Source organism: Caballeronia sp. LZ001 (assembly GCF_031450875.1).
Classification (GTDB): Bacteria; Pseudomonadota; Gammaproteobacteria; order Burkholderiales; family Burkholderiaceae; genus Caballeronia.
In genome coordinates this window covers 339,047-396,717 of the sequence record NZ_JARTVX010000002.1, presented here as the reverse complement: position 1 = coordinate 396,717, position 57,671 = coordinate 339,047, and the positions used below count along the sequence as shown (strand labels likewise).

The 57,671-nt window shown below is 57.7% G+C and carries 54 protein-coding genes (2 of these 54 running past the window's edge); 35 read left to right on the top strand and 19 right to left on the bottom strand.

The genetic code is table 11. From position 1 onward, the window contains the following. Positions 1 to 1,681, top strand: partial view of an NAD-dependent DNA ligase LigA gene (gene ligA, locus P9292_RS04285; RefSeq protein ID WP_309958123.1) — the 3' portion only. Its footprint begins 338 nt before the window's first position; only the last 1,681 of its 2,019 coding nucleotides appear in the window; its start codon lies off the left edge, out of view; the stop codon is at positions 1,679 to 1,681. Positions 1,682 to 1,897: 216 nt separating this feature from the next. Here the strand turns inward: ligA and P9292_RS04280 are convergent, their stop codons facing one another. The 4 genes from P9292_RS04280 to P9292_RS04265 all read right to left on the bottom strand — a co-directional run bounded on the left by P9292_RS04280 (position 1,898) and on the right by P9292_RS04265 (position 5,793). Beyond that, positions 1,898 to 2,644, bottom strand: a complete 747-nt coding sequence (locus tag P9292_RS04280) for a hypothetical protein (protein ID WP_244797535.1) — start codon at positions 2,642 to 2,644, stop codon at positions 1,898 to 1,900. A gap of 215 nt (positions 2,645 to 2,859) precedes the next feature. Then, positions 2,860 to 4,317, bottom strand: a complete 1,458-nt coding sequence (dnaB, locus tag P9292_RS04275; protein WP_244797536.1) for a replicative DNA helicase — start codon at positions 4,315 to 4,317, stop codon at positions 2,860 to 2,862. A 25-nt stretch (positions 4,318 to 4,342) separates the two neighbouring features. Beyond that, a complete protein-coding gene (locus tag P9292_RS04270; RefSeq protein WP_244797537.1) occupies positions 4,343 to 5,266 on the bottom strand; it encodes a YdaU family protein in 924 nt (307 codons plus the stop codon). Beyond that, positions 5,257 to 5,793 (bottom strand): hypothetical protein, encoded by a 537-nt coding sequence (locus tag P9292_RS04265; protein WP_244797538.1) that lies wholly within the window; start codon positions 5,791 to 5,793, stop codon positions 5,257 to 5,259. The genes P9292_RS04270 and P9292_RS04265 overlap by 10 nt, the downstream gene beginning before the upstream one ends. A 593-nt stretch (positions 5,794 to 6,386) precedes the next feature. Between P9292_RS04265 and P9292_RS04260 the strand changes: the two genes are divergently transcribed. The 8 genes from P9292_RS04260 to P9292_RS04225 all read left to right on the top strand — a co-directional run bounded on the left by P9292_RS04260 (position 6,387) and on the right by P9292_RS04225 (position 14,595). Further along, positions 6,387 to 6,794 carry a hypothetical protein gene (locus P9292_RS04260; RefSeq protein WP_244797540.1) on the top strand — a complete coding sequence of 136 codons (408 nt, stop codon included), beginning with the start codon at positions 6,387 to 6,389 and terminating at the stop codon, positions 6,792 to 6,794. Between the two features lie 170 nt (positions 6,795 to 6,964). Next, entirely contained in the window at positions 6,965 to 7,573 is a 609-nt protein-coding gene (locus P9292_RS04255; RefSeq protein ID WP_244797541.1) for a hypothetical protein, read from the top strand. 190 nt (positions 7,574 to 7,763) lie between these two features. Further along, the gene (locus P9292_RS04250; RefSeq protein WP_238551644.1) at positions 7,764 to 8,825 is read left to right on the top strand and encodes a toprim domain-containing protein; all 1,062 of its coding nucleotides are present in this window, start codon (positions 7,764 to 7,766) and stop codon (positions 8,823 to 8,825) included. Between the two features lie 152 nt (positions 8,826 to 8,977). Further along, entirely contained in the window at positions 8,978 to 9,490 is a 513-nt protein-coding gene (locus tag P9292_RS04245) for a hypothetical protein (RefSeq protein WP_244797542.1), read from the top strand. 161 nt (positions 9,491 to 9,651) lie between these two features. Continuing rightward, the gene (locus P9292_RS04240) at positions 9,652 to 11,616 is read left to right on the top strand and encodes a DNA topoisomerase IV subunit B (protein WP_244797543.1); all 1,965 of its coding nucleotides are present in this window, start codon (positions 9,652 to 9,654) and stop codon (positions 11,614 to 11,616) included. A gap of 16 nt (positions 11,617 to 11,632) precedes the next feature. Then, positions 11,633 to 14,059 carry a DNA topoisomerase IV subunit A gene (parC, locus tag P9292_RS04235; RefSeq protein ID WP_244797544.1) on the top strand — a complete coding sequence of 809 codons (2,427 nt, stop codon included), beginning with the start codon at positions 11,633 to 11,635 and terminating at the stop codon, positions 14,057 to 14,059. Then, positions 14,046 to 14,270 carry a hypothetical protein gene (locus P9292_RS04230; protein WP_309958119.1) on the top strand — a complete coding sequence of 75 codons (225 nt, stop codon included), beginning with the start codon at positions 14,046 to 14,048 and terminating at the stop codon, positions 14,268 to 14,270. Before parC ends, P9292_RS04230 begins: the two co-directional genes overlap by 14 nt. Next, positions 14,263 to 14,595: a DUF882 domain-containing protein gene (locus P9292_RS04225; protein WP_309958118.1), complete on the top strand. Its 333-nt coding sequence runs from the start codon at positions 14,263 to 14,265 to the stop codon at positions 14,593 to 14,595. Before P9292_RS04230 ends, P9292_RS04225 begins: the two co-directional genes overlap by 8 nt. A 318-nt stretch (positions 14,596 to 14,913) precedes the next feature. Here the strand turns inward: P9292_RS04225 and P9292_RS04220 are convergent, their stop codons facing one another. The 4 genes from P9292_RS04220 to P9292_RS04205 all read right to left on the bottom strand — a co-directional run bounded on the left by P9292_RS04220 (position 14,914) and on the right by P9292_RS04205 (position 20,007). After that, positions 14,914 to 15,810 (bottom strand): hypothetical protein, encoded by an 897-nt coding sequence (locus tag P9292_RS04220; protein ID WP_244797546.1) that lies wholly within the window; start codon positions 15,808 to 15,810, stop codon positions 14,914 to 14,916. Between the two features lie 29 nt (positions 15,811 to 15,839). Further along, on the bottom strand, positions 15,840 to 17,183 hold the full coding sequence (locus tag P9292_RS04215) for a hypothetical protein (protein ID WP_244797547.1): 1,344 nt from the start codon (positions 17,181 to 17,183) through the stop codon (positions 15,840 to 15,842). A gap of 28 nt (positions 17,184 to 17,211) precedes the next feature. Continuing rightward, positions 17,212 to 18,981, bottom strand: a complete 1,770-nt coding sequence (locus P9292_RS04210) for a TraM recognition domain-containing protein (RefSeq protein ID WP_309958116.1) — start codon at positions 18,979 to 18,981, stop codon at positions 17,212 to 17,214. A 123-nt stretch (positions 18,982 to 19,104) separates the two neighbouring features. Next, a complete protein-coding gene (locus P9292_RS04205; protein WP_244797549.1) occupies positions 19,105 to 20,007 on the bottom strand; it encodes a hypothetical protein in 903 nt (300 codons plus the stop codon). 248 nt (positions 20,008 to 20,255) lie between these two features. On the opposite strand from P9292_RS04205, the gene P9292_RS04200 reads away from it, so the two are divergent. The 13 genes from P9292_RS04200 to P9292_RS04140 all read left to right on the top strand — a co-directional run bounded on the left by P9292_RS04200 (position 20,256) and on the right by P9292_RS04140 (position 34,824). Next, positions 20,256 to 20,864 (top strand): OmpA family protein, encoded by a 609-nt coding sequence (locus tag P9292_RS04200; RefSeq protein ID WP_244797550.1) that lies wholly within the window; start codon positions 20,256 to 20,258, stop codon positions 20,862 to 20,864. Continuing rightward, the gene (traL, locus tag P9292_RS04195; protein WP_011876142.1) at positions 20,861 to 21,145 is read left to right on the top strand and encodes a type IV conjugative transfer system protein TraL; all 285 of its coding nucleotides are present in this window, start codon (positions 20,861 to 20,863) and stop codon (positions 21,143 to 21,145) included. Before P9292_RS04200 ends, traL begins: the two co-directional genes overlap by 4 nt. 82 nt (positions 21,146 to 21,227) lie before the next feature. Continuing rightward, positions 21,228 to 21,935, top strand: a complete 708-nt coding sequence (locus P9292_RS04190) for a type IV conjugative transfer system protein TraE (protein WP_244797551.1) — start codon at positions 21,228 to 21,230, stop codon at positions 21,933 to 21,935. Beyond that, positions 21,932 to 22,783, top strand: a complete 852-nt coding sequence (locus P9292_RS04185; RefSeq protein ID WP_244797552.1) for a type-F conjugative transfer system secretin TraK — start codon at positions 21,932 to 21,934, stop codon at positions 22,781 to 22,783. The genes P9292_RS04190 and P9292_RS04185 overlap by 4 nt, the downstream gene beginning before the upstream one ends. Position 22,784: 1 nt before the next feature. Then, on the top strand, positions 22,785 to 24,002 hold the full coding sequence (locus tag P9292_RS04180; protein WP_244797553.1) for a TraB/VirB10 family protein: 1,218 nt from the start codon (positions 22,785 to 22,787) through the stop codon (positions 24,000 to 24,002). 15 nt (positions 24,003 to 24,017) lie between these two features. Next, positions 24,018 to 24,686 (top strand): type IV conjugative transfer system lipoprotein TraV, encoded by a 669-nt coding sequence (gene traV / locus P9292_RS04175; protein WP_244797554.1) that lies wholly within the window; start codon positions 24,018 to 24,020, stop codon positions 24,684 to 24,686. A gap of 28 nt (positions 24,687 to 24,714) precedes the next feature. Next, entirely contained in the window at positions 24,715 to 25,002 is a 288-nt protein-coding gene (gene traA, locus P9292_RS04170; protein WP_011876137.1) for a TraA family conjugative transfer protein, read from the top strand. 135 nt (positions 25,003 to 25,137) lie between these two features. Beyond that, complete coding sequence (gene traC, locus P9292_RS04165; RefSeq protein WP_244797555.1) at positions 25,138 to 27,597, top strand: type IV secretion system protein TraC; 2,460 nt, start codon at positions 25,138 to 25,140, stop codon at positions 27,595 to 27,597. Between the two features lie 270 nt (positions 27,598 to 27,867). Further along, on the top strand, positions 27,868 to 28,269 hold the full coding sequence (locus P9292_RS04160; RefSeq protein ID WP_309958111.1) for a hypothetical protein: 402 nt from the start codon (positions 27,868 to 27,870) through the stop codon (positions 28,267 to 28,269). A 6-nt stretch (positions 28,270 to 28,275) separates the two neighbouring features. Continuing rightward, entirely contained in the window at positions 28,276 to 28,839 is a 564-nt protein-coding gene (gene lepB / locus P9292_RS04155; RefSeq protein ID WP_244797557.1) for a signal peptidase I, read from the top strand. A gap of 44 nt (positions 28,840 to 28,883) precedes the next feature. Then, entirely contained in the window at positions 28,884 to 29,831 is a 948-nt protein-coding gene (gene traF, locus P9292_RS04150) for a conjugal transfer protein TraF (protein ID WP_011876133.1), read from the top strand. Positions 29,832 to 29,847: 16 nt separating this feature from the next. Beyond that, positions 29,848 to 31,299: a conjugal transfer protein TraH gene (locus P9292_RS04145; protein ID WP_244797558.1), complete on the top strand. Its 1,452-nt coding sequence runs from the start codon at positions 29,848 to 29,850 to the stop codon at positions 31,297 to 31,299. Positions 31,300 to 31,311: 12 nt separating this feature from the next. Continuing rightward, positions 31,312 to 34,824, top strand: coding sequence for a conjugal transfer protein TraG N-terminal domain-containing protein (locus P9292_RS04140; RefSeq protein WP_244797559.1), 3,513 nt, complete (start codon positions 31,312 to 31,314; stop codon positions 34,822 to 34,824). 179 nt (positions 34,825 to 35,003) lie between these two features. Here P9292_RS04140 and P9292_RS04135 read toward each other — a convergent pair whose 3' ends face one another. The 4 genes from P9292_RS04135 to P9292_RS04120 are packed head-to-tail and all read right to left on the bottom strand — an operon-like array spanning position 35,004 to position 37,884. Next, positions 35,004 to 35,561, bottom strand: coding sequence for a thiol:disulfide interchange protein DsbA/DsbL (locus tag P9292_RS04135; protein ID WP_244797560.1), 558 nt, complete (start codon positions 35,559 to 35,561; stop codon positions 35,004 to 35,006). Beyond that, a complete protein-coding gene (locus tag P9292_RS04130; RefSeq protein WP_244797561.1) occupies positions 35,524 to 37,173 on the bottom strand; it encodes a GspE/PulE family protein in 1,650 nt (549 codons plus the stop codon). The genes P9292_RS04135 and P9292_RS04130 overlap by 38 nt, the downstream gene beginning before the upstream one ends. 4 nt (positions 37,174 to 37,177) lie before the next feature. After that, positions 37,178 to 37,444, bottom strand: coding sequence for a hypothetical protein (locus P9292_RS04125; RefSeq protein ID WP_011876128.1), 267 nt, complete (start codon positions 37,442 to 37,444; stop codon positions 37,178 to 37,180). After that, positions 37,441 to 37,884 carry a lytic transglycosylase domain-containing protein gene (locus P9292_RS04120; RefSeq protein ID WP_244797562.1) on the bottom strand — a complete coding sequence of 148 codons (444 nt, stop codon included), beginning with the start codon at positions 37,882 to 37,884 and terminating at the stop codon, positions 37,441 to 37,443. The genes P9292_RS04125 and P9292_RS04120 overlap by 4 nt, the downstream gene beginning before the upstream one ends. A gap of 45 nt (positions 37,885 to 37,929) precedes the next feature. On the opposite strand from P9292_RS04120, the gene P9292_RS04115 reads away from it, so the two are divergent. Further along, the gene (locus P9292_RS04115) at positions 37,930 to 38,913 is read left to right on the top strand and encodes a tetratricopeptide repeat protein (RefSeq protein WP_244797563.1); all 984 of its coding nucleotides are present in this window, start codon (positions 37,930 to 37,932) and stop codon (positions 38,911 to 38,913) included. 58 nt (positions 38,914 to 38,971) lie between these two features. Here the strand turns inward: P9292_RS04115 and P9292_RS04110 are convergent, their stop codons facing one another. The 6 genes from P9292_RS04110 to P9292_RS04085 all read right to left on the bottom strand — a co-directional run bounded on the left by P9292_RS04110 (position 38,972) and on the right by P9292_RS04085 (position 44,356). Then, complete coding sequence (locus P9292_RS04110) at positions 38,972 to 39,463, bottom strand: DUF1173 family protein (protein WP_309958103.1); 492 nt, start codon at positions 39,461 to 39,463, stop codon at positions 38,972 to 38,974. A 25-nt stretch (positions 39,464 to 39,488) separates the two neighbouring features. Then, on the bottom strand, positions 39,489 to 40,220 hold the full coding sequence (locus P9292_RS04105; protein WP_309958101.1) for a DUF1173 family protein: 732 nt from the start codon (positions 40,218 to 40,220) through the stop codon (positions 39,489 to 39,491). A 187-nt stretch (positions 40,221 to 40,407) separates the two neighbouring features. After that, entirely contained in the window at positions 40,408 to 42,900 is a 2,493-nt protein-coding gene (locus P9292_RS04100; RefSeq protein WP_309958098.1) for an adenosylcobalamin-dependent ribonucleoside-diphosphate reductase, read from the bottom strand. Positions 42,901 to 43,026: 126 nt separating this feature from the next. Next, positions 43,027 to 43,398, bottom strand: a complete 372-nt coding sequence (locus P9292_RS04095) for a hypothetical protein (RefSeq protein WP_244797565.1) — start codon at positions 43,396 to 43,398, stop codon at positions 43,027 to 43,029. A 45-nt stretch (positions 43,399 to 43,443) separates the two neighbouring features. Then, the gene (locus P9292_RS04090) at positions 43,444 to 43,968 is read right to left on the bottom strand and encodes a hypothetical protein (RefSeq protein WP_244797566.1); all 525 of its coding nucleotides are present in this window, start codon (positions 43,966 to 43,968) and stop codon (positions 43,444 to 43,446) included. Next, positions 43,955 to 44,356 (bottom strand): metal-dependent hydrolase, encoded by a 402-nt coding sequence (locus P9292_RS04085; protein ID WP_244797567.1) that lies wholly within the window; start codon positions 44,354 to 44,356, stop codon positions 43,955 to 43,957. The genes P9292_RS04090 and P9292_RS04085 overlap by 14 nt, the downstream gene beginning before the upstream one ends. 228 nt (positions 44,357 to 44,584) lie before the next feature. Between P9292_RS04085 and P9292_RS04080 the strand changes: the two genes are divergently transcribed. The 9 genes from P9292_RS04080 (at position 44,585) to P9292_RS04040 (ending at position 54,856) form a co-directional block, all read left to right on the top strand. Beyond that, positions 44,585 to 45,004 (top strand): hypothetical protein, encoded by a 420-nt coding sequence (locus tag P9292_RS04080; RefSeq protein ID WP_011876120.1) that lies wholly within the window; start codon positions 44,585 to 44,587, stop codon positions 45,002 to 45,004. Next, positions 45,001 to 46,224, top strand: a complete 1,224-nt coding sequence (locus P9292_RS04075; RefSeq protein ID WP_244797568.1) for a hypothetical protein — start codon at positions 45,001 to 45,003, stop codon at positions 46,222 to 46,224. Before P9292_RS04080 ends, P9292_RS04075 begins: the two co-directional genes overlap by 4 nt. Before the next feature lie 23 nt (positions 46,225 to 46,247). Next, positions 46,248 to 47,942, top strand: a complete 1,695-nt coding sequence (locus P9292_RS04070) for a conjugal transfer protein TraN (protein WP_244797569.1) — start codon at positions 46,248 to 46,250, stop codon at positions 47,940 to 47,942. A gap of 210 nt (positions 47,943 to 48,152) precedes the next feature. Further along, the gene (locus tag P9292_RS04065) at positions 48,153 to 48,572 is read left to right on the top strand and encodes a hypothetical protein (RefSeq protein WP_244797570.1); all 420 of its coding nucleotides are present in this window, start codon (positions 48,153 to 48,155) and stop codon (positions 48,570 to 48,572) included. Positions 48,573 to 48,712: 140 nt separating this feature from the next. After that, the gene (locus P9292_RS04060) at positions 48,713 to 50,623 is read left to right on the top strand and encodes a helicase-related protein (protein ID WP_244797571.1); all 1,911 of its coding nucleotides are present in this window, start codon (positions 48,713 to 48,715) and stop codon (positions 50,621 to 50,623) included. 20 nt (positions 50,624 to 50,643) lie between these two features. Further along, positions 50,644 to 51,213: a hypothetical protein gene (locus P9292_RS04055; protein WP_011876115.1), complete on the top strand. Its 570-nt coding sequence runs from the start codon at positions 50,644 to 50,646 to the stop codon at positions 51,211 to 51,213. After that, entirely contained in the window at positions 51,213 to 51,563 is a 351-nt protein-coding gene (locus tag P9292_RS04050) for a hypothetical protein (RefSeq protein ID WP_244797572.1), read from the top strand. Before P9292_RS04055 ends, P9292_RS04050 begins: the two co-directional genes overlap by 1 nt. 164 nt (positions 51,564 to 51,727) lie before the next feature. Continuing rightward, on the top strand, positions 51,728 to 53,599 hold the full coding sequence (locus tag P9292_RS04045) for a vWA domain-containing protein (RefSeq protein ID WP_244797573.1): 1,872 nt from the start codon (positions 51,728 to 51,730) through the stop codon (positions 53,597 to 53,599). A gap of 192 nt (positions 53,600 to 53,791) precedes the next feature. After that, positions 53,792 to 54,856, top strand: coding sequence for an AAA family ATPase (locus tag P9292_RS04040; RefSeq protein WP_244797574.1), 1,065 nt, complete (start codon positions 53,792 to 53,794; stop codon positions 54,854 to 54,856). 312 nt (positions 54,857 to 55,168) lie between these two features. On the opposite strand, the gene P9292_RS04035 is transcribed toward P9292_RS04040, so the two are convergent. Beyond that, positions 55,169 to 55,381 (bottom strand): hypothetical protein, encoded by a 213-nt coding sequence (locus P9292_RS04035; protein WP_244797575.1) that lies wholly within the window; start codon positions 55,379 to 55,381, stop codon positions 55,169 to 55,171. A 310-nt stretch (positions 55,382 to 55,691) separates the two neighbouring features. On the opposite strand from P9292_RS04035, the gene P9292_RS04030 reads away from it, so the two are divergent. From P9292_RS04030 to P9292_RS04020, 3 genes are all read left to right on the top strand, one after another. Next, complete coding sequence (locus tag P9292_RS04030) at positions 55,692 to 56,249, top strand: hypothetical protein (protein ID WP_244797576.1); 558 nt, start codon at positions 55,692 to 55,694, stop codon at positions 56,247 to 56,249. Continuing rightward, the gene (locus P9292_RS04025) at positions 56,246 to 56,578 is read left to right on the top strand and encodes a hypothetical protein (RefSeq protein WP_244797577.1); all 333 of its coding nucleotides are present in this window, start codon (positions 56,246 to 56,248) and stop codon (positions 56,576 to 56,578) included. Before P9292_RS04030 ends, P9292_RS04025 begins: the two co-directional genes overlap by 4 nt. 159 nt (positions 56,579 to 56,737) lie before the next feature. After that, positions 56,738 to 57,671: the 5' portion of a DUF3150 domain-containing protein gene (locus P9292_RS04020; RefSeq protein WP_244797578.1), read on the top strand. 146 nt of this gene lie beyond the right edge of the window; only the first 934 of its 1,080 coding nucleotides appear in the window; it begins with the start codon at positions 56,738 to 56,740; its stop codon lies beyond the right edge, outside the window.

Genomic DNA, 57,671 nt, shown 5'->3' with positions numbered 1-57,671 from the left:
ATATTCCGGTGAGCCCAAGTACGACGGCCTGGCCGTCGGGCTGCGGTACGAACAGGGCGTCTTTGTGCGGGCAGCAACGCGTGGCGATGGTGCCGTCGGCGAGGATGTGACCGCCCAGATCAAGACGATCCGCAATATTCCGCTCCGTCTGCCGGAACCGGTCGATCTTGAAGTGCGGGGAGAGGTGGTCATGCTCAAGCGTGATTTCGCCATTGTGAACGCGCAACAAGAGGCGAGGGGGGAAAGAAAGTTCGCGAATCCCCGTAACGCCGCCGCAGGCAGCGTACGGCAGCTCGACCCGCGCGTGACGGCTGAGCGGCGGCTATCCTTCTTTGCATACGGCGCCGTCCTCCCCGATGGCTCCGCGCCGCTTGGTGTGGCCTCTCAGGTCGATCTGATCGACTGTCTGCGTCGACTTCACTTTACGATCAGTCCGCTCGCCGCTCGCGTGGTCGGAAAGTCCGGGGTCAGGGAACTCTTCGCGCGTATTGGGGCGGCCCGCGCAGACCTCCCCTTCGACATCGACGGTGTCGTCTTCAAGCTCAACGACTTCGCTGCACAAGCACAGCTCGGCTGGAACAATCGGACGCCCCGTTTCGCGATTGCCGCCAAGTATCCCGCAGAAGAGCGTACGTCAACGGTGCAACAGATCGTCATCCAGATCGGCCGGACGGGCGTGTGCACGCCAGTCGCGAAGATCGAGCCGGTATTCGTTGGAGGAGTGACTGTCTCGAGCGTGACGCTGCACAACCTCGACCAGATCCGGCTGAAAGATATCCGGGTGGGCGACACGGTGGTTGTTCGTCGTGCCGGCGACGTGATCCCTGAGATCGTGCGTACGCTCACCGAGTATCGCCCCGCGTCCACTCCGGAGTATCAGATGCCTGCTTCCTGTCCGGTGTGCTCTTCAGCCGTGCACCAGGCGGCTGGGACTGCCTTTCATGTCTGCACAGGCAATCTGCGTTGCCCAGACCAGCAACTCTATCGGCTCGCGCATTTCGCGTCCCGGCTCGCCATGAACATAGAGGGAATGGCGGAGGGCACCATCAAAGCGCTGGTCGATGCCGGACTGGTCAAACTGCCGTCCGACTTCTACACGCTTCATGCAGAGGCGATCGCCCGCCTTCCGAACTTTGCCGAGGTTTCGGCGCGGAAGCTCGTCGACGCGGTCGCGGCATCGGTCGCCCCCGAACTGCACCGATTCGTTTTCTCGCTGGGAATTCAGAACGTCGGAGAGAAGACCAGCAAGGATCTGGCTTCCGCGTTCGGGTCCTGGCAAGCTTTCCGGAACGCTACGGAGCAGGATCTATACCGTGTGAGCGATGTCGGCCCAGTCACTGTGCAGAGTGTGATGGACTTCTTCGCCGACGCAATGCTCGGCCAGGAAGCCGACAGGCTTGCGGATTTGGTCAGGCCTCGCGACACGATCAAGCGTGAAGGTGGGCCGTTATCCGGCTGTACCATCGTGCTCACGGGTACGTTGCCATCGATGACCAGAGAGGAAGCGCAACTCATGATTGAGGCTTGCGGCGGCAAAGTGTCGAGCAGCGTTTCGAAGAAGACTCACGCTGTCGTCGCAGGAGAAGCGGCGGGAACAAAACTGGAAAAAGCGACGGCGCTCGGTGTGGCTATCTGGGACGAAGCGCGTCTTCGAAGCGAGTGTGCGGCACTCGCAGACTGAGTCGGGCCAAAAAAAGGGCAAAGCCCCCGGCCGACCGGAGGCTTTGCCACACTTACGATCAGAGGGCGTCCCCTCAACATAGCGCTGCTGCATTACAGCTTAGCCTGTTCATCCTCTTCGGATCGCACCTGACAGTCGGGAATGGCGATCATCGGCTGATAAGTCAAAAATCGCCCCAAAAAAAAGCCCGCCGTACATAACGGCGGGCTTGATTGTTTAGTTGGAGACTATGGGTGCTTGCAGTTCCGACGCCTTTGCACCAACAATACTTCTCCACGCGGCATCACGTGCTGCTTTGAAGCTGTCACCCAGCAATTCACTGGTGCTGTACGGCTCGCCATTGTCGGCAGCGTTGAGAATGTCTTTCAGACCTGCTGCCAGAATGACCTCGTCGTTCGTGCTGAACCGCGCATCGAAACCGATACGTTCAGCGTCATGACGAGCGATCGCATCAAGAATCGACTGAGTCAATCCCGTCTTTCGGTAGTTGAGGTTCGTCGCCTGTGCGCTGGCCAGCAGTAGCGTTCCGAGGGCAGAGCCAAGTATCATCCCATCCGTTGTCGACGCGCTATCCGAGAATGCGTACGCGTAGCCTGGATCGGTCTTTGTAGGATCGTCTAAGGTCACCCGACGCGTCGACAACCCCTTCAAGGCGCGAGCGAAGAAATAGCCCGAACCGGCGCTATCCTGATCCCCTGTTGTAACTTGAAACTGGAGTTCCGGACGGGCGCCATACAGCGGATTGATCCGCATACCGATCGCAGCTATCGCCACGCGTTGATTCGCATATGGCGCGAGAGCGGGCAGCTTTTCGATAGCTTCCGTCGAGAACTCGGCCGAATGAAACAACGCTCCATACGCCGGCGCTCGTCGCTCATCGGCAAAAACAGGCGCGGTACCGCTGACGCCATCAATGTGTTGCTGCTCTTCGACTACTGCTTTGGGCATCCAGGTCGTTTCCATCGTGCACTCTCCTTATCACAGTTGAATTAACTTGCAGGAAGGAGATGAGGAACATTTTGCTATATCGGACTTGAGGTCACGCGACCGAGAAGAGAGACACGACACGACACGGAGAGGAATCATGCTCGCCGGATTTCCTGAATGGATGTCGGCGCGGTGACATACGCAACCACCGGGCCAGTGCCTTAGCCCGTAGCCAACCTGCCACCGTCCGCTCAGTCGTTTGGCCGGTACGAGAACCCTCCACGTGCGCCTTGTGGTGGCCTACCCACCATAGTCTCGCTGTCGTCGGCCGGCAGCCGACCAGCGAAGTCTTTGAAGTGCGCTTGAGACCCTACGAATTGGAGACCCACCGTTCCCGTTTCACCCATCCGTTGCTTACCAATGATTGCCTCGGCAATTCCACGGAATTGGGAGTCCGGGTTGTAATACTCGTCCCGGTACATGAAGATGACTAGGTCTGCGTCCTGCTCTATCGACCCACTTTCGCGCAGATCTGACATAAGCGGACGCTTGTTTGCGCGTTCCTCCACCTTCCGCGAAAGTTGCGAAAGGGCGACCACCGGAACGCCGAGATCCCGCGCCATTGCTTTTAGCCCGCGTGTGATTTCGGAAAGCTCCTCAACGCGCCCGCGACGCGCGGCCGACTCCGAACCGGACATCAGTTGCAGATAGTCGACGATGATCAGGCCCAAGCCGTGTTTTCGCTGGAATCGCCGCGCTTTCGCGTGCATCTTTGAGATAGAAATGCCCGGCGTCTCGTCGATGAAGAGTTTCGAGTTGTGCAGGCGCTCGACCGCTACCGTCAGCTTTGCCCAGTCTTCAGCGTTCTGCATTCGCGTGGGCGACCTGAGGAGGTTCAGATCGACCTTGCCGGCGCTCGACAGCGATCGAAGCCCAAGCTGGAGATTACTCATTTCAAGAGAGAAAACTAGAACGGGGCAACCGTCGACAATGATCGGCGCTCCGCTAGCGTCTACAAGCGATGTCACCCCCATACTCACGTTCTCTGCGAGATTCTGCGCCATCACTGACTTTCCCATGGCCGGTCGTCCGGCCACGATCACGAGGTCTCCATCCTGAAGACCCGAAGTCTTGTCGTCGAGCCCTTTAAATCCCCATGACCGTCCTGTCAATGGTGAATCCGCGCTGTGGCGTTCGTCAATCCATTCGAGTGTGCCACGGACGACTTCGGACATCGACTTCGGCTCGTCATCCACCGTCGATCCTTCTGTCAGATGCATCACCAGACTCTGCGCAGCATCCATCTGCTGTCGAACATCGCCCGGTTCGTATGCGAGCTCTTCCATGCGTCGCGATGCATCGATCAATTGCCGCTTCATGCGACGCTCGACAATCACCTCTGCGTACTTGCGAACGTTTGCGGCCGAAGGCGTAGCGCGTACGATCTCTTCGAGGTATTCGCGGCCTCCGGCCTGCTTTAGTACTCCGAGCGCCTCCAGTCGTGCTGTGACCGTCACAACGTCGGCAGGCTGCCCCGTCTGGACTAAGGTCCCGACGATTCGATACAAGATCTGGTTGCTCCGATAATAGAAGTCGCTGTCCGCCAACAAGTCCGCCACCTTGTCGAAACAATTGCCCCCTGTTAGCAACAAGGAGCCGAGCACGGCCCATTCTGATTCCGCGCTATGCGGCGCTTCATTTCCACGCATTCAAAATTCTCCGGTGAAGCGATAATCAACGGTGATAGTTGCCTTCGAGGATCTTGGCGAAGTTCTTCGGCCGCACGATCCATTCGAGGCTTGCGACGAAAGGCGCTGAGTCACCTCGAGGCGGAGTCCTACCGCTCAGGAAGGCGGAATTCCCACAATGACTTAGAAAATGCTTCCACCACGCCAACCCTTGCTCGGTCGTCTTGTAGCCTTCGCCGAGTTGATCACTTCGCGTGACGGCCATTTCGCGCCATCGTGTCCGCAAGAGCGCTTCCCGCTCCTTGTTCCATGTCAGAACTCGAGGGTTCGTTGGCATCAGCTCGTGATAAAGCGCGATGATCTCCTGCTGCGGGCACGAGGGTATCGCGTCAGCGGCTCGCGGCGGTCTCACAACGTCAGCGCTCTCATTACTTTCGAACAGGGTTCCGCTCCGCCCGTCGGCGGCTGCGCCGGCGACATGCATACCGGAGGTATGCATATTCATTGAAGCAGTTGCAGGTGCAGATGCAGTTGAAAGGCCATCGCTTGCCATTGCCCCCGATCGTGCATTGCCATTTTCCCGCTGCGATTCCGCAGGTAACTCGTTGTTCCAGCGACGATCCGCGCCGATTTTTCCGGCGGCAGATCGGACTTCGCGATTGGTCGCCTGCTTCTCTCGCTCCCTCTCGAGACGTGCCTGGACAAACCGGTTCGGCAAATCCGGGTGGGGATCGAAACAGGAGGCGATTTCGCCCCATATCTGCTCCATGTCGGCCACACTTTCACCGGCCAGACGTGCAAGTTTCGAGAACTCGCCCGGGATCGAGCCTTCGAGCCACGCGTAGCACATCAGGCGGACGTACGCGCCCAGCGCCTGATTGCTCATCACGGCGACGTTCTCATCCGAGAGAAAATCACGGGCATAGAACTGGAACGCCGGGGATTTTTCGACGGCGGCTCTCACAACCATCCCCCATTCGAATCGTTCAGGTCCTTGCGGGTCTCAGGCCTAATGGTGAAAAAGCCGAGCACATCTACGTCCAGCAGCGCATTGTCCGTGAGGGACTGAAGCTGCTGCTCGCCGCGATCTCGGTCCACACCCAATTTGTGCAATGCGAGGTCGCCCTCGAAGGGCAACGATTTGTACTCGCGCGAAAGCTGTAGCAACAGTTTGGCCGCATCCTTGCCGACTGCCCTCAGCCGCTCAGCGGTGGTGTCCCCCACGGGCGTCGGACTGCCGACCAGCACCGCTGAGACCAGCCGGTTATCCGTCGAGCTCACATGAGGGTAGTGGTGGTCAACGATATACCTGGCCACGCTCTCAGTCAGAAAGACGCAGCCCCCGCGCCCAAGCCGGCGCCGCCGAGGAAGCTGCGCCTCCGGAATCTTCTTCACGGTATTGGGATGGCTTCTGAGCCTGATCGCAACCTCCGTCGTTTTCATGAAGTCGCCGTACTGGTTGCACAGCTCCTTGGTGAGTTGATCGAGAGATTTCATGTGACTGTGATCCCGTTAGCGTAATTCGTTAGTATCGTTTTGCGACTTAACACGTCGCAATAATTTAACCTCAAAGATTGGTTACTGCAACCAAAGAACCGATAGTGGAATTTATAGAGCCAAATCGCACTCGTTTTCTGGCTCAGTCATCTCGGCGCGATTCGCATGTAATTGAGCCCGCCAACGCTGCGTCATTGCACAGGGTTGGGACGCCGTCCCTCTTGCTTTGGCATCTCGATAGTGTCGAGATGACGCTGCCAACGTGTGTTGCTCGGGCCAGGCCCCTCCCGCGGTTGCTTGTCCCTGTCGCGCATCACCGAACTGCATGCATATCGCGGCTCGGCCGCATCATTCTTGGGGAGCAAATCATGCTAACGAACGTTGAACCAATGGCTTGCGGCAACTGCGGAAGCGGCGGTTTTCGCATCTTTCGGCAAGAGCAACCGTATGGTTTCCGGCTTGTCGTTGAGTGCGAAAAGTGCAAGAGCACCTCGATCATTGAACCTAAACCGGCTGAACTGACGATCGAATTCGGCGAGCAGTCGGATGGTCGGCTTTGCCGCATGGAACCGAACGACTAAGGAGGCCGCGCCATGACTGTGGGACATCATTGCAATCACGAAGACAGCAGGTCGCCGGTGGTAGTCGATGTCGATCTTGCTAATGCAGCAGAGGTGATCGGTGCTCAGATGTACGCAAAACTGCCGGGTGGTGAGGTAGTGGTGGAGCCGGCGAGCGACGGACGCAGCGTCGAAATCGTCAAAATCATGGCCGGCACCGAGATCAGAGGAGATGGCACGCGAGCGATGAAAGTGGCGACCACCCTCGCCGACGAATTGGGGATCACACTGACGCTGACCCCGGACGGGAGCTACTATGTCGACGAGGCAGCGGCCGAGGCTCGATTGCGTAGCTTCTATTCGCGATTCGGATTTCGTTCGACGGAGGAGGGCGCCATGGTTCGCTATAGCGGCGCTCCGTTAGGCCGTCTCTGCATTTGAAGAATCGAACCAATTTGCTTCTGCTAAACGACGAAAGAGCAAAATACACAAGCCCGCGAGTCGACTCTGTCGATCGCGGGCTTTTTCATTGCCCGTGTCGTTAGGCCGCTGTATCGGCCCATGTTCTGCATCTCTTCCCGCATGAAAAACCCTTCAACTGGAGATGCAACATGAATCAGCAGAACGACGGTCAAATCGCAACGACGACCCGCGCATATCGCGTCCATTTGTACGCTGTCATCCGCGTGCCGGTGAATGTGCCGGATGCTGTGTCGCAGCTTGACGCGATTGAAAAAGCCGAGGAATCCGTGAATCTCGAGCTCGACTGGAAAGGTGGTGAATATGCCGACGAAGTTGTCGGCGTGCTCGTCGACGAAGTTGGCGATGGCGAGTACATGAACACGCGCAACTACGTGGCGGACGCAGACTCCGGCAAGTGGGTTGAGGAGCGCCCTCAAACAAACGGGGCCCAGCAAACCGTCAACCCTGACGGCGCCTCGAGTGTCGAGCTCCGCCAGGCGCTCCGCAAGTTGATCGATGCGACAGCGAGTGCGAACACGAACAAGGCAATGGAGGCTCGCGAGACAGCCTATGCGGCTTATCGCAATTCCCTCAGCGCCAGCGAGCGTGAACGCGTCGTAAAGGAGGCGCAGTCGCAGCAGAAGTCGGCCCCTAACGGCCATTTTCTGAATGATCTCGATCCGATCGAAAGCTACGACGACGCCCTCCGAACCTTCGGAAACAGCCTCATTTACGAAGTTCTGGGCGCCGACGCCTGATCGCAACTACCCACCCCGTGCCTGTTCAAGTCAGTCACGGGGTTTTTCTTTTCTGGGGTCCCGTCGACGCCTTACCCACACGATCACCGGCGACCGTTTCTGATCTGACCGCGCCGCTGCCCGGCCGCCGCACTTACGCATCCGCGTTAGACATCACGCTGCACCAAGGATTTCCATCAGGAGCATCGCGATGAGTCAAAGCAATACAACAGCGGCCAGACCGGCACGCGTCGATTTCTCGAAGGTGCGCGATAAAGTTCCTCTCGACTGGTTCTTTGAGCATCTTCTGGGTGGAACCCCCAAAAAAATGAGTGGCTCGATCCGTTACACGGTCTGCCCGAATCCTCAGTGCGGTGAGTCGTCAAAGGATTCGGTAAAGATCAAGGTCACGGGCGACAGGTGGCAGTGTTACGCCTGTCGTGAGCATGGTGATGTGGTTGAGGCTGCTTCACTTTATTGGGGGAAGTCGCTCGCTGATGCAGGTGCCGAGCTGCTTGGTGCGGACGAGGACATTTTGAGGTCCTACGTCCCTCCCAAGCCGCTGCCTGCTATCAATCGAGACGACTCGGCCCTCGCAGAAGCCATCTCACGGCTTGTTGCGGCGCTGCCTGAGCCTTCGCGCGACGGTATCGAGTATCTCGCTGGACGGGGCATCCCTCCAGAAGTGACTCGCACCGGATGCAAGAAAGGCATCGTTCTGACGCTTCCATCGAAACCGAACGAAGCGAAGGAATTTCTTCTGGAGACACTCGGTCAGGAGCTCATGCTCCGAGCCGGGTTGTGGAAGGAGGGGGCCAAGGCGCCGTCGGCAGCCTTCCGCCCTTTGGTGTTCGTATCGAACAGCAAAAAGGCGGCGGAGTTTCGGTACCTGCGCAAGACCAAGCCTGGTGAGGTGAAGTCTTTGCGCTACGGATCGATTGCTCCGTGGGGATGGCTGGGCGAATCGGATCGGCGGATCTTGATTGTCGAGGGCTGCATGGACCTGTTGTCTGCTGTCGCGCTTGGAACGAAGCGCAGCATCATGGGCCTTCCGGGCTGCGAGAACTGGCGACCTGAGTGGTTTTCCAGATTTCGTGGCGCTGATGTCCTGACTGCCTTCGACGACGACGACGCAGGGCGCACTGCGTTCGAGAAAATTCGCCCCGTGCTTGAGGAAGCCGTAGGTGGCCCCATAGGCGCCTACAAGCACATGACCGGGGCGGAGGATCTTAACGAGGAGCTCTGCCTGAAACTGGGCCTCGCAATCGCCTAATCCACCCATGCCCGGCATTTTTTGCCGGGCTATTTTTTTGCCCGTCGTTTTCTCACCTCGCATCTCCTTGGCCGGTGCATTAGCGCTAGCTGTGGCCCATCACCTGGGTATGAGGACTATCCCGGTCCTCGCTACCACTCAGGAGAAGAGCAATGGAACAGTTTCACCTTTTTGATGAGGCCCGCCCCGATCACCATGACGTGCAAACGCTGCCGCCAGTATCACACCCCGTCGCCGCAAGCCCCGCAGCGCGACCTGACAACCCGTACGTGCAGCTTGCGTACGACAACGGGTGGTGGTCGGACATTCTCGCGTTGAGCGTTCACAAGGGCGAGATCCATCAAAGCATCAAGTCGCAGATGATTCTCAATATCGCGGATCGGACCGACGATCTGAGTGATGCTCGCCGCGCAGTCCGCCTGATCAGCGAGCGCATAATTGCCCTCATCCAGCAACATGTTCAAAACGAGCACGTGATCAAGGCAAAAGAGGGAGGCGTTTGGGACGACCCCGAGTCGCTTCACGTCCTGCTGACCGATCTTCAGGGCGCGTTACCGGACCGCAGGGCAACTGTCGCAAACAAGAGTCCAGCCGTCGCGGAGACCCGTCTGGCCGTGGCTGTTTTCGCTGCTCGGCTATCTGTTCTCCGTCAGCGCTTCAATTGATCACCGCCCCGGCTCCGCTTATAGCGGCCGGGGCTTTGTCATTCCGCCCCGGGAATTCTGTTCCCGTGATGTTGGTGCAGAGACTTGACAAAAAAAACGCGTTGCCCATCCATTACACGTGCCTATAATACCGTCTGTATTTATTCGATACAGGCGATGATATGACTCAGGAAGGCAAGGTCTACGACGAGTCCGATTTTGATGTGCTCGAAGGTCTGGAGCCGGTTCGACAGGTACCCGGCATGTACACCCGTACCGAAAACCCGATGCACATTATCCAGGAGGTTCTTGACAACGCCGCAGACGAGGCGCAGAACGGGCATGCATCCCGGATCGACGTGATCGTCCACAGGGACAACTCCGTCACCGTCGCGGACAATGGCCGCGGCATCCCCGTTGGTCTTCACCCAACGAAGCAGATTCCCGTTGTCGTACTCGCCTACACGAAGCTCCATGCTGGCGCCAAGTTTCGCAAGGGCAATTCATACCAGCGATCTGGTGGCTTGCATGGCGTTGGCGTAGCCGTTACAAACGCGCTATCGACCAAGGTCGAGGTCGAAGTAAAGCGAGAAGGGAAGGTTCATCGCGTTCACTTTCTGGACGGCGACCGCGAGATCTCCGATGTTGAACTGGTTGGCGATTGCGGACCTCGCACAACGGGAACTCGCGTACGTGCATGGCCAAACCCCAAGTATTTTGCATCGCCCCAAATCCCTCTCGCCAAGTTTGAAGAACTCCTCCGATCCAAGGCGATGCTGATGCCCGGGGTCACCGTTAACTACCGGAATGATGAAACCGGTGACGAACGCAACTGGTGCTACAAGGACGGAATTGGCGACTACCTCTCCGAACGCATTGCAGATCTGGAGCTCGTTGGAGAAGTCTTCACGGGTCAGGGGTACGTCGCTGAGAGCGTGGGCTCGATCGTTGAAGGTGATGGAGCGAAATGGGCGATCGCATGGACCGTAGAGTCAGGAAGGGGCGAATCGTATGTGAACCTCATCCCTACGCCGCTGGGCGGCACCCACGAAGCTGGATTGCGCGCTGGACTTTTTGAAGCTCTGAAGGCGTATTGTGAGCACCACGCCATGCTTCCCCGCGGCATCACGCTCCAGGCTGAAGATGTGTGGTCGCACGCGCAGTTCATCCTGTCGGCCGCCGTCACAAATACACAATTTCAGGGACAGACCAAAGACAAGCTCAACAGTCGGGAAGTTGTGCGTCTGCTGTCCAGTGTGGTGAGGGACCCCTTCGATCACTGGCTTATCGATCATCCTGAGGCCGCGAAGAAAGTCGCTGAGCTGGCGATCCGGCAAGCCACCGCACGTGCACGCCAGGGCAAGGTAGTCGAAAAGCGCAAATCGTCCGGTGTTGCGACGCTGCCGGGCAAGCTGACCGACTGCGAATCAACTGACATCACTCGCAATGAACTCTTTTTGGTCGAAGGCGATTCCGCCGGCGGCAGCGCTAAGCAGGCACGAAATCGTGAGTATCAAGCGATCCTCCCGTTGCGCGGAAAAATCCTGAACACGTTCGATACCGCTCGCGATCAACTCTTTTCGAACAACGAGGTGCACGACATCTCAGTCGCCATTGGCGTCGATCCCCACGAGCGCGGATCGGCAGTGGATCTGGCCGGATTGCGTTACGGCAAGATCGCTTTGCTCACTGACGCAGATGTGGACGGATCGCACATCCAGACCTTGCTGCTCACCCTCTTTTTCATTCATTTCCCGGAGTTGGTCGAACGGGGGCACGTCTATATCGCCCAGCCACCGCTATTCCGCATCGACGTGGGCGCACAAGGGAAGGGGCGCCCCGCGCGGAAAATCTACTGCCTCGACGACGCCGAGCGGGTCGCGGTACTTCGACAGCTCGCCGATGAAGGCGTGCGGGATTCAGCGCTGTCCATATCACGTTTTAAAGGTCTCGGCGAGATGAATCCCGAACAACTCAGAGAGACGACCATGCACGCTGATACACGGCGCATGTTGCAGGTCGGCGTCCCGGATGACGGACTAGCCGATACGCTGAAGGCGTTTCATCTACTGATGGCCAAGGGCGAGGCGGGGTCTCGTCGCGCATGGCTCGAAGAAAACGGCGATCTGGCAGAGCTGGACGTTTAATCGGGGAAACACAATCATGATCGAAGCAAACGACAACGGAACCGGCGACCTCTTCGCAGTCGTAGAGGCTGAACGCGAATCGCCCCAGCCAAACTCCGCCGACGCTGCAACGCCTGTCGCCGGTGGCGCCGATACGCCACCGCCGTCGCGCACCGTCGATATAAGCGAACTGCCCAACGGCCGAATCCCGATCGGCCGATGGGCCGAACGCGCGTACCTCGATTACGCGATGAGCGTCGTGCGCGGTCGCGCCCTCCCTGACGTTGAAGACGGTCAGAAGCCGGTGCAGCGCCGTCTCCTTTATGCAATGAACGACATGGGCCTGACGGCGACTGCAAAACCCGTCAAGTCAGCTCGCGTAGTAGGTGACGTTCTCGGTAAATACCATCCACACGGCGACCAATCCGCCTACGACGCTCTCGTTCGACTGGCACAAGATTTCTCGATGCGCTACCCCCTGATCGACGGCCAGGGGAACTTTGGGTCCCGCGATGGCGACGGCGCCGCAGCCATGCGATATACCGAGGCCAGGCTCACTCCGTTTGCCGATCTGCTGCTTGCGGAAATCGATCAGGGCACCGTCGACTTTCAGCCCAACTATGACGGGGCATTTGAGGAGCCATCGCTGCTTCCGGCTCGCCTTCCAGTGCTTCTCCTGAACGGTGCATCAGGTATCGCTGTGGGTATGGCAACCGACATTCCAAGCCACAACCTGCGTGAAGTCGCCGACGCATGTTCACTGCTAATCCGCCGTCCAGACGCAACCTTCGGTGACGTGATGTCGGTTCTTCCCGGTCCAGACTATCCTGGCGGCGCACAGATCATCTCCGACATCGCGGACATCCATAAAGTGTACGAAGGGGGCCGTGGCAGCCTCCGCGTCCGCGCCCGATGGTCGCTGGAGCAACTCGCAAGAGGGCAGTGGCAGATCGCGGTTACGGAACTGCCGCACGGGGTGTCAACTCAAAAGGTACTCGAGGAGATCGAGGAACTCACGAACCCGAAAATCAAGGCCGGAAAGAAAGCGCTGACGCAGGAACAGGGAAACATGAAAGCCCTTCTCCTGTCGGTGCTGGACAGCGTTCGTGACGACTCTGACGAGAAGCATCCCGTGCGCATCGTTTTCGAGCCGCATTCGTCCCGCCAGACGCCCGAGCAACTGATGAACGTGCTGCTCGCCCACACGAGTCTCGAGTGCAACGCATCCGTCAATCTCGTGACGATCGGCTTGGATGGCCGCCCACAGCAGAAGGGCATTGTGCCGGTCCTGACTGAATGGGTTGAGTTCCGATATCAGACAGTCACTCGTCGAACCGCGCATCGCCTCGCCGAGGTTGAACGTCGAATCCACATCCTCGACGGACGCATGGTTGCGTTCCTGAACATCGACCGGGTCATCAAGGTCATTCGCGAATCAGATGAACCGAAGCGCGATCTGATAGCAACGTTTCACCTGTCTGAAGTGCAGGCAGAGGACATCCTCGAAATCCGCCTGCGGCAACTAGCCCGCCTCGAAGGTATCAAGATCGAGAAGGAATTGGCACAGTTGCGAGACGAACAACGCCACCTTCAGTCGTTGCTCGCGGATCGAGCAGCCATGACAAATCAGATTCTCAAAGAGATCGAAGCGGACAAACAAAAGTTCGGTGACGACCGTCGCACGCTCATTGAATCCGCGGAGAAGGTAACGTCAGGCGCCGTCGTTCCTACCGCCGATGATCCGGTCACGATCATCGTTTCTCGGTCTGGTTGGCTTCGAGCGAGGAGCGGCCACGGCATCGACATTTCGACCCTCACGTTCAAGGCGGGGGACGATCTTCTCGCCAGCATCGAGACGCGCACCTCGACGAGTTTGGCCGTCTTCGACACGAACGGACGTTGCTACAACGTCGCGTCTGCTCTTATTCCCACCGGCCGCGGCGATGGCGTACCGCTCACATCGTTGATCGAGCTCCAAGGCGGCGGCCGACTGACGCACGTTATCGTCATCGACCAGACGGCGAATTACCTGATCGCCTCAAGTGGTGGCTATGGCTACGTCTGCGCAGGAGCGGATATGCTGACCCGCCAAAAGGCCGGCAAAGCATTTGCAACGCTTGAGCCGGGCGAAGTCATGCACGCGCCCGCGAAAACCGCAGGCAATACGGTTTCCGCCGTTTGCAGCGGTGGCCGCCTCGTTCTTTTCCCACTGTCCGAAGTCAAGGTGATGCCGAAAGGCAAAGGCGTGAAGCTGATGGAACTCGAAGCTCGCGAGACGCTGGTTGCTGTTGGGATCGGAGACGGAGCGTCCTGCGTCGTATCGACTACCAGCGGTAAACCAATCACGTTGACAGGGACGGCCTTGGACAAGTATCGCTTGCACCGCGCAAGAAAGGGTTGCCAGCTACCGGGCAAAGCCAAGCCCACCGGATTCGAACAGGGAGAGCCCAGTGGAGAGGCGTGATTTTCTTCGCATGGCGACGGGGGGCGTGCTGGCCGCCTGCACCGAGCCACTATTCGCCGCCACGCGGAATGACTTCTGGGACAAACCACGCAGTTTGTGGGTTAAGCATGAGATCAAGAAAGGCGTCTGGGAGGAGGTGAACGAAGTCCATTTTTGCCAGTGGCAAGCTAGTCTGGCCCGGTTATGCCGCTATCTGCCGCCTTATGCGTGACACCCATGCGGACAAGGCGGTGCAAATGAGCCCCGTCCTGTTCGACATTCTGTATGGCATGCAGGGCTTCTTTGCCTTGCACAACCAGCACCGGGTGATTGTGTTGAACTCCGGTTATCGCACCAGGTTGACTAACGAGGCGGTCGGCGGTGTCGGCGATTCGCGTCATATGCGAGGGGAGGCAGCTGACATCGAGTTTCCAGGCGTACCAGTAAACTACATGGGGCGGCTCGCGCTGTACCTGCAAGGAGGCGGCGTAGGGTTCTATCCCTCACGAGGCTTCGTTCATGTCGATGACGGTGCTTTGAGAAAATGGAATGGATAGTAGCTGGGCACACACTTCCCGCTACAAAAACCCGCAACTCGTATTTATACCCTTGCTGTATCCTTTCGATTCTTTTAGAATTACGCACATTAGCTGATCATAATTGATCGCTTTTAGTGCAGCAGTGGTTTTGGGATCGTGACTGTTCCCTCCCATCGGCCTCTCTTCCTGACATGCTGAGAAGGCTACTTTTAAAGCCAGCTTCCCCCGAGGCTGGCTTTTTTTTTCGCTCGCTCAGCCCGGGTATGGGTCGCTTTCGACACACCGATAAAAAAGCCGCGCTTTGCGCGGCATTCCTTTTCATCAGCGAGCGACTCGTCAGAATTGCTTGGACCACGAGATCTGGCTGGTCAAGGGACGATATGGCGACGTTGACAGGTCGATCGCCCGCAGCATCGGGTTCCGGCCGGTCAGATACCACGAGTCAGCCTGCTGCGACATCAGATATCGCTCTGCCAACAGTTCAAGCGCGTGACGGTATCGGTCGACATTCTCGCCCGCTGAAGCCTCTTCAAGCAGGGCAGCCGACCGAATGCCCGGCTGAAGCCACGCAACCCGCGCCAAGTCGTAGCCCTCGTCGCCGGCGACGATGTAAACCTCCCCCTCGACCGCGTCCGGGACTGGATCGATCATGAACGGAAATTCGACCGGGAACACATACCAGCGCCGCCAGAACTCGTAATGAACACGCAACCGGATAACGTCCTTTCGTGCGCAAAGGGTCTCACAGCACTGCTGGAAACTGAAGTCTCCAAACGTTCGGCCGAATACCCATTGAGCAGCCTTCACATGGTCGGCTGCCTTCCGCTTCTTGTCGAAGAGCGCCTCCACATTTGCTTTGATGATCTGGAAGCTGAGCCGCTCCATCCCGGGCTCGAAGTCTTCTTCCGTGAGATTTCTCAGGTGTTCGTCTTTTTTCGGCCTTTTTGTTGCTCCAGCGTTGGGAACACCACTGAGCGCGGCGAGAGCAAGTTCCTGATTAAAAGGCTGTGTGAGTCCCACAGCTTCTTCATCCCCCAAAGAAGCCACTTCGCCGTCGCCGTCAGAATCGCCAAGATCGAAGGCGTCAAGATCTTTGAAAATATCGGAACAATCAAAGCTCTCAAGCCAGCTACGCACATCAGCAGGGTTAGACAGATCCCCCCGATCACCAGAAACACCATCAAGTCCGACGAGATCATCGCCTGCTCCTTTCGTTGCGAAAAAATCGCTCATATTGCACTCCTTTATTCTTCAGGCGAGGCTTACGCCATGCTCGTACGGGTGAAGCGGTCGGCACCGTCGCGCGGGGTGCCATGGCCGCGATTGAGTTGTTCGCGCGTGAATACGTCTTGACCATCATCGACACGCGGCGCGAAGCCGCGACGAGCCCTCGCATCCGGGGAAAGAAGCACGAACTCCCGCGACGCAAGATCGTGTAGATCGTCGGGGCACGAGACAACCGGATCGTTCATCTCATTGCTCCCACCGCCGGTGACCTCACGACCGAGGTAGCCGGCAAACAGGAGCGATTCGTCGATTCCTTCCAGGTTGAACACAATCTGAGACCCTGTGTTGGCGAGCACAACTTCGGCCAGTACCGCGCTCTTCTTCGCCAGATCACCCATGGATGCAACGCGAAGCCACGTCGATACACCCATGCTGCGTCCTTGTGCCAACAGGCGGTTTGCGAGAGCACGATCGCAGCTCGCCGCACCGTTGAAAACGATAATCGGCGGGACTCCCCCGACATCGCGCGATCGGTTGCCGAGTGCGCCCGCTACATCGAGATAGATCATTTCCCGAAGTGCCGTCGCGACAAGATGCTGTGCCGAACCAGGAACATCCATGTAGATGACCTTGGATTCATCGAGTGCACGCCGGACATCGACTTCGGGCGAATACGTGTTCAGAACCTTCCCCAATTTGCCGCTGGCGAACATGTACAACCGTCCGGCAATCCCTCCCATTCGTTGCTTGAGGGGGAGCGGATCGATCACCCCATCTTTGCGAAACTCATCAAGCCACGCGGACAACGCGTTGGTTTCAGCGCTGTCGGGCGCTATTTGTTCCAGTGACGCAAGCAGGTCCTGCAAGGATTCCGGCTTGATGATGAACAACGATAGGTCGAGGAAGCTGTAAGCAAGGCCTGCGCGTTTGAGCGCAGATATGATTACAAAAATGCCTCGGCGGATCTCTTCCCGGTTGTGGCGGGCCCCTTCGTTGTCTTCCTCTTCCGGCACCGTGGTGAACGCCTGGGCAACTGCCGCCTCCACGTCGCTCGATAGGATCACGTTGTAAGTGTTGCTGAGATCGGGATCGTGAGGCCTCACGACAAGGAGATCCTGCTGGCGAGAATGCTTTCTGCAAGCGCCTGCGAGCGAGTTGAGAATTGCTGTATCGGAGTCACCGTCGAACAGGATGATCGCGCCACCTCGTTCGATCTGTTGTGACAGCGCCTGCGCAAGCAGTTCTCGGGAGCCCGCGCCAGTAGGGTCGACGATCAGCACATGACGCTCCAAGTCTGCATCCTGAAGATGTACCGCAACAGCCTTGTCATTTTCTTCACCGAGCACGATGCCATCGGCTCGGACAATTTGTCCTGTCATAGTATGGATTCCAGAAGTTGTGAGTTACTTATTCGTTGGCAAGCTCTTGCGCGAAGTCGCGTTTTCGACCGCCTGTGGGAACGCTACTTCCGCCAAGGTACTTGTCACTGTTCTTGAAGAAATCTGCCCCTTCTACGCTTGGCTTACGGAAGTGATTGATGCGCACGCGGCCGATTTCCTTCTGAAGTTTCTTGTCGATCGAGATCATCGGCACGCGCAGGTTGAAGATCGTGTCACCTCCGTACATCACAATGCACTCGCCTTTGCTCAATGCCTTCAGATCATCCGGCGACACTTTGTATTCTTCCTGCTCACGCTCTCCCTCAGACAGCCCCGCGCCGCTGCCGGCACCGCCTTCTGGCGTCATGTTTAGCATCGGGCTGTTGATCGACTCATTTTGCGTCGCGCTTAGAGACTTCGCGATCCCAATCTGCATGCCTATCAGCTCCGCGAATTCCTTCGCAGTCTCTTGTGAACCCAGCTTGAATATGATCTTGGTCCATGTATTTCCGATCACCATTTCCTTGAAGTCAGCCGATACAACTTCAAGGTTCGCCAGCGTTTGTGCTGCCGGAAAGAGCGCGATGTGAGCACTGCGTGCCTGCTCAAAGGGGCGCGCGAGCGATGCAACTGCGTACGAGCCGAGTTCGTCCATGAAGACGAGAAAGGGCGGATTGGGCCGAAGGTTTTCCGGCAAAGCCTGTACCCATGAGATTGCGGTACGGAGATCCCCCAAAAACATCTTGCCGAAGTTCGACGCCGCTTCGTTCTTGCCCATCGTGGGCAGGGCGACGTATATGATCTTGTTGCTCCTGATGGCCTCAAACAGGTCAATATCCGGCGTATAGGTGTTCATCACCTTGCCAAAATTACCTGTCCCGAACATATACATCCGGCCGCCGACGCCACCAAACGTATCCTTCATCTTTTTGATGTCGACCATGTTCTCAAGGCCGGAGCCGGGCTTCCCGCCCCCCTTGTACTGCTCGAGGAACAGCGACAGGTTCTTCGTCGCGTCATGGTGAGGTTGCATCTTTTTCAAACGCGTTTCGAGCTCCTCGATCGCCTTGTGGTTCATCAGGAGGATCGAGAAGTCGATGAAGTTATACGCGAGGCCTGCCGTCTGGAGCGCCGCTACTAGCGTTGAAATGCCTTGGTTTGCACTTTGCTTGTAGTGGTCCGCTCCCGGATTATTTTCCGTGGATGGGATGAGCGACAACACGCGGGCCGAGACTTCATCCGGCTCGCCGCGAAGAATTGGGTTGTAGCTGTTGCTCATCGCCGGATTGCCCGGGTTGAGAATCAGAAGATCCTGTTCGCGCCCGCACCAGCAGCAATACTGATAGATCGTCTCGATATCGTCGGCGTTCATTTTCCCGTCAATGAACGCCAGTCCACCGCCACGCTGGATCTGCTGAAACATGAGCAGCTTCCCCAGCACGGTCTTACCGACACCCGACTGTCCACCAATGAAACCATGACGCATCAGGTCCTCATCGGGGATGTACATGGGCTGACCCGTGTCAGTCGTATATCCAATGAGTAACCCATCCGGTCTCGTCAGATCCGCAGCGGACTGGATGCTGATTTTCGATTCGAGAACGCTCTGTTGGCGCCAGAAATCAAACAAACGATTCCCGAGATAGGCGCTTCCCGCGGCGCCCAATGCCATTGGTACTGTGGCTGGCATGCTGGAGAAATATGGCGAAGACAGAAGTGCTCCCGTCCCGAGAGAGCTCAAGGCGAGCGTGTCCAACGACCCGCCAAGTTTCGTGCGGTACATCTGAGCTATGCTCACGCGAACGACCTCCAAAGAAACGCCGGTGCAAGCGGTACACACATCTTGTTCGGTGCGAGATTGCGCATGCCTTCGCCCAGCAAAAAAGCCCCGTATCGCGAAAGCGATCGGGGCTGGGTAGAGTTAAAGGAAAACGCCGTCGCCGCTGGGTTGCTCGGCTTCGGACAGTTTCAGGCGTTTATGGGACAGCAAAAGCGCACGCTCGATTTCCGTAAGCAACCCATCCGCTTGCACAGTCTTGCGCGCAAGCGAAACATCTGCGATGGGCTGGTTTTCGTTATCGAGACGCGACTTCAACTGGTTGTAGCGCTCAGAAAGCGTCTGCTGATCGCCGACATTTCCTCCGCCTTGCTTTGAGGGATTGGTAGCCTGTTGCGCAGATGGTGTCGAGTTCATCCCTCGAGCGCCAGCCGGCGCATTTCGCGATAACGGGGGAGCGTCGTCGTCGGCTTCTCCGTACACGGCCTGAAGACCTTCAACGTACTTCACGTCGCTGAAGAGATTCATGTGCACATCCGCTCCGAAGCCCAGCAGCGAAAGACATTTCGACATGCCGTCCGTGAGACTCTTCTTCGGCGCTTCTTCATCGGTGAAGATGCCGTGTTGGGTCTTGCCGACAAACGTCGTCTGACCGAAGTGGACGATTTCACCTTTCTGAGACTCGCCTGAATTGCTCTTCACCACGTACCACAGCTTCACCTTGAGGCGATGGATGATTTCCCGGCCCCAGAAGTTGCCATTGGGGTCCCAGCCGAGCGGAGCACCCTCCAGAAAATCCTCCTGGAGAATATCCATTCCCCAACCTATTCCCATCGGGCCAAAAATCTTGGTGGCCTTCATAGCAAGATAGGTCGGAGTGATCGCGGTTCCCGAGAAGCCACCTTTACGGTTGAAGCTCTTCGTGTATGCCGGGTCCGTGCTGAATACCTTGTCCCAGATCTCCGAACAACCTTCACCAAACGGCTTTAGCTGCGCGCTATCCGCGTTCTGGCTTTCGCCAGACTTCTTGTTGCCTTGTTCACTCATTCATCGACCTCCTGTGACTAATTCCGGGGAATTCCTTGCGATCGGATATGCGTCACAGACGCGGATAACTGCGCCATCACGTATCGACCACCACACCGATACAGATGCAACGCTTGCGCATACTTAACACGTCGTTATAATTATAGAAACGACACCGACAGTTTGCAATCTGATACACGTGTTGTTGTATTCGTTATCGTTACGTGTTAGCCTTCGCAACAATCAATTTCTGTATTCGAGACTACGTGATGACCAGATTTCCCAAACTGGCCCTTGTTGCGACGCTCGCCACCCTCGCATCTCAGGCTTGGGCAGTGGACGCACATCAGATGGTCGTTCCCCAGAACGACGGCATCGCGATCGAACCCGCTCACCGGGCTCAGGTGCTGGCGAACCCGAACCGGGACTTCGTGCTGCATCGGGAAGATGCGTCATGGCTCGTCACCGAGCCGCCTCGGACGCGTGCGATGATGCCGTTCGACGAAGCGCAACTTGCCGCGGAAGAAGCAAAGCTGAACTCGGACACGGAACTGGGCAACCAGGTGGTTCTCCACTACCGATTCAACTCGGTCATTCCGACTTCATGGGCTCCGCTCAGCAGCATCTTGACTCGGGCGCGCGACGACGAATCACCGATCAAGGTGGTAGGCCACGCCGACGAGGTGGGCGGTGATGATTACAACCAACGACTCTCCGTTCGACGCGCGACTGCCGTCAGCAACTATCTGGTCGCGAAGGGCGTCTCACGCAACCGCATCGAGTCCGAAGGGCACGGCAAGCGGGAACCCGTTTCTCCCGGCGTTGGCGCACAGAATCGCCGCGTCGTCATCGGCTTGATCGGGGAGGGCGCAGAATGACCGAGATCGACATCCCACGTTACATAGACAACCAGCCGCAACTGTTCTTCTGGGAACTGGACGAAGCGATTATTTTCATCGGTTGCCTCGCGGGTGGCATCTCACTGGGGGGCTATTTCACCCTCGTGAGCATGGCAATGGGCATCTTTGCAGTAAAGGCGTTCAAGCGCTTCAAAAACGGCGCCTTGGAGGGAATCCTCTATCACCTCTGTTATTGGGCCGGGGTTATTGGGCTGAACAAACAGTACCCGGACTCCTCGAAGCGCGACTTCTTCTTTTAAATCAGCAAAACGGTCGTTTTTCACGCAGCTAAATTATTGGTACGTGTTATGTATCGTTTTGCAGTCTGAAACCGGAGATTTGATGAAACTGCCTTTGCTGACCTCCTCATGGGAAGGGGCTAACAAGTTCGCGGGAGCGATGCTCGTCTCAAACGTCATCCTCGCGTCGCTGCTGGCCGTGTCCACCGTCGGGAATCTTTCCAGGCACGAGACGACGCGTCTCGTACCTCCGTATCTCGCTAAGGCGGTCTCTGTCGGCTGGGACACGGCCGACATGGACTACCTCGAGGGTATCGGGCTGTATGTCGCCACGCTGACGGCAAACGTAACGCCTAAGAACGTGAATTTCGTAGCCGATCGACTTTCGCAACTGTTGACGCCACGCGTTTACCAAGGTGTTCGCCAGCAGATTCTGGCGCTCGCGCAAGACCCTGTCTTCAATAGCAACGGCGGGTCAGTGCGCTTTGAAGCCACCAAAGTCGTTTCGGAAAAGGAGACGCAAAAGGTTTACGTGATCGGCCAGATGACGACCCAAAGCGTCAATTCGCGCGATACCAAGTCGGCCGTCATTGAAATGAAGATCGTCATGAAGGACGGTCGTCCGTGGGTCGACTCAATGGATCACTACGACGGGGCCGATCCGCACACGCTCACATGGATTGAAAAGAACCCGGGCAAGTTCCAGCAAATCCAGAAGCAGCAGGCCGATGTCGCCGCTAGTGCGACGCAACCGGTCCCCGAACAGTCTGCCCAAGCTTCGGCTCAAACCAACTCGGAGGTCGCGCAATGAAGCGCATTGCATTCGTCGTTGCTGCGCTGTTTGCGCTGCCAGCTCTCGCACAGGAGCTCCCCCCGCTTCCCAAATCCGCCAATGCTCAGGTGCGTCTCAATGCGCTTGCGGCCAAGCACGTCCGGAAGGTTGCTGCTCAACCGATGCCAGGTCTCGGAACGATGCCCGGTGATTCGTCGGTCTATAAGACAAACGTTGTCCGCGTCAGCACTGATCGGACCGAAGTGATCAATGTTTCCGGGCTGTTGCCGAACCGCATCGCGACGCCGTTCGCTAACCCGCAATCCATCGACAACCAGTCTGAAGACTTCGAGGTTCAGGCGGTAGGCCAGTCGCTCTATGTGACGATGAAGTCCGACAAACCCGTCGCGCTCTACGTCACAGGCGACAAGCCGAATGATCCCGTCATCTCGCTGACTCTGGTTCCGAAGAATCTGCCCGCGCAGACGGTGACGCTGCAACTGGACAAGCCGACGACAGGGGGCAGCGGTGATGCGTCCGACGGCAGCGAGCAGGCCCCCGACAGCAACGTCTACACCGACAAACTCCGTTACGTACTGCGGCAACTGGCGATCGGCAAGGTTCCTGAGGGGTTCAGCGAAGGTGCACTTCCGCGCTCTGTCGCACGTATGGGACAGGTCGTGGCGTACCCGCTGACCCGCTACAGCGGACCAAGCTACGACATTTTCCGCTATCGCATCGAAGCCGTCGCCGACAACGTCGAACTCGGCGAAGACGCGTTCTATTCCGCTGGCGTACGAGCGGTTGCGTTCTTCCCGAATGCATCGCTGCATCGCGGTGAGTCGACCGAAGTGTTCGTCGTGTCCGACAAGACGGAGAGCAACTGACATGGCTGGCAACCTCAAAGACATTCTGAAGAAAAAGTGGCTCGAACTGCCACCGAAGACGCGTACCGCGATCGCCATCGGTGCGCTTTTTACCGGCCTCGTTGCAGTAGGGTCGATCTTCGTTCATCCGGGTAACGCGCCGCGAAAGCAGAAGGTTGCGCCGACCGTAAGCAATCTTCTCCTTCCGAAACCGAAGGATCAGACAAGCGAGCAACTTGCGGCGGCAAACAAGGCGACCAACGACGAGGTCGCCAAGATCAAGACCGAACTCGACAAGAGCAACGACGAGAAAGCGGCCCTTCTCAAGAAGATCGACGAGATGCAATCGAACAGCGCTCATCCGGACGTGGGGGTCAATTCGGACATGATGAAAGAGCTCATGGCCATGAAGTCCCGTCTGGACGATCTCGAGAAGTCGAAGGGCAATGGGAAAACACCGGGTCTTAACGATCCGCTGCCGCTGCCATCGGCCGGCGGAAAGACCGACGACGACGCTCCCGTGGCGGCGGCCCAGCCCGAAAAGCCGCATCTCCGTGTGACGACGAACACGAAGGCAATTACGAAGGTGTCGGCAAAGCAGGACACGACGCCTGCGGCGTACCTCACGGCCGGCTCGATGTTTGAAGGCATCCTCCTGAACGGTATGGACGCGCCAACGAGCTCGGTCGCACAGAAAAACCCCGTTCCGGCCGTCATGCGGATCAAGACGGACGCGATTCTTCCCAACAACTACAACCACGACGTAAAGGAATGTTTCGTTCTGGTCTCTGGCTACGGCAGCCTGTCCAGCGAACGCGCACAACTGCGCACGGAGACATTGTCGTGTGTTGGTGACGGCGGGAAGGTGTTGGAGACCAAACTCGATGGATACGTCGTGGGTGAAGACGGTCGCGTTGGAGCTCGCGGTCGTCTCGTGTCCAAGCAAGGGCAATTGATCGCCAAGTCGCTTGCTGCCGGCGTGCTAAGCGGCTTCAGCGACGCGCTCACGCCTCAGCAAATCCCGCGTCTCGATCTCGGCTCCGGCAGTGGTTACATCAGCACCGAACGCGCAACCGCCGGCACCATCGCCGAAACCGGCGTTGCAAAGGGCTTTTCGACGGCCGCCAAGTCAGTTGCCGCTTTCTATCTCGATATGGCCAAGGAAATGACGCCTGTCGTGGAAATCGATGCGGGCCGGAAACTCACCATCGTCCTTATCAAGGGCGTGGAACTCAAATAAGCAAGGAAGCTAGTCATGTACAAGCGACTTCTGGTGGCCTCGCTGTTGCCGCTTTTGGCAACCGGGTGTTCCTCCGTGTTCAACACGGCCGACAACGATTCGTTTTCGTGCCCCGGCATGCCACAGGGAATCATCTGCAAGACACCGATGGCAGTCTACAAATCGACCAACCACATGCCGGCCCCGACGGACAGCGATACGCCGTACGGCCCGAACGTGAAGCAAGTGGGTGTGAAGTTCGGAGACGACCAGGGAAACGTTGTTCGCCCTGAGCTCGCTGCTTCTGCTTCCAGCAGCTTGCCAGGGCTGACCCCTGTCTCCGCGTCTGCGTCCGCCCGGCCAGTGCGTACACCAGCGCAGGTTATGCGTATCTGGATTGCGCCGTGGATCGACAGCAAGGACGACCTCCACTACCCGTCTTACCTCTTTACCGAGGTACAACCCCGTCGCTGGTCATACGGCAAGACTGAATTTGCCGGCAAAGGGATGGTTGTACCTCACCGCGAACTCGTCGCGGTCGCACCGGTTCAGCAGCAAGAATCGGCGCGACAGCGCGGGAAACCTGCTGCGCACGAATTGCCCGATGGGGATGCGCAACAGGTTGACACCGGCCTGACCGCGCCAAAGAGCGCAGACCTTTCAGTGCCGGGAATGCCATCCCCTTCGGACATCAATCTAGATTGATTCACCACTACGTTAGGAGAAGTTCTTCATGAAGCGTAACAAGCAAGCTCTGCTGACCCTCGCACTGTTCGCCGTCGCTCTCGCACTCGACGCGTCCGCCGCCAGCGATGGCACGTTCAGCGAAATCGTCGACCGCCTGACCGGCTGGATGACCGGCTCGCTGGGCACGACCTTCGCACTCGGTTCGCTGGCGGTCGGCCTGGCCATGGGCGTCGTCAAGCAGTCCGTCATGAGCGTCGTGACGGGCGTGGCCGTCGCACTGAGCGCATCGCTCGGCCCGAACGTTCTGCAAGGTCTTTTCACCGCAACGCTGTAATGGCGCCCGCCCGGTGCCCTGGGCTGACCCCGGGGCACCGCGGGGCGAACCATGTCGAACACGGGTTCGCGGCTATGCCGCGGACTTCTCGCCACCATCCCAATATCCAACATTTCGAAGTAAGAGAGGCTTCATATGCTCGGCTTTTTTAAATCGAAGGGTTCAAACGCCTCGCCGGTCATCGAGGGAAGCCGGGAGGACCTCCCTTACCAGAAGGTCACGGTTCAGGCGTGCGACCCGGAAAGCAAGGTGTTTCTCGCCTCTGACGGAAGCGAACACTATCTGGGGGCCTGTTTCGTCGCCGATCCCCTTAAAGGTGCTGACGACTCGACTGTAGACAAGTTTCGCTCGGCACTGAGCATGCCGTTCCCGGCCGGCACTTTCGTGCAGATCGGGTTGCTCGCTTCACCGGACGCCGACGACTATCTCGACGCCTACCTCGAAGGCAAATACCATGACAACGAAGTGCTCCGTGCGCTCGCGTTGCAGCACGCGGCGCTGGTTCGCAAAGGCAAGGATCAGGCCCTCGTGTCTCGTAGCGGCGTCCTGCTGAACCGACAGCGTCTCATCGTCACCATTAAGACGCCGTGCGCACGTGCATTGCCTACCGACGGCGATATCGCCGCGGCACGCGAGACCGCGGATCGTGTTCAGGAAGCGTTCAAGGCCGCGGAACTCCAGACCGTGCAACTCGACGCGGAGGGATATCTCGTCCTCTTGCGCCTCCTTACGAAGTTGTGGGATCACCCGAGCCACCACTACGACGAAACCCGACCGATCAAGGAACAGGTGTACTTCCCTGGCGACGCGGTCAACTTCGACGACCCGACAACCATCAAATTCAACGACGGCTCTCATTACGCGAAAGTGATGAGCGTCAAATACTTCCCAAAGAGGGCCAGTCTGGCGATCATGAACCATATGATCGGCGATCCGCTGGGGCTGTCGAATCAGATCACCGATCCGTATTACATGGTCCTCACGCTCCACTATCCGGACCAGGTGAAGAAGGTCGACTGGGTCAAGGGACGCTCTTCCATGCTGAATCATCAGGTCTTCGGACCGACTGCCCATATGATTCCCGCTTTGGGGTACAAGAAGCACGGCATGGATGTGCTGATCCACGATATCGAAGGAAAAGGCTCGATCGTTTGCGAGGCCAACTTTACGTTGTTCCTTTTCTCGCGCAGTCGAGAGAAGCTCAACAAGCTAGTTGCCGGTCTCCAGGCCTACTACACTTCGCTTGCGTTCGAAATCCGCGAGGATCGGCGCATCCTTGAACCGCTCTGGAATAACCTGCTGCCGCTGAACACGTCCCGCGAAGGGATCAAGAACCTGTTCCGCTTTCACACGATGGGCATTTCACACGCCGTCCAGTTCATGCCCGTGATCGGGGAATGGACCGGTAGCGGGCGAAGCGGCGCACTCTTGCTGGTCACGCGTCGTGGCCAGCCCGCGCTCATCGACCTGTATGAATCGAGCACAAACTACAACGGGGTGGTATTCGCCGAAGCAGGCGCCGGCAAGAGTTTTCTGACGCAAAAAATCGTCAGCGACTATCTCGCGGAAGGCGCCAAGGTATGGGCAATCGATGCAGGGCGCTCGTACTTCAAGCTGTGCAAGGCAGTAAAGGGCACGTTCGTTGAGTTCAAGCAGGATTCCGATCTCTGCCTGAACCCGTTCACGTTCATCGAAAACCTCGAGGAAGAGATGGACATCCTCAAGGCGATGCTCGCGAAGATGGCGGCCCCAGACGAGACGCTCGACGCGTATCCGATGTCACGCCTTGAGGAGGCGATCACTAGCGTCTATACCAAGTACGGCAAGAACGCGACGGTTAAAGCTGTCGCCGAATTTTGCCTCGCCCAGCCCGACGAGGACACTCAGCGCCTCGGGAAGCAACTGTTCCCGTTCGCTGGCGGCGCCTACACGCGATGGTTCGAGGGCGACAACAACCTGGACATGGACAACGCGTTCGTGGTCCTCGAGCTCAGCGATCTCAAGGGCCGCAAGGCATTGCAACAGGTCGTGCTGCTCCAGTTGATGTCGCGGATCAACTACGACATGTTCCTGACGCGCGGCCGAAAGAAGATCCTCATTATCGATGAGGCGTGGGAGCTTCTGGACGATCCGTTGATGGGAAAAGCCATGGAAGCCCTCTACCGTAAAGCTCGGAAAGAAGAGGGTGCCGTTCTTATCGTTACTCAATCGATTGAGGATCTCTACAACTCGCCGAATGCTCGCGCCATTGCAGCCAACTCGGCGTGGCAGTTCATCCTGAAGCAAAATAGCGAATCCATTGACGGCGCGATCGCTGGTGGGCAGTTCAAGATCGAGCCGTACGGAGCGGCAATGTTGAAGACTGTGCACACCGTGCCGGGTAAGTATTCCGAAGTGATGGTCAAACGCAGCGAGAGTGAGTGGGGAATCTTCAGGCTCACTGTTGACCGCTTCACGCAGGTGCTGTTCTCAACGAAAAACGACGAGCGCAATGCCATCTTCGACGCGATCGACCGAGGTGATAGCGTCGTAGACGCTGTCCACCAGTTCATCGACCGTGAGAATTCAGAGAAGGCCGAGTTGGAAGCTGCATAGACGTTCCGCCATACTCGTGCGTCCAGCCCGCCCCATGGCGGGCTTTTTTGTTGTTGATATTCCTATGCAAAAGCGGCAAAAACACGTTTCCAATACTGTTGGCGTATCTACACGTGTTATGATTCGATGCAATCAGCAGCGCTTTCCGAACCACCAAATTCTTCGTGTAATCAACGATCAAAGAGGCCGCAATGTCCGACCAGAACCAACTCCCGACCGAGGAACGCAAAGAGCCGACCGTATCTGGCACACAACCCACGCGCGCAATTGATGCGTCGACAGCAGACGCCAGCGCCACTGCATCCCGCGCTCCGGCCAGGCGGTGTTTCGCTGATTACGGTCGTCGTTGTGTCCGCCTTACTCGCCGCATTCTCGGGTGTGCTCTCGTGGCAATTCTCGACAGCGAACAAACAGCAGGCGCCCCAGTTCGTCACGCTTGATGCACCAAAATTGGTGGCAATGCAGGCGAAAATCTCTCTTTCCCAACCGGGCATGACTGCGGAGCAAGCCGCGAAGGAGGGGCAGCAATTCGTCCAGCGTCTGAATCAAACCCTCGATGAATACACCCAGGCCGGCATTCCGGTTTTTAACGCCTCCGTTGTCCTGAACAGCCCCGGACAGTCGGACATCACTGCTCAAGTCGCGCAAAAGCTCGGCCTGAAGATGGAGTAAAAGCCCATGTTCAGCCTCTTTGATGTCAAGGCTTTTCCTGCGCGGTGCTCTTCGCTAGTGCGCGACCGCAGCCGGATGCGCTTCCTCCGCAATTCCCTGGTCGGAGTTGCTCTAGCCACCCTCGTCGCGGTAGCGGGTGTCTCCGCGTTTCGCGAACACTACCGGGTCGGGATTGACCTCACGTCCATCCGCTGCCTGCCGGAGCGCCTCTACTGGGTCAAACTCGGTGCGCCGAAGGAGCTGAAGCGAGGCGACGTGGTTGCCTTCTTTGCACCCAAGGGCCTGATGCTCCCGCGCTTCGACGGGAAGATGATCGCAAAGCAGATTGCGGGCTTGCCGGGCGATGTCATCACTGTGCGCAACGATCGCGCCTACGTGAATGGCAAGCTGATCGGCGCGTTGATCTTGAATAGCAAGCTTGGGCGCGGTCCAGGCGCGTTCGATCGCCAGGAGGTCGTGCCGCCCGGGAAGGTGTTCCTCGTGGGTACGATGCCCCGCAGTTACGACGGCCGCTATTGGGGATTTTTGGACCAGCGGGAGTTGGTTGGAAGCGTAACGCCCATCATCTAGCCGATCGATTTCGTCGGCTCGTTCGTATTGCTACGAGTAAAGGCATGAAATTAAATAAATTTGTATCGCTTCTGCTGCTCGGATCGCTGGCACTGCCGCTGTTCGCCCAGGAGCCCACAGACCAGTCAGGCCGATTCCTCGAGCGCAAGTCAGAAGGGTGGTTTTGGTACAAAGACCCCAAAGACGAGGTGAAAAAGGAGGTCCCACCGCCTCCGCCGCCCCCTCCTTCTCCGGAGGTTGATGCCAAGCAGCAACCCGCCGAGAAGCCGGATCAGCCTTTTTCAGTCGAATGGCTGCGCAAAAACATGCCGAGGTTTCTCGATGCTGCAATCAACAATCCGACCAAGGAAAACGTAGAAACCTATCTCTACGCCCAGCGTGTCGCCATGGACAAGTCGCAGCGCTACGCGGAGATGACGCAGCGTGTCGTGGCCGCCGACCCGTTTCTTGACGAAAACAACCGCGTGCCTATCGCGGCCTATACGAAATCGTTCTTCCTGCGTCAGTTCAATGCGGGCAACGCTGAGGCACTCAAGCACATCGCGAAGGTCGGCGGGTTGTGGGTCTTTTTCGATTCGAAATGTGAGTATTGCCGACCGCAGGCAAACAGCGTCCAAGAGATCACCAAGAAGTATGGCTTCGTAACGAAGTTCATCTCGATGGACGGCAAAGGACTGCCCAACGTAACCGAGTTCGTGAAGGACAAGGGCCAAGCAAAGCTTTTGAACTTGCGTCTCACACCAACGACGGTTCTCGTGGTTCCCCCGAACAACTACTTCATTGTTTCGCAGGGAATGATGGCGCAGGATCAGCTCGAACAGCGGATCGTTCTCGCTGCCGACTCCAACAACCTGTTGCCACCGGATATCGCAAAGAAGATTCGTACCTACGATCGCGGCGTGCTTTCAAACGACGACATGCAGAAGGGTGCAACCAAAGATCCGAAGGAATGGGTGAAGTATCTGAAAGACCGCCTCGAAGGGCGTTACTAACGCGGAGCGCAAGCACATGAAAATGAGATTCAAGCGAGTCATCCTCCTGATGTCGCTCGTTTGCAGCGTGGGGATGTCCTCGACGGCAAACGCTGGGCTTCAAGACGCCCTCGACGGCATGTTTATGTCGAACTCGACCACGCCGGACAGCTTTACTAACCAGTCGCGTGGGGGACTGGTCGGGGGTGGTGCGTCGGTACGCATGCCTATCCGGAACATCAACCTGATCTCTTTTGATCCGCCACGACTGTCGGCCGGTTGCGGCGGGATCGACCTCTTCGGGGGTGCTTTCTCGTTCATCAACGCTGACCAGCTCGTCGCGCTGTTCCGCCAGATCGCCGCCAATGCGGTTGGCGTCGCGTTCAAGGCAGCGATCGACGCGATCAACCCGGCACTCGGCAAGTTGATGCAGGACTTCCAGAACAAGATCGCCGCGTTGAACTCCATGATGAAAAACACGTGCGCGCTCGCGACTACGATCATGGACAAAACCGGCGTCAGTGGCGCGATTCGGTCATTTGTCGACGAGAACGTGTCGTCCGAGACGGGATCGAAGTCCGGCATGCTCACCGACATGTTCTCTGGTATCGATTCGTTCCTGTCCAACGCGAACACAGTCACGCGAAACGTCCAGAAGTCCGGCAAAGAGCCCGAGCTCGGCAACCTGACGTGGATGGCCCTGAACACCACGCAAGCGGGACAAATGCTCGGTAATCCCCAGACCGGCGAGACCGATGCCAACGGCGCCAACGAGATTGTCATGAGCCTGATCGGCACTGTCGTGAACGGCCCGGAGAACAGTTCTGACACTACCGCTTCAGATGGCAGCGTCGCCGTCGACAATGGCCGCTATTGGGCGCCGACCATCCGCCTGTTGGACCTCAAAGACGGAAACATGAGCGGCAACAAGCCCATGTATGCGCTGCGATGCGCTGATGGATACGACCTCAACAAGTGCATGAAGATCTCGAAACAGAATCTGTCATTCGGCGGTGTGAGTGGCTACGTCAATCTGATGCTGTTTGGCGATGCAGCCGGCCGATCCATCTCGACTGATTCGATCGTCGGCAAGCTGGTCTCGTGCTCAGGCAACGCTTGTGACTTTACGTCCGCGCAGAAGACGTTCATCGGCAACATCAGCGCCCCTGTGCTGGGTCTGATGAAGAAAGTGCAGTCGATGCCCGGGGCCGCCGCGCAGATGGCCGTGCTCACGGCGCCGATCGTGACCGACGAGCTCACACTCAAATATGCCGAGTCAGCACTTGTCGCTGCGCAAGCCGCGTTCAGTGGTACGACATACACGAAGGACGAGAAGATTTCTTCTGCCGAGCGTGACCTCTTGAACGAGGTTATTCAGCTCCGCACCAGCTCCTCTGCCGACTTCGAAAAGTTGAATGCTGCGATCGCCTACTCGAAGGCAATCAGTGAAAACAACCCGGCTGTCTTCGTGAAGCCGCCGATCAAATAACGAGGGGCGCACATGCCGAGCTTCAATATCTACGTCTTGGGGGACGTTAGCTCCTTCTACGCGACGCTGAATGCCGTCGCCATGATTTTCGCTCAGAAGGGCTTTCTGAATAGTGCGTTCATGGTCGGCGGTCTCGTGATGCTGATCTCCGGCATCCTGTACATGATCGGGAAACAGAGTGATGGATCTGTGCCCGGCGTTATGGGGCCGATTAGCGGGATGTTCGGGCTGTTCGCTGTCGTTTGGACTTCGACCATCCCGACTTCCGTCATGATCAACGACATCTACACCGGCAACGTTGCCAAGGTGGACAACGTGCCGTTGATCATTTCGGTGCCAGCGAGTGCATTCACCACGGCGAGTAACCGGATCTTCCAGTTGGCTAACACCGCGTTCCAAGCTACGAGCGGAAGCTACATGGCCGTCGGTGAGCAGGGCTTCATGATGCCCCTCAAGATTCTCTTCTCACTGCGAGGAGGCTTCGACAACGCCGATGCGAATCTCGACGCGAGCCTGCGATCGTTCATCCTGGACTGCATCCCGAATTCCGACACTTTCTCCATGGATGCACTGAAGCAATCGGCCAACTCGGTCGACTACATCCTTCAGAACGGGCGCCCCAACGGACTGACCACGTATTGGCCGTCCGCCGATGCCGCTGGCAATCCTTCGCCGACACCACAGGCGCAATCGGTGTCTTGCAGTCAGGCAAAGGCATTGATCGATACAGACGTGTTCGGCAAGTTCTTCTCAGGCTCTAACAAGAACCTCATGAACCTGATGAACCAGAACATGAAGGACAAGAATCCGCACGGTGCGTCCTATACACAGGACGATGCGGCGAACGCGTGGGCGGGCCTCATTCCCGCAACGTGGCAGGCAGCCCAGTCCGCCACGACCTTTATGTCCAACGCACTGACGTACAACACGATTACCAATACGTTCAACTGCATGGGAGCGAACGGGTCCCAGGCGAGCTATGACATGTGCAACGTGCAGATGACGCAGGCTTTCGAGCAGAGTCGTACCGACGCTGCTGCGGCCGGCTCGTTCTTCTCGAAGATGATGATGCCTGCAATGATCTTCATGCAGCTCATGTTCTTCGGGTTTGCGCCCTTGGTTGTCATTTACGGCGTAATGAAGGGCGGTGGTGCGCTCGGGATGTATGTGAAGTATCTCCTGTTCGGTATCTGGACCTCGAGCTGGCTCCCGTTCGCCGCTGTCATCCAGATGTACATACAGAATGACGTTCTCAGCAAATTCGCCGAGATCAAGTCGAACGGTCTGACACTCGGCAACTTCTCACCGATCTACTACGATCTGCTGGCCTCCCGCCTATCGGTGGCGTCAGATATGCTTGCTGCCACGCCGCTTGTGTCATTGGCGATGCTCACCGGTTCAGCGATGGCAGTCACGTCACTCGCCGGTCGCTGGTCTGGGCGTGACCACGTCGACGAGAGGCAATCGAGCCCTGATCTGCTGAAGAATGGCGGGCTCGTCGACGTAGGCGCGGCGGCCAAGTACGGCCCTTCTCAAACGGGGGATCGACTGTCGGGCTCGCTGCGCACCGACGCATCGCTTCCGAGCTTCCGGATGGGTGAAGCGACGGACAACAGCGTGTCTAGCGCATCAGCGCAGGTTGCGTCGAGTCGTGCAGAAGCCGCACAAAGCTTCGAGCGACTGCTGAATCAGATGAAAACCCACTCCACTGGCTCCAAGGTGTCGGATTCCGACATCAGCGGCATCGCCAAGGACTATTCGAGCCGGGCAAGTCAGGTCCACGAGCAGGCAAACGCAATGATGGACCGGCTTGGCTTCAGCCAGGAGCAGAAGTCGTCCGTGCAAGCAGGGGTGGAGGCTTCCGGCGGCTTTAGTAGCCCATTTGGCGGCGTAAAAGTAACTGCACAAGCTATCGCCAACGCCAGCAAGGGCAAAGTGAGCGCTGAGGAGGTTCAGAGCTCGATGTCCTCGAAGATCGGGACAGACGAAAGCTGGGCGACCAGCATTACCAACAAGGCGCAGCACGCGGTTGATCACTATGTCGGCGACGACAACAAGACTGCCCAAGGTCTGGCTGCGTCTGCTCGCGAGTCCATTGGGCGCGTCCAGCAAGCCGAGCAGAGCTTCCAGCGAGCCACCAGCCTGAAAAACTCCGTCGGAGCGGATTTTTCCGTTCAAGGATCGGAGCTGGGCGCGAAAATTCTCGCGAACCCGGCCGCGAAAGCAGAACTGGACAAGGATCACGCTGAACACCTGAACGACAGCGGTTATCACGCACGCTATGAGGCCGCGAGGGGGCAGGTGGCGCGTGCAGGTGACATTCGCGGAGGCGAGGAGCTTGCGCGCTTCATGGCGCTCGCGGGCCATAAGGGCGGCATGGTTGGTGCGGCGACGGTGCTGTCGATGTTGAGTGGCGTCAGCGCTCCGAAAGACTTCGACGCTAACGCTAACCAAAATGTCGGCGCAGCCGCGAACGCAGTCCCCGCGGACCCGTCACGCCGAGCGCTCAGTCTGCGCGACCCTCACGTGCTAGCTCACAGCGCCCCATCGCCCTCGGGCGGAGCGTCGGCGCCGGGGAGTGGTCCAACCGCAACAGGCGGCGGTAGCGGCCCGGCAGCCCGGCAACCAGCGAATCATCGGGTGGCACCGACCCGCGCCGCTGCACCGAGTGCACCGACTGCGGGCGGCAGCCCTGCCAACATGAACGACCTTCAGTCACGGGTGAACGCGCTTGCGGCAAACTCAATCCCCGATTTCGACGCACATCGGGCCGAGCTCGGTGCAAAGACCGGTGGCGTGGACCAGGCGATTGCGGATCAGCGTGCTGATCTTGGGGCATCGGTTCCGGTGCTCTCGGCTGAGCAAGTGCAGGACGTGTTCCATCGCGAAGTTGGAACCGTACAGAATGCGCTTGCCGGTGCCGGAATGGCATATGGGGACTTTGAGCAGGCGCATCCAGTACTTGCGGCTGGAATCGAGATCGGTATGACGATGATTCCGGCGGTACGTCTCGCAAGCGGCGGCATGAAGGTGCTGAAGTTGTCTCGCGTCGCGCAAGAAGGCTGGAAGGGTGTCGAAGCGGCCAAAGCGGGGGTGTCGGCCGCACTGAAGGAGAAGACAGCGATGGAGGCAGCCTTCACGTCCAAGAATGGCGCATTGCTGGGCGGGGGACGGACGCTTGACGCTCGGCGAGTTGCTGATATGGGCTTCAAGAGCACTGACGAATTCCTTGACGCATACGCGAAGGCTGGCAAGAACGTCATCGGCGCCGAGAAACACCTGGCGGAAACGGCCACCGATTACACGAAAAAATTCGGTGCTAGCCTCGGCGAAGGTGGGCTGCCCAAAGATGCCACCATCGGCTTCGTTGCCAAGAACGCATCTTCACAGGTTGCGTCTGCCGGGAAATCCGCCGGCGGAGCGGCATGGCTGTCGATGTCCAAGTACGAGGCGAACGTGCATCAACAGGAGCTCGAGCACGAGAAGGAAGTGCGCGACCTTCGAAAGGGTGTGCGCGGCCGATAGCGGATCTGCATCGCTCAAACTGAAGTCCTGCCCCTCTCCAAAGAGGGGCTTTTTTTTGGGCAGTGCTCGCGCCGATCGGCAGGGGAAGGTCCACATAGATACTTCCCCCGCTGAGCGACCAACAAAAAGCCCAGCAGCTTTCGCTTGCTGGGCTTTCTTACGTCGAGAGACGCGGGCGATCAGTTCATCGACTTCGACACCATCCCATTTGCCAGCTTGAAGAACAGTTCCTGATCCCCGTTAGTGTTGTCCGGGGTAATCACGTAACGCCCGCCAATCGCGATCGACGGCGTCGCGTCGATCCGATAGCTGACCAGCTTGTCGAATGCATCTCTGAGCGACTTCTCATCCACCTTCTTCCACGCTTCGTCGAAGCCATCGAGGTGCGAACTGCGAGCAATGTAGTCCCACGTCTTGCCGTCGTCGACAGGCATCCCACGGTCCTGAATTGCCGAGAACGCGTACGTCATCCACGTCGGAACGTAACTCGCATTCACGAGCTTGGCTGCATAGAAGGCTCGCGCAGCAATCACCGTGTCCCGCTGCGGCTCCACGACGGGAACAAACTCTGCCTTCCATCCCGGCGGCAAGGATTTCGCCCACTTTGCCAGTTGTTCGTGATATCCCGCGCATACCGGGCACGTGAATGAAATGAAGATCAGCGCTTTCTTGCTGTCCTCCGCCTTCGGCGCGACCTCCCTATACGGTAGCTGCGGCTGCGTTGACACCTGCTGCATTGCTTCCTGAGCCATTGTAAGGGCGGGCAGTGCGAGCAACGCGGCGGCCAAAAAATTGAATGAGCGACGGATCATTGAAATCATCCTGTGTGAGGTGGTTGAGTTCGAAGTAAAGATGAAACAGTGACTGGCCAGCCCTTTCATGCCGCCATCGCGCTTCGACCTCAATGCTGAGACTCTGGGAAACCCGCCCGTTCAAAACAAAGTAGCGGATCATTTCCGGGGCGCCTTCGGTGAAACCGATCGCCTCGATAACCTGCTGTGCGGTACACACACCGGTCTCAATCAGAATCTCGCCGATACGTCGCACCTTGCCGCGCTTTCGCAGTTCAACCTGCTGCTCCGCGGCAGCGAACGTCTGCTCGGGTGTGGCGCATCCAAGATCGACCAGAACCTGCCCCAGGCGTTTGATCTCCGGAACGGGTGGTTCATCGCGGTCCAGTTTCATCGCGCGTTCCAGAGTCGTGAAGCCGGCCGCCGCCAATCGCGTCGAGGCCTGCGCCATTGTCTCGAACTGCACTTGTCGCATCGCCGCATTGAACACATCGATCTCGCCACCGCGAGAGAGGATTGCCTCGCGCACGCGGCCATCGGCGCGGAAGATCTCCATGACGGGCATACGTCCGGCGTAGTCTTCTTCGGTCACGTTCGCGGGGAAGCGCAGGCCAGCATGATGGATTCCGGCATTCTCCATCCAGTGCATTTCGGCTTCAGTTGCTTCGCGCATCATCCGTTCCGGATTCGGCGTCAGCTTGTCGACGAGCCGCTGCGACAACACGCCGCGAAGGGCGTCCGCAATCGTCTTTGGATCAAGACCCATGTCTAACAGTCGAGTGACCGCCATTCCGGAATTGTTCGCATGCACAGTTGCCAGCACAAGATGCCCGGTGTTAGCAGCCTGTATCGCGATCATGGCCGTTTCAAGGTCTCGAATTTCACCGACCAGCATGACATTCGGTGCCTGCCGTAGCCCAGCTCGCAGGCCGCCAGCAAACGTCATGTGCTGATTGATAGGCACTTGCGTGATGCCCGGAATGATCTTTTCGACCGGATTCTCAAGGGTGTATATATTGCGGGTTCCATCGTGCAACTCCATGATGGCCGCATATAGCGTTGTGCTCTTTCCGGAGCCTGTGGGACCGCAAACGAGGAAAATCCCGTTTGGCTCCATCAGGATGTCCAAGAGACATTGACGCACCATCGGGGTCATCTCGATCTCGGCCAGCGTCGAGACCGATTCCGAATCGTCTGTCAGGCGAACGACGATTTTCTGGCCGGAGATCGTGGGCACGATCGAGACGCGACCGTCGACGATGCGGTCCTCGAATTTGAGGCGCAGCCTGCCGTCCAAAGCGGTATGACGATCCGATGCTGCAATGTTCGCGCGAGCGCGCAACTTGTCATCGAGTTGTTTCGCGAGTGAATTCGAGACACGGTCAACTTCGACCAGTCCGCCCGAGATACCGTACTGGATCAGTGTGGTATCGGACTCAAACAACATATGAACGTCTGCGGCCCGCCGTTGCGCTGCTCGCAAAAACATATTGTTCAAATAGTCCGCAGCAACGCGATCGTGCGAACCGGTCGGGAAAAAGAGGTCTGGTTCTTTCATGTTGTCACTGACGGCAATCGAGGGAAGGGCCGTAAAAAAGACGACCAAGGAATTTTTGCGTAACGCCGTCGGCAGAGATGCTCCATGAAATCAACCGGAGCCTGCTGTCCTGCGTGAGGAAGTTGTGACCTCCCCATCGAACAGCGTCGAAAGCGATTCGCACAGGTGCGGCGCCACGATAGATGCGTTCGCACGGCTGCTCGGCGAAAGCTGCATAGAGCAGCCAGCCAACGAAGACCACAACAAAGGCACCACCAAATATCTGCTTCATCTACTCTCCTTATTGAAATTCCGCCAAACCTTGGTGATGTACCGTCGTTGCGCGGCTGTGTCGTCCGAATACTTTCCGGTGTTGAAGGCGCCCACCGACTTCCATGTAGCGCCATACCGAACTTGAGCGTCGCGAAGCACCCATGCCCCCACATTGACGTTGATGCACGGGTCCATCAGCCTCTCGCGATCGATCCCATATTTCTTCAGCTCCGGCAGCCAGATCGTGCTGATCATCATCAGGCCGATGTACTCCCAACCATCCTTATCCCGGATCACTAACCGAGGGTCATACGCCGCGTTTTCTGTTCTGGCAATCGCCCGCAGGAGGCGTTCATCGACCTGGTAGCGGTCCGCGGCTTCCTTGAAACAGAAAGCCAATGCGTGCGTGCTCGCGACCGCGAGTACGGCGAACAGTAACGTGGTCAGTAGCTTTTTCATCGCTCGAATAATACAATACACGTATCTATAATCCAAGGGTATCACATGACACACTGGAAGTTTCACGGCGGAAACGTGATCGCCGCGGCGGCGCTGGTCCTGTCATCCTGCCCGGTATATGCGGATCAAGTCGTCTCCGCCCCGGACACACCGTCAACCGAGGCCGTACGCCAGGTGGTTGGCGGCGCCCGACCCGATTCGTTGCCGGCCGAAACGGGCACGCTCGATATCACGGAGAAGATGGGCAATCTCCTCACTACGGCCAAAGAAACTGGTGAGGTGATGAAGCTATACGCGGACTGGAAGTCCGGTCGAGCCGATGCGGTCGCCGACATCTTCACGCTTGCGAAGAACGGGAACGCTCGAGCTCAGAATCTCGCCGGCTACATGCTGGATAATGGCGAGGGCGTCAAGCAGGACAGCAAGGCCGCCGCTGCCTACTTTAAACACGCTGCCGATCAGCTTCCTCTTGCCAAATACAACCTCGCGGTCCTGAACTTCTACGGGCGCGGCGTCAAGAAGGATGAGCGGACCGCTATGGCGCTCTTCAAAGACTCCGCAATCCACGCCGGGGTAGAACAAGCCTGTGTCCAGTTGGCCCTCTATTATTTGCGCACGAAGAACGAGGCAGAGGCTTACAAATGGGCGAACGAGGGCGCCAACCGGGGTAATGTGAAAGCGTTCTATATCTTGGGGCGCATCCTCTATCAACGAAAGCAGTATCAGGCTGCGTGGACATGGATACAGAAGGCGGCGAGCGCATCGGAGCCCAATGCACCCGCCATCGTGTCGCTTATGTATCGCGACGGTCTCGGCACAGGGAAAAACCCGATGATGGGCGCGGCGTGGTGGCTGGTCTATACGGGGATGAGCCGCAAACAGGTTGGCAATAACCTCGCGTCAATCTCCTCCTTCAATCTCACCGAGGACGAACAGCGCCGCGCGATCAACTTCGCGAACAACTGGATCGCCAATCATGGCAGAGACAAGCGTGTCGACTACCAGAAAACTTTGCTTCAGACGAGTTGAGCAGTGGGCGGCGGCCAGGCAGTCCGGATACTGCACCGCTGCATCTTTAGTCACTCAGTCAATCACCGGTCTCAAAGTCTGGAGCGGGGAAGGGTGGCATCTCCGTGCCTGTCAGTGGCTCCCATTTCCACCATTGGGATACTCCGTAGACCCTGTTGTAGTACTCCTCCTTAACCGTCTTCCGCGCCGCGTAGTCGAGGTCGCTTCGTCCAAAGACCTCCATGGGGGTCCCGCGCTCACCACCGGCGTCCCGCAGCACGAAGTCAGGGAAAACCTCCTCGAGATCGGCATCAAACTTGAGTGGTTTCTGAAACGATCGCGAAGCGGTAACCAAGGCATTCGCAACCTCGCGCTCGTAGCTCGACTCAACACTGATCCAGTGATCTGTTATCTGCATTAGAGCGATTCCAACTATTTCACCCCTATAGCTTGACGCTGTCTGACGGTTGGGTTCGAACTGCGCGATCGCCAAGACTTTGTGACCGTTTCGCCATGCCGAAACCGCCAACGGGAAGCGATTGAGCGCCTGGCGCCAGACATCGCCCAGCAATGTAAACTCGATTTGCGGTAAAAAGTCAGCAAGCCCGAACTGTTCCGCCTCCGGCCGGGCTTGAGTTCCAACCAGAGAGCGGTGCAACAAGGAAGGCGCGTCTTTGGCGCTTTACCGATGTCTCCAAGACGGCTTTGCTGGCTTTAGTGTTTGAGAAGACCATCAGGCATTCAGATAGACGCACCTTGCCAACAAACACGCGCTCGGCGCTTTTCAATAGCCTGAATCCGACGTTTCCACGTAGGTCGACTGTCGCCGGCGCACAGTGGTTCAGGCGGGATTTCTCCCATAAAAGATGAAGCAAGCCGACGAGGGTCACTCGAGGCACCTTGGAACCGGGAACACCCGTTTCCGTCTGTCGATGAAAGCTGGAGGCGGGCGTTTCGTCAGCCATCTTGAGGCCCATACCAACGCGAATCGTGAATTCACCTGAGTCGTCGTCGACCACGCCCACCGCATAAGCCCCCAAGCCCGATTTCGATCGGTCTGGCGCGTAGAAACGGCATTCATCATCGTGTTCCTGCCCAGTCAGTTTCTTCTTGGCCAGAAAGAAGATGCTCTCCAGGTTGCGCACTTCCAGTTCACGCTCACCATCGCCCCTCGCGCCACGGCAAAGACACTGAAGGCGCTGACCGGCTACATGCGCCGTCTTCAGGACGCTTTGCCAGCTTGCCCGGGTATTGGTTTCCGTTTGAAAGCCTGCCGAATATGTCTTTTGATTTGACGGGTTGTAGATCGTGCGATGGTTGTCTACCATGATTCTCGGGACGGATTGGGTTCTAGAAGGCTATCACGACCGCAAACGGACGTAAAAAAGCCCCGAATCTCGCGATCCGGGGCCTGTCAAGCTAGTTTTGCTTATGTCGAACGACATTTCACCTATCGTTTTTCATATATCAACTTATGGTGTCTTGTCGGCCGATTTTTTGTGATGGCGCCGTGGCTTAGCCGCAGGAACCTACGTAGCCACACTGGCCGCACTTCTGGCATCCGTCCACTTTGTGAAGCTCGTGGGCACCGCAGTCGGGACACTTCTTACCAAGACCCGATAGCGGAACAGGACCGTTTTCCAGACTGCGGTTCTCTTCCACCTGGCCGATCGCGTTGTCTGCATCCCTGCGTGCCAGACGACTTGCAAGCGCCGCAACGGGTACTTGATTGCCGTCTGCGTCCAGAAGCCCGCGTTTAATCAGGATGCGTTGGAGCGCATAGCCGAGCGCCGCGACCTCGGAATCATGGTACATCGGAACCTGCGTGCCGTCTTCCTTGGTGAAGAAGCCGTAACGCACCGTGCCTTTGTCCCAGACAACTTCCCGCATGTCTGCCAGCGCTTTGGCCACTGATCCGCCCGAGCGGGCAACCATCGACAGCAACCGCATGTTAGACGTGATCCACTGTTGGCCGTCATTGCGCTGGCCAGCAGGCATGAAGAACTCGACCGGACGTTCGATCTCGACCTCATTGCCATCAACCACGCCGTTCACACGCATGAAGTTCACAGTCAGGTAGACCGTCGATTTGCCTTCGTAGGTCATGTACTCGACTTTTGAAGTGACACCTTCCAGATCACCAGCCGGACGACTGTCGAACTGCTTGCGCAGTGGGTCTTCTCCGACAATCGGCGTTACCTCTGCTGCTTTCTCTGGTGCCGCTGGTGCATCGACCGACAATACCGAACCGAGAACCGAGTTCGGACGGTAGGTAGCCAAGCCCTTCAGGCCCGCCTTCCAGGCTGCGAAGTACAGGTTCTGAAAGTCCTCGTACGGGTAATCCGCGGGGACGTTGACCGTCTTGCTGATACTCGTATCGATGTAGGGCTGGACCGCCTGAAGCATGCGCAAATGGTCCATCGCAGACATCTCGAGTGCCGTCACAAACGAACCTGGCAGGCTGTCGGTATTGCCACCGCGGTGGCGATACAGTCGATAAGCATGATCGGCAACTTCGAAGATCTCATGCGTCCCGTCTGCCATACGCTTCTTGCGGTTGTAAGTCCACGAAAACGCGGGCTCAATCCCGTTCGATGCATTGTCAGCAAACGCCAACGTGATGGTGCCAGTCGGCGCGATCGACAACAGATGCGAATTGCGAATACCGTGCTCGCGAATCTGCGCACGGATGTGCTCCGGAAGACGCTTTGCAAAGCCGCTTTCCAGATACTGCTCGACCTCGAGAGCCGGGAATGCGCCTTTCTCCTTCGCAAGTTCGATCGAGGCAAGATAGGCTTCGTCTCGCATCACTTCGGAGATCTGCGCGGCCATCGAGCAGCCTTTGTCGCTGTCGTAACGAATCCCCAGCATGACTAATGCACTTCCGAGTCCGAGAAACCCGAGACCGATCCGACGCTTCGCCATCGCCTCATCCCGCTGTTCCGGGAGCGGCCAAAACGTAGCATCGAGAACCAGATCAAGCATGCGCACACCGACACGAACCAGATCTTTGAACCCCTCGAAGTCGAAGTAAGCCTGGTCTGTGAACGCGTTACGCACGAACATGGTCAGGTTGACGGAACCGAGATCGCAGCACCCATACGGCGGCAAGGGCTGTTCACCGCACGGATTGGTCGTGCGAATCGTTTCGACGGCGTGAAGGTTGTTTTCTTCGTTAATCCGCGAAATGAACAGGATGCCTGGCTCAGCATGATCGTAGGTCGAGAGCATTACGGCCTCCCAGATTTCCCGGGCACGCTGCTTTCGATATACCCATGTCCCGTCCTCACGACGGTACGTATCGGGCTGCTTAACATCCGGGTGCGGCTCCGCCGCATGCCAGAGTTCAACTTCCTCGTCCCGCTCAACCGCACGCATGAATGCGTCCGTCACGCCGATGGAGATGTTGAAATTCGTCAAGTCACCCTTGTCTTTCGCGTGAATGAAAGTCAGGATGTCGGGGTGATCGACGCGAAGCGCGCCCATCTGTGCACCGCGCCGGGCGCCCGCCGACTCCAAGGTCGCACAAGATGTGTCGAAGACTTTCATATAGGAAACGGGGCCAGATGCGCGCGAAAACGTTCCGACTACCAATGCACCCGCGGGACGGATCTCACTGAAATCATAGCCGACTCCTCCGCCGCGACGCATCGTCTCCGCCGCCTGCAAAAGCGCGGGGTAGATACCCGGCACACCGTTTTTGTACTCCGAGACAGAGTCACCGACCGGCTGGACGAAGCAGTTGATGAGCGTCGCTTTGATGTCCGTGCCGGCAGCCGAGTTGATGCGTCCGGCCGGAACGAATCCGTGCTCCAGCGCTTCGTAGAACACAATCTCCTTCTCCGCTCGGATCTCCGGGCTTTCCACTGCCGCCAGAGCGCGAGCAACGCGGCGACGCACGTCTGCTACCGTGACTTCATCGCCCTTCGCATACTTCTCCCGCAGAACTTCGACGGAGATGGTTTGATCCGGCATCGCGCCATGGACAATCTTTTCATTTGCATTCATCTTGATACTCCTGAGTGAGTTGAAAATTTCGGCGCTAAGTCGCCGTGCTCCTTGCAATCGGTAATGTGATTCACGTGGCAATAAAAAAGCCCTCTCGCAACAAGACGAGAGGGCTTTGCTGCTGGATTAGAGAAAGAAATCCGGAGAGAAAGCCTCTCCCTTGTTCGGTGGCGGCTCAGCCTCTGGCTGCTTATCGCGCGTCGGCTCGGGCAGATCCCAAGGCAGAATCGACTCGTCTGGCTGGCCGTTGCCTTCAGGTACGGCGGGGGCGGGCGCCTGCGGCGATTCGATGACCGCGTCGGGAATAGGTCCGACGCGAAGGTTGAAGTCGCCGCAGCCGGCGCGATTGGGATTCAGATACACGGCCTGGACAGTGATGATCCCGGCTCGACGCGCAGCCTGGCCGGTCTGGCACCACAGCATCCCCTCCATACCCCTCACGGTCGCTCTTGCGGAGGACGTGCAGTTTCCGCACGTTTTGCCGCCTTCAATGTTCATCTTGAACTCCTGATGCAAGGTTGTTTTGACGGTGGGATATGCGACTCATGGATGCGGAATCCATGCGAACCAGGCGATTGCGCCAGCCGCGAGATAGATAGGCCAGGAAAGGAGAGAAAGACGCAGATCCGTCGAAGACGGCCAGCACGTCAGAAACTGCGGTGCAAGAAGCGCCCATAGCAGGATGTCCAACGCTTCGAAATGCCAGCCGCCGTTCACTCGCAGCCATGCCACGAACGCCAGCAAAGGCAAACCGAGCAGGGGAGCAAGGCAAGCTGGCGCTGCGTTGTACCAGGTAAGATTCTCAAATGTCACTGATCCCATGACGTAGCCGCGCTTATCCGCCGATCTACGGGGAAACAGACTCATTGAGATGGGGCGAGCGCCCGTCAAGGCTCCGACAATGGCATGGAGGAGCTCGTGAACCATCGTGCCCGTGAGCGTTGCAAGCGCGAAGACGGCGATCCGTCCAGAAAGCGATCGCAACATCAGCGCTGCAATCGCGGGCGGGACCAGGTAGGTGAGCATCGCGGCCTCGATGGCCGTCAGTCCGAGATTATCGGCAGCCACGATGCCTCCTCGACCGCCTGTAAGGGTGAAGCACCGGAACACCCATCGGTGTCGTGGCATCCATGATCACGTGGCACAGGCCGCTCAGACAGAAGCCGAAGGCGACGCACCAACCAAACGTTCCGACCTCAACCGCTCGTACTGCGACCCACAAGCACACGCAAATCCATCCGAGGAGCCAGTGCGTAATCGTGCGGTGAGGAATCAGAGAGATCCGCTTCCCCCATATCCACGACTTGATTTCCAGCGTATCCGGGGCGCTTGAGCCCATGAGGCATCCCACAAAAATGGTCAGCAGTTGCCAGCCTGAGAAGACATCGACGGTTGCATAAACAACGCCGGCGCCGAGCACGACTCCCGCCGCGTAATGGGCCGTTTTTGAACTCATCTCCCGCATCCATCCCTATTTATTTCTGGAACCCACTATTCGTTGGGAAAAGACCACGAACGAACTCATAAAAACAATACATAACGCGTACTAATACGTTTTCACGGTGAAAACGCCCGCAACGGGCAACGCTCCCCGCTACCTGTCCCCCTTGCAAATACAGACAACACGCGCGAGAATACATAACATTTACGCGTACTACAACAGTATCCATTTTGAGGGATTTCAATGTATTCGAGTCATGCTCGCCGGTTCGCCCGCGGCTTAATCGGGCTAACGGTGCTGATCAGCTGCGGTCAGGCCGTCGCGGCGGAACCGAAAGACATTCTTTTTGCGGCGATCCGCAACGGGTCCGCTTCCGAAACACTCAGCGGTGCCTTCCTCGAAGGCTGGCAGTCAAGGACCCATTCGACCTCACCAATCCTGATGACCGCAGAGGTCGTGAAGCGCTACCAGCAGCAGGATTGCGCGCGGCTGCGAGTGACGATGCGACAGGAAAACATTCCGAAAAAGGATGGAAGCACCGGTCCGCTCCAGTTTTCCTACGAACTGAACCTGTGCACCGATGGAATGCCGCCGGCTGAAGCGGTCGACTGGTCGAAAGTGCCGCCGGAAAAATCGGCAGCTTCTCCGGAGCAGATCAAATGAGACGATTTCTACTACTCGGTGCTCTTAGCTGCGCTTTGGCCTTGCAAAGCGGCCTCGCTCTGGCTGACGCGCACTCAGACGGGCTCAGCTATGGCAAAGGCCAGCTCGACAAGCTGAACGGCAATATCACGAACAACAACGCCAAGAACGTACCTTTCTATACGACGACGCCGAGCCAGAGCTCAAGCTTCGGCGGCCCGTCGCTCTTCGACGTGGGCGTGAGCCGGATCACGTCGTGCAAAACAGCGACCCACGGAAGTGACGCCGTCGCCAACCAGGAGTGCGACGCTGTCAATTTTCTCGCCAAGAACCCGGATAACCGGGTCAAGGTGCCGATCGGCAACGACGATCCGATTATCAAGGGCATTGGCGACACCATCAACAACGCGAACGGCCATTACAACGACAACGGCTGCGTGCCGGCGACGACCACGACGCCCGATCAGCACTCGACCGAAGTTTGTAATGAGTATCTGGTCACGGACGACAAGTTGTGCAACATGGGCCAAGTGGTTGAGGTCGACGCGGACAGCAACTACCAGTGCAACGTGACGAAGAACAGCCTTTACACGCAACAGTGCGACAAGGTGCTCAACGTATGGTGTCAGCCTGGGCAGGACGGCTGCGATAACGGGGGCATTGTTCCCGGATCAACGCAGGGCGACATGCGCGTCTGGCTCGGTCCGGTCGGGGGAGGCACATGGGATCTTCAGTTCGGCACATTCGCGGACAACTACTGGGCCGGTGATAAGACCAACGGTGCTGTCTTCGACCGATCGCTGAGCTTCAACATTCGCGACATCACTCAACTTACCCAGTTCACTCTCGTCAGGGCGGCATTCGACGACTGGCTGTGGGTACAGGTCAACGGCATCACCGTGTACGTTGGTCCATACGGTGGCGACCGTCTTTACCAAGTCCAAACGTCGTATCAGGCTAGCTGTGGCGGCAAGGACTCGGGGATGTGTACCTACTACCACACACAGATCCAGTACGGGCCGAATTCCTTCGGCAACGCCGAACTGGGTAGCAGTTGGAACATGGGGCTGAACATCGACTTGCGACCGTTCCTCCATAACGGCGAAAACACCATCTGGACTCGCACGATCGTCGCAGGCAATGGCGAAAGCGCGCTCGATATCTACGCGCGCATGTATTGCCCGGCCGTTTGCTACGACAGTTGGGATAACCAGTGTCAAAACCTCGAGTCGCGATCGTGACCTCAGGCTACCAGGAGCCTCGCATGACAAACAACCGAAACGGCCTTTGGGCACGCGCCATTTGCGCGTTTGCTCTCTGCCTCGTTTCCGCATTCCTATCTTTGCTCGGTCCGCAGAATGCGACCGCGGCCGAGTGCCGTCGCACCGGTGAGGTATGCGTCGAGGGCGGGGGCACGCGCAATATCTCAGGCGTCGACGTCTATCGCGATTGCTGGCGCTATCGGGATACCTACGAATGCAAGAAGCCGGAGTCGATCGATTACTGTGCGCCTTTTTACGCGATGGCGGGATGCTGGCAGACTTCTACCACCTGCGTTGCGACTGCGTGGGACGGTACCTGTTTGACCGAGCAGCGCACATACCGATGCGGCGATCCTTCTACGCCACCTCCGACTAACACGGTCAAGCTCGGCGACACCTACACAATTGTGAAGGATGCCCTTGACACCAAGCAATGCGATCCCTACAGCCAGAATCCGCTCTGTACACTCGCATCGCATACATGCGTTGAAGGCGCAGAAACGCGAGTGATCAACGGGCTGCCGGTGTACAAGGATTGCTGGAAGTGGCAGGACGACTACGCCTGTATCAACACGACACCCAAAAACGATTGTCAGGAGTACATCGACAAAGGTTGCAAGAAGCTCGACGAAACCTGTGTTGAGAGCACCGATCCTGTTGGTTGCGTAATGAAGCAGATCACCTATAGCTGTGTTACGAAACAGGGTACGACGACGACAGGCGAAGATTGTAGTGCGCGCACGTCCTGCTACGACGGGACTTGCTGGGATACTGGCTATCCGCCCGATACCGATTTTGCTACCGCGGTAGCAGGCATGGAGGCGGGCCGCGAAGCCGGTGTCTATGGCGCAAAGGCCATGGACCTGTTTAAGGGTGAACACGAAGAATGCCGCAAAGGCTATGGTGGTCTGAAAAACTGCTGCAAGACCGATCCGGGTGGCAAGAGCAACAACACCATCATGCTTTCCGCGGGTCTTCAGGGCGCTAAAGTGGGCTCGAAGTACATGTTCGACTACATGTATCAGAACACTGAGTGGATGCAATCGGCATTCAGCTCGATGGGCTTTGACGGCATTGACATGGCTTCGCACTTTGGCTCGTCGTTCTCGATGTACGGCCTTTCGTGGACTGCTGGATCGACCGCCCTTGCGGCCGGCGAGACCGGAACAGGCGCGTTAGGGCAGACCGTCTACGGCCTCGGTAACGGCTTTGCGTTCGACCCGTACTCCTTTGCAATCATGGTCGCCATCCAGATTGTCATGTCGCTGATGGAGTGCAATGCAGGCGAGCAGCAGCTCGGCATGCATCGTGGCTCAAATCTTTGCCACTATGTCGGCGACTACTGCTCGAAGAAGACGTTCGGTGTTTGCCTGCAAACCAACCAGTCGTACTGCTGCTACAACTCGAAGCTGGCCAAGATCATCAACGAGCAAGGCAAGCCGCAGATCGGCAAGGGTTGGGGAACGCCCGAAGCGCCGAGTTGCGACGGCTTCACCGCTGAGGAGTTTCAGAAGATCGATTTCTCGGCAATTGATATGAGCGAGTTCGTCGGCGACATCATGGATGCAACGGACATCCCGGACATCGGGAATCTCCAGAAGACCATGTCCGACAAAATGAAGGGGCTTTCGACCAATCCGATTGGCAACACCTCTGGCGTGTCGACTGGCTCCGCGCAGACCGGCTCGACAAAGTAATAATCCTCCGCAGCAACCGCAAGTGGCCCGCATGATCTGCGGGCCATTTTTTATCCTCGCACGACTGGCTTCGAGCGCAAAACTCACCTGTTCTGGTTGTGTATTGCGCAATCCACATCCTCCGGGGGTTTCTTATTCTGCGTTCTGCATCTCCGGGCTGTCAGGTCATCGCAAGTGGCTTGGCGCTCTCAAATCACACAGGAGATCGCTATGTTCCGCGCAGGAGAATGGGTTGGAGCAGGGAAGTGGGCAAACCGGGAATCGCATCCGAGCGCTTGGGGGCGACCCTTTCTCGGTTGCGTGCTGGACCCTGCCGATTTCAGGGCATGGGCCAACTCGTTCGAGTTTCCTGAAAGTCAACCCGATCTGGGGCAGATCATGTCCCTCGTAATCAGACTCAAGGCAGAGAACAAACTCGCAGACCGGGTGCCCGTTGAATGGAACTTCAACAACGTTCGCATCGTGAAGTGGGAGCTGATCAGCAAACTTCGCACGGCAAAAGAGGAGCACGCCTTGTGGAATGCTATGAAGCTGCAACGCATCGACGAGCTGAATCACCCACGCCGTAGGAAAAAGCGCCCTTTAGCCGACTTCCTGTCCGACGGATTCACGCACCTTGTCACGGCTTGAAAATTGATCATCCGCGCCCTTAAGCTTCATGCTTTGGGGCGCGTTTTTCTTGATACCCATAGACTGGATTGTCTTCACATTGCCTTACGCTTACGTGTGATGTATTATTTTTCCCACTGCAATCAAAACCCGCACGCGCCATGACTGACAAGATTGGCAGGTTGTCGCGGCTCGGCTTCCGCTCGCTGGCTGAGTGCCTCCTGTCGGCGCCGAAGGAATATCGCGACTACCTCGAACCACTTCACATCCTGCCGATCCCTGACACCGGCATAAAGCATTACCTCGTCCTCACGCTTACCGAGAAGACCCTCTACGACAAGCAGCGAAATGTGACGAGTCTTTGGAAAAACGCTAGCCGCCTTGTGATGCGTGGCGTTGACGGGCGCGGAGACGGGATTTCGATCACCGTATTCGGTAGTGTCTGGCCGTGGAAGGAATTCAAACTCGGCGACGAGCTTCACCTCTTCGGCGAGGTGACGACCTGGGAAGGGCGGCGTCAGCTCAACAATCCGGACCTCGTTCTCGCTTCAGATCGCGGGCGGGTTGTCCCGCTTTACCAAGGGAAACCCGGGCAGGTGAAAGGCGAGTTGCTTTCGCAGGCAGTCGCTCAGGCGTTACCGATGGTGAACGATGCCTCGTGCATGCTGCTGGAGCAGGCAGGCATGCGTGAGTCTGACTTTCGAAATGCCACTGGTTTCAACGATCCCGCCGACCTGATTCGCATGCTCCACCTGCCGCCATCAGTTCGGGAAGGGGCTGCTGCCGTCGATACGGCACGCAGCCTGTCACTGAAGGCCATACTGAACCGTGCGATCAGAAACCAGTCGCACCAGCCGGTCGCGGGCTCGTCGATCGCCGTCGATCGCGACAAAGTAGGCAGACTTGTCGCTGCACTCCCGTATCCACTCACCTTGGACCAGGCGAAGGCCATCGACGAGATCGTTGCAGATCTGCGATCACCCTTTCCGATGCGTCGCCTCTTGTCCGGTGATGTCGGCACTGGCAAATCCGTCACCTTCATGGTGCCGGCCGTTGCTGCGCATCTGGAGGGGGCGCGCATCGCTATCATCGCGCCGAGCCAGCTTCTTGTTGAGCAGCTCGCAGGGGAAATCCGCCAACTCTTCCCGGGGACGCCCGTGTGCGAAGTTGTATCCGGTTCGAAGATTGGAGAGGGAATCGTGGTCGGCACGACCGCCGTCATCTCCGCAGCGAAAAAGAGCGCCATTCAGTTTGACCTCGTCGTCGCAGACGAGCAGCACCGGTTCTCTGTCGATCAGAAGGCCAGTTTGCTCGCATCTCACACGAACTTTCTGGAGGCCACCGCCACAGCTATTCCCCGAACCCTTGCACTCGTGCAGTTCGGTGGCGTCGCGGTCTCGATCCTGCGGGAGTGTCCGGTGACGAAGCGAGTACGGACACGCATCGTCAACCGGAAAGACGGCGGGAGGCTATTCGACTTCGTCTACCAGCAGATCCAGGAGGGTGGTCAGGTCGCGGTCATTTATCCTCTGGCCGAGGACAAGGGCGACGGAGATCGCAGTTCCGTTGAAGCCGCGTACGCGCGATTCCACGCGAAGTGGGGTGATCGGGTCGGGATGCTTCACGGAAAACTATCGGATGACGAGAAGAATACAGTTATTGCTAAAATGAAGGCTGGCGGCATCGACATACTCGTTAGTTCGACCGTCATCGAGGTCGGAATCACACTGCCGTCGCTCCGGGCCGTGGTTGTGGTGAATGCGGATCGGTTTGGCGTGTCACAGCTCCACCAGCTCCGCGGACGGGTGGCCCGGAAGGGCGGAGACGGGTTCTTCTTCCTGTATCTTCCCGAGGACGCGGAAGACGACGCGATGGCGCGGTTGCGACTCGTCGCGGAATGCAACGACGGATTCACGCTCGCCGAGCGCGACGCCGATCTCCGCGGGTTCGGGGATGTCGAGAGTTCGAGCGATGCCCAAACGGGCAATTCGCGGCTGTTGTTCTGGGGAGTAACGATTGAGCGGAAGGAAATAGAAAGCGGCGCAAGAAGCATGGGGCTGGTGTCGGCGTAGGAATCTGAGAGGCGTTTAGCTTGGCAAAGGCAACACCGCTACCGATCAAGGTGGCGATCTACCACAGAATCATCAACGGAGACATCTCCCGCGTGGTTGCGAAGGACTTTCGGATCAGTCAGCCGACAGCCCTGAAATACGCCGCGGATGTCATCGAGATGCTGAGGGGGCGGGATGACGTAGAGTCCGCGCCCAGCCTTCGCGCGTTCATGGCCCGAACGATCAAGAACCAGTCCTTCCAGTACGCCGACGAACCAGAGGTTCGTGCGCTGCTTGAGCCGATTCTTGCCCCGTACCTCGCGCAAGCCGAGACGATCGATTTCGCCGAGCGCGAAGGGGCTGATAACCCGCTTTCCACACGTGTCAATGCGACAACGTTCGAGCGGTTTCAGGGGATCGTCGCTGAAATGTCGGTGGATCGGCCCGACCTGACGCCTTCTGAACTTCTCCGCGAAATTGTCGAATCGTTCTGCGAACAGGCGGTCGTTCCGGCGCCGACCGTGAATATTGCTGATCCGAAGCACTTCCGTGACGCACTCACGGATTCGATCACGGATGTCCTTCGGAAGTTTGGCATTTCGGGCGTTTGATGGCCGCAGATAACCCGTTCGACCGCCCATCAGACGGCCCCGCCGTGCACATCGCAGCAGACGGCGCTCTTATCCGCCCTGCGCCGGTGAAGGATATGGTCCGCGAGCTCGCGTCTTCGCTCTCCGACCGTAGGCTGAACATTTTCGCTCCTCCCGACCTCAACTACTGGCACGCCTTTACGTGGGACGGCCAACGCTACGCCGCCAACCTGTACATCTGCGACAGCACCGCTGAGACCTTTCTCGACCTATTTCCGCTTGTCGCTGACGCGGCCGATATGGGTATGCCCCTTGCCATCGGACAGCGCGTTGCAGACTGCATTTTTCTCCTGCCTGCCGGAAACGCGTAGCTGATCGTTCGATCTCGCTCGCGGCACATCACGTTCCTATACACACCACGCCGAATGGGGGCGCGGAGCACGTCCGGCGCACGATTCCGTCTGCCTGTAGTTCATCCCGGAGTGCAAGGCTTTCGCGCGTAAGCGCGGCTACCAACTTCACTCAGGAGATCAACATGCAACAACAGAAGAAAGTGTCAATGCGGCACCTGTACCTGTACGCACATCTGCTGCTGGCAGAAGCAAGCCGCAAAGGTAAGGCCGTCCGTATCCAGTGGGCGAATATCCCTACCGCGTGCATCGGCCCTGATCCGGCGAATCCCAGCGGTCTGGTGATGACGCTTCCGCACATGGCGGCCGTGGGGACCGAAGAGGACGCGAAGTTGCTCAAGGCATTGGTATCGCATGAGATTCTTTGTCATGGGCACCATACCGACTTTACAGTTGTTCCAGCAAAGGGTATCGCAGGCGATCTTTCGAACGTTCTCGAAGATCCTCGCGGTGAACTGCTTGCGGCCAAGAAGTACAAGGGCTCGCAAAAGGTAATCCGAGAGGGAATCGAGATCCTGGTCGATCGGCAGATCTTCCGTGGTCCTGACCCTGACAAGGATACGCCCGCCTCGATCCTCGTGAGCTGGCTGGTCACCGAGCTGCGTTCTGAACTGCTTGGGCAAAACTGTCTGGAGCAATTCTCTATCGACTTCCGCAAGCTTGCGATTGAGCAGTTTGGCGCGAAGTTGACGGGTAAGGTGAAGGCCATCGCACTTGAAGGCGCCACCGCGATCGATACGCTTACCGCTGATAACGCGGCGCGGAAGATCGTCGAGTTGTTGAAGATGGCCAAGGAGGAACAGGAGAACCAGCAGGGACAAGACCAGAGCAACGGTCAGTCACAGCAAGGTGATCAGGGCTCCAACGACGCCGGCAATCAACAGCAGCAGAGCGATTCTGGCTCTGGGAGTGGCGATAGTCAGCAAGGCGGAAACCCGGGAGATCAGGGTGGCAAGCCGTCAGGTAGCAGCGGCCAGGGCGACCAACAGGGCTCCGGCTCGACGGCGAGTGACTTTGAACCAGCCCCCGGAGACTTGATCAAAGCGATCGACGATGTCCTGAACGCTGACTCGGCCGACCTCGGCAACTACGGCAAAGGGCTGGAAGATGTGCTGTGCTCCGGTAACGAAGCGATGCAGGAGGCGAAACAGGGCGGTCACGGTCAGAGCCACACTTCGGAAATGACGGAACGGCAAGCACCTTCGTATGCTTCCGCCGACAACCGGTCGCGTCTTCGCGCGGGTGCCAAGGCTACTGCCGCAGCACTGGCTCTGAAGATGGAAGATCTCCTCGAGGCGTTTTCGGCAGCCGTTCGGCGCAATTCGTCATCGGGTAAGCTTCGACCGAATCGCGTCTACCGCGTCGCGCTTGGTGACACTGACGTGTTCCGGAAGAAGGCTCGAACCGAAGAGCTCGATACCTGCATGTACCTGCTCGTGGACGAATCGTCGTCAATGAGTACGTGCTTCGACAGGGAACGGGCGCCGCAACTTCATAAGGCACAGGCCAGTCCGAACGATCCGCACCAGCATTTCGACGTATCGAGGGCTGTCGCGGCAGGACGCGTTGCTGTCGCGGCAGGTGAAGTACTCGATGGTGCGCAGATCCCGTTTGGCGTGGCGAGCTATAACACCGCAGTTCGTGAGTGGCAGGATTTCGACGGTAACTGGTCGAACACGCTGCAACGTTACGAGGCCGCAGCAACTGGCAGCACGAACACACACCTGGCTGTCGTGTGGGCGCTGCGCAAGTTTGTGGACCGGAACGAGCAACGGAAGGTACTCGCTGTGGTCACTGATGGCGATCCCGGCGACGCTACCGTTCTTGAGGCTGCGCTGAAAGAAGCGGAGATGTTTGGTGTCGAAGTTCGCTTCATCCTGATCGGTGCCAGCGAAGAGGTCCGTTACAAGGGCCTTTCTGCTGCGTACGGCGTAGCGACCAACGTTCGAGAGCTCGCCAAGGCAGTGTTCGGTTCTCTCGAAGCGGCAATCTGCTAACCCACGACCCCAGCGACTTTTGTCCTGGGGTTTTTTTTTGTTTCCTCGCCTCTCATCTCCGGGCGCTGACCGACAATATTCCGCGCACACACGCACCCACGCCGCGTCTCGCGATTGCATACCCGTGTTTCACATCACCCTCCTGTCAGGCCTTCGCAAGGGGCCATTCATTCCCACCTCAGGAGAAAAAGCATGGAAGCAATCGTTCGCAAGACAATCGACGAAGTTTTTGGTGTCGACGCAGCACCGTTCAAGGCAAGTGGCAACCAATCGACGACCTCGGTTCGCGTCTTTGCTGCCACACCGGAGACACCCGAGACAATCGACGGTTTCGCGTTTGAAGCAGACACGCTGCGTCGCGTGATGGTCTGGATGGCATCGGGCACGCTCCCGGCAACGTTCGCGAAGGCGAAGATGAAGCGTAACCTGATGGTATTTGGGCCGACCGGATGCGGCAAGACGGCGATGATCAGCCAGGTCTGCGCGCGAACCGGACGCTCTATGTTCCGCTATCAGTGCAGCGAAGACTCTGAGGCATCGCAACTGTTTGGCACGTGGAAACTGTGCGGCCCACAGGAAGTTAGCGAAAGCCAGTCGAACGCGCCTCAGATGACGTTTGTTGATGGGCCAGTTCTTCGCTGGGCGCGCACGCCGAATTCGATTCTGCTTCTAGACGAATTTGACCAGTTGGCCCCGTCGGTCGCGATGAGCCTCAACGGCGTGCTCGATGGAGACGACATCCTCGTGCCGGAAACCGGCGAGCGTATCAAGATCGCCGCCGGCTCGCTCATCGTAGCTACGGGTAATACCAACGGCCGTGGCTCGGCTGGCGGTAACGGAGGGAGCGCATCGCTGTATAAGGGCGTCAAGCGGCAGAACATCGCCAGCCTCGACCGCTTCTTTGTCATCAACGCAACCTACCTCGGCGAAGACGAAGAGAAGAAGCTGCTCCAGCATCAAGTCGGGATGGCAGAGAAGGCCGCCGAAGCGATGGCGAAGCTTGCAGCAACCGTTCGAAGCCAGTTTCTTGGGCTGAACGAAGATGCCGGTCAGAATGGTGAACCGTTGGAATTCACGATCACCACGCGCAACCTGCTCAACTGGGGCCTCACCCATCGTTTGCTGATGGCGATGGGTCTCGACAGCACGAGCGCCTTCAAAGAGGGCCTCCGCATGACGTTGCTGGACTTCGGGACGGTAGCTGAACGCTCGGCGATTCTCGACTCGTGGGACAACATCATCGGAGACATCTCCTAACCCCCATACCCTCGGCTTCGCGCCGGGGGTTTTTTATTTTGCAAACATCACCTCGCAGCGCAAATAAAAAACCCCTCAAGCGACATAGTCGACATGAGGGGCGGTCACGTTAGCGTGCATCTTTTTGGGGAGGCGTTGTCCTTGACCTCCATTACCGGCTCGTGCAAATACCACGATCCATGCGCTTTACAGCAATTCCCACACAACTGATCACCAAGCCTACGCTTGCGACCAAGCTGGCTAGGAAAAGTTGTGCTGCGTTAAGACTTTCCATGTCTAATTCCCCAAAAAAGGCGCTTGCCTAAACAGCTCTTACTCGTCTTTCAGCAGCCACAGAGCGACTGCGTTGAAGGTTACGAAAAGAACTGCGCCGAGGATAGCGAAGCCCACATCCGACAGGGTCAGGGCGGTGCCATTCAACATCTTTTGAACAGCGCCGAAGCCGAGCAGACCCCAGGTTGCGACTCCGATATCCTTCAACAGGCCAGCGAGATGCTCAATGACCTTTACGTGCTTCTTGGCCATGATTGAGCCGTCCTTTCTACAGTTCGTCTCCCGCGAGACGGTTGATGATAGCCCCTAGAGGCGGGACGAGAGTGTTGCTCTCGCACTAGGTTTGTCTGTGCGAGATAGATATGAAGAACACAGTCGTGTAATCGATCGTGTCTTAGGAGAAGAGAGAAGAGCGGGGCAGGGAGGAGGATACGGTACGCGGCAAAGAGCAAGCGACGAATATAACGACGCCGCCGCCTATACGTTCCCGCGCTTACGGACTTCGTATAGCCCGGCGTTTCGCATATCCATCTGCTATTTCAACCCATCAAGGAGCTATCCCATGAATCAGCAGAAAGATCATGCGTTAACAGAATCATCCGAAGTTGTCGAGCTGACCGTCGAAGCTTTACTGACTGGCGATCGGGTCGATCTACGGTCGTGTCCATTTCTGCGGACGCGTGCTACGGTCGAGTTCGAGTACGCGGTCGTCGAGTCGGTAGTGCGTGAAACACCCGACTGCGTCGCTGTCGCATACGAGGACATCGATGTCGTTGGCTATCGCGTCGGTACCAAGCTGAAAGTGTCGCCCGTAAAAGTAGAAGTGCCCGACATCATCTGGGAACACGCCTTCTGTACCGGAACCGCCAAAGTGAATGGAATGGCGATCGGCCATATTTCACTCCGCGGCAGGCCGGACCAGAAGGGCGCATTTGAGGTGGTGCTCTATAACTCTAACGGGGAAAAGAACAGTTGGTCCGGCAAACCTTTGCCGGCGGCCACCGCGAACGTCACTGGAGAACAGGCTGCTACTGCGCGTTTCCAGAGGTTGGTCAAAGACGCTCTTGTAAAACGGACGCCCAGTGATGTACTGAATGCCGTGGCGGGAGACAAAAAATGAAGAAACTTGCTATCAACACGCTCACCTTGTCAGTGGCTCTCGCCCGTCTTCTCGTAGCAAATATCGCGCATGCAGAGGATCAAGCTTCTGCTCCTGATAGCAGCGTGACGGTCGTCACACTCCACAGCGAATGGCGACCTGTCAACGGTGCCATCACACGCAACGGAGACCAGCTTTCGCATCAACCCATCAGGATCGTCGATGGGGGCGTGAAGAGCGCTGGCGATTCGTGCTGGAAATTGAGCGACACGGGTCAGTTGGTGTCCGTGCCAGGCAATTGCTACATGCTACGCTCAGCAGAAATCGGCGAGACTACGCCGGCACGATGACTGGTTTGGACCGGTCGACTTTGGTAACCCTCGAAGCCCTCTTTCTCACTGAGATTGAGGGTTTTTTCTTTTCGTTGAGCGATTACGCGTGCATGTCCTGCATCCCGGGTCACCAGGCCTTCGCAAGGGGTCTGTCTTTTTAACTCCTGGGAGATTCAGATGAGCCAAGCAGCAAACGACGCAGTCGCTGAAATGCAAGTTTTGAACAACGTCGCACTCTTCGACTTCATCATCGGCGGCAGCACGGGTGAAAAAACGGTGGAAGCCGACGATTTCATCCGCGAAGTCGGCAAGATGCTTCCCCGCGGTACCTTTTCGTGGGTATCGAAGTATCGCTCCGAAGCCAAACGCGAAATCCTGAAGGTCGGGGTTGCTCGTCGCGTCAACAACCGTGTTCGAGGCTACTTCGTGCCACTCGAGCAGGCGGGTTCTCTGTCGACAAAGCTGAAGAAGATTAAGGCTGATTTTCAGGCCGAGAAATCAAAGTTCCTCGCCAACCTGCCGATCATCATCGAAGATTGGGCTAACAGCCCGGTCAATTCCGGTGTGACCAGCAGCGGCCAGTCGAGGGCGACTTTGATCCGTCAACATGCGCCGAAGCGAGAGGATCTCGATCGCTTGCTGTCATTCGACACGTCGGCGATCCGGGTCGGTTCAACCGAATTCTTCGGGGCAGACGACGCATTGCAGACGGAAGTGAAGGGCTTGGTCGGTCAGGCAGCACTGGAAATCGCCGACGATGTGAAGAAGTCGTGGAAGGGTCCGAACGCAGGCCGCACGAGCAGCCGGGTGCTCGGTCTGATCCGTCGCATTCGCAACAAGGCCGTCGCGATGGGGGTTCTCTCCCCGAAGTTCAGTCGACTGGCCGAGATGTGCGACAAAGTGCTGTCCGCTGTGCCTGAAGGACAGAACATCGAGGGCATCGAATTTCTGATGGTCTCATCGTTGCTGTCGCGCTGCATGAAGCCGGAAGACATCCTCGCCGAGGACTCTGTCAAGTTCGATCCGCTGGATGTTCAACTGCCGGATACGGGTGTCGAAACACAACAACCCGCAGCTCTTGCACAGCCGGACACGTCCGATCTCTTCCTTG

Coding starts and splice junctions, on each gene's coding strand:
- parC (WP_244797544.1), top strand. CDS start 11,633: ATGATCGAAGCAAACGACAACGGAACCGGCGACCTCTTCGCAGTCGTA.
- P9292_RS04040 (WP_244797574.1), top strand. CDS start 53,792: ATGGAAGCAATCGTTCGCAAGACAATCGACGAAGTTTTTGGTGTCGAC.
- P9292_RS04240 (WP_244797543.1), top strand. CDS start 9,652: ATGACTCAGGAAGGCAAGGTCTACGACGAGTCCGATTTTGATGTGCTC.
- P9292_RS04220 (WP_244797546.1), bottom strand. CDS start 15,810: ATGAGCGATTTTTTCGCAACGAAAGGAGCAGGCGATGATCTCGTCGGA.
- P9292_RS04205 (WP_244797549.1), bottom strand. CDS start 20,007: ATGAGTGAACAAGGCAACAAGAAGTCTGGCGAAAGCCAGAACGCGGAT.
- P9292_RS04105 (WP_309958101.1), bottom strand. CDS start 40,220: ATGGTAGACAACCATCGCACGATCTACAACCCGTCAAATCAAAAGACA.
- traL (WP_011876142.1), top strand. CDS start 20,861: ATGACCGAGATCGACATCCCACGTTACATAGACAACCAGCCGCAACTG.
- P9292_RS04025 (WP_244797577.1), top strand. CDS start 56,246: ATGAAGAAACTTGCTATCAACACGCTCACCTTGTCAGTGGCTCTCGCC.
- P9292_RS04270 (WP_244797537.1), bottom strand. CDS start 5,266: ATGGTTGTGAGAGCCGCCGTCGAAAAATCCCCGGCGTTCCAGTTCTAT.
- P9292_RS04135 (WP_244797560.1), bottom strand. CDS start 35,561: ATGCAGCAGGTGTCAACGCAGCCGCAGCTACCGTATAGGGAGGTCGCG.
- traC (WP_244797555.1), top strand. CDS start 25,138: ATGCTCGGCTTTTTTAAATCGAAGGGTTCAAACGCCTCGCCGGTCATC.
- lepB (WP_244797557.1), top strand. CDS start 28,276: ATGTTCAGCCTCTTTGATGTCAAGGCTTTTCCTGCGCGGTGCTCTTCG.
- P9292_RS04200 (WP_244797550.1), top strand. CDS start 20,256: ATGACCAGATTTCCCAAACTGGCCCTTGTTGCGACGCTCGCCACCCTC.
- P9292_RS04100 (WP_309958098.1), bottom strand. CDS start 42,900: ATGAATGCAAATGAAAAGATTGTCCATGGCGCGATGCCGGATCAAACC.
- P9292_RS04180 (WP_244797553.1), top strand. CDS start 22,785: ATGGCTGGCAACCTCAAAGACATTCTGAAGAAAAAGTGGCTCGAACTG.
- P9292_RS04080 (WP_011876120.1), top strand. CDS start 44,585: ATGTATTCGAGTCATGCTCGCCGGTTCGCCCGCGGCTTAATCGGGCTA.
- P9292_RS04160 (WP_309958111.1), top strand. CDS start 27,868: ATGCGTCGACAGCAGACGCCAGCGCCACTGCATCCCGCGCTCCGGCCA.
- P9292_RS04190 (WP_244797551.1), top strand. CDS start 21,228: ATGAAACTGCCTTTGCTGACCTCCTCATGGGAAGGGGCTAACAAGTTC.
- P9292_RS04145 (WP_244797558.1), top strand. CDS start 29,848: ATGAAAATGAGATTCAAGCGAGTCATCCTCCTGATGTCGCTCGTTTGC.
- traA (WP_011876137.1), top strand. CDS start 24,715: ATGAAGCGTAACAAGCAAGCTCTGCTGACCCTCGCACTGTTCGCCGTC.
- P9292_RS04280 (WP_244797535.1), bottom strand. CDS start 2,644: ATGGAAACGACCTGGATGCCCAAAGCAGTAGTCGAAGAGCAGCAACAC.
- P9292_RS04120 (WP_244797562.1), bottom strand. CDS start 37,884: ATGAAAAAGCTACTGACCACGTTACTGTTCGCCGTACTCGCGGTCGCG.
- P9292_RS04035 (WP_244797575.1), bottom strand. CDS start 55,381: ATGGCCAAGAAGCACGTAAAGGTCATTGAGCATCTCGCTGGCCTGTTG.
- traF (WP_011876133.1), top strand. CDS start 28,884: ATGAAATTAAATAAATTTGTATCGCTTCTGCTGCTCGGATCGCTGGCA.
- P9292_RS04030 (WP_244797576.1), top strand. CDS start 55,692: ATGAATCAGCAGAAAGATCATGCGTTAACAGAATCATCCGAAGTTGTC.
- P9292_RS04065 (WP_244797570.1), top strand. CDS start 48,153: ATGTTCCGCGCAGGAGAATGGGTTGGAGCAGGGAAGTGGGCAAACCGG.
- P9292_RS04250 (WP_238551644.1), top strand. CDS start 7,764: ATGAGTCAAAGCAATACAACAGCGGCCAGACCGGCACGCGTCGATTTC.
- P9292_RS04265 (WP_244797538.1), bottom strand. CDS start 5,793: ATGAAATCTCTCGATCAACTCACCAAGGAGCTGTGCAACCAGTACGGC.
- P9292_RS04075 (WP_244797568.1), top strand. CDS start 45,001: ATGAGACGATTTCTACTACTCGGTGCTCTTAGCTGCGCTTTGGCCTTG.
- P9292_RS04085 (WP_244797567.1), bottom strand. CDS start 44,356: ATGAGTTCAAAAACGGCCCATTACGCGGCGGGAGTCGTGCTCGGCGCC.
- dnaB (WP_244797536.1), bottom strand. CDS start 4,317: ATGCGTGGAAATGAAGCGCCGCATAGCGCGGAATCAGAATGGGCCGTG.
- P9292_RS04060 (WP_244797571.1), top strand. CDS start 48,713: ATGACTGACAAGATTGGCAGGTTGTCGCGGCTCGGCTTCCGCTCGCTG.
- P9292_RS04130 (WP_244797561.1), bottom strand. CDS start 37,173: ATGAAAGAACCAGACCTCTTTTTCCCGACCGGTTCGCACGATCGCGTT.
- P9292_RS04115 (WP_244797563.1), top strand. CDS start 37,930: ATGACACACTGGAAGTTTCACGGCGGAAACGTGATCGCCGCGGCGGCG.
- P9292_RS04245 (WP_244797542.1), top strand. CDS start 8,978: ATGGAACAGTTTCACCTTTTTGATGAGGCCCGCCCCGATCACCATGAC.
- P9292_RS04215 (WP_244797547.1), bottom strand. CDS start 17,183: ATGACAGGACAAATTGTCCGAGCCGATGGCATCGTGCTCGGTGAAGAA.
- P9292_RS04225 (WP_309958118.1), top strand. CDS start 14,263: ATGCGTGACACCCATGCGGACAAGGCGGTGCAAATGAGCCCCGTCCTG.
- P9292_RS04070 (WP_244797569.1), top strand. CDS start 46,248: ATGACAAACAACCGAAACGGCCTTTGGGCACGCGCCATTTGCGCGTTT.
- P9292_RS04050 (WP_244797572.1), top strand. CDS start 51,213: ATGGCCGCAGATAACCCGTTCGACCGCCCATCAGACGGCCCCGCCGTG.
- P9292_RS04185 (WP_244797552.1), top strand. CDS start 21,932: ATGAAGCGCATTGCATTCGTCGTTGCTGCGCTGTTTGCGCTGCCAGCT.
- P9292_RS04045 (WP_244797573.1), top strand. CDS start 51,728: ATGCAACAACAGAAGAAAGTGTCAATGCGGCACCTGTACCTGTACGCA.
- P9292_RS04260 (WP_244797540.1), top strand. CDS start 6,387: ATGACTGTGGGACATCATTGCAATCACGAAGACAGCAGGTCGCCGGTG.
- P9292_RS04255 (WP_244797541.1), top strand. CDS start 6,965: ATGAATCAGCAGAACGACGGTCAAATCGCAACGACGACCCGCGCATAT.
- P9292_RS04140 (WP_244797559.1), top strand. CDS start 31,312: ATGCCGAGCTTCAATATCTACGTCTTGGGGGACGTTAGCTCCTTCTAC.
- P9292_RS04125 (WP_011876128.1), bottom strand. CDS start 37,444: ATGAAGCAGATATTTGGTGGTGCCTTTGTTGTGGTCTTCGTTGGCTGG.
- traV (WP_244797554.1), top strand. CDS start 24,018: ATGTACAAGCGACTTCTGGTGGCCTCGCTGTTGCCGCTTTTGGCAACC.
- P9292_RS04095 (WP_244797565.1), bottom strand. CDS start 43,398: ATGAACATTGAAGGCGGCAAAACGTGCGGAAACTGCACGTCCTCCGCA.